This is a genomic window from Gemella haemolysans (assembly GCF_001553035.1).
Classification (GTDB): Bacteria; Bacillota; Bacilli; order Staphylococcales; family Gemellaceae; genus Gemella; species Gemella haemolysans_B.
Genome location: NZ_KQ959982.1, coordinates 1 through 46876 on the forward strand (window position 1 = coordinate 1; position 46876 = coordinate 46876).

A 46876-nucleotide genomic window follows, 5' to 3' on the forward strand; every position below is an offset into this window, starting at 1 on the left:
TGTATATAAAAATTGAAATCCGGGGCTGGAATCTTTTCCATGCCCCGGATTTAGTATACAACCTAAAAAAACTACTCAGAAGTCTGAGTAGTTAATATAATTATTTAGCTAGGTTTGATTTATATCTAGCAGCTGCGTTTTTGTGGATTAAGTTAGTTTTAGCAGCTTTATCGATTTTTTTGTAAGCAAGGTTTACTAACTCTGCAGCGTTAGCAGCACCTTCAGATTTAGCTACTTTAGCTTTTTTAATAGCTGTACGCATTTCAGATTTTTTAGCTGTGTTAGCAGCATTAGTTTTAGCATCTTTTCTTACGCTTAATACTGATGATTTAATATTTGGCATTCGATTCACCTCCTGATTATAATTTTTATTACTAAGAAATATTAATTAATATTCTTAATTACAATGAATTAAGTGTTGTTAGATACAACTACCTCATTTTAACATATTAAAATTGTAAATGCAAGATATTTTTATAAAAATTTTAGGATTACATTATTTTTTTATAATTTTTTTATATTTTTATTGACTAATGGATATAATATGTGTTAGTATAAATGACGTTGATATTTAATTTTACATAGGTAAGGTTATTTGTCTTCTGACTTTATTATAATAAAAGATGTTTGAGAGATCCATCTATAAAAAAAACTTGAAGTACTGATTTCTCTTAATCAGTACTTCTTTAATTTCTCTTAAACAAGACAAGGAGATATATAATGAGAAATAATACAGTTAAAGTATTAACTATTCAAGCATTAATAGCAGCTATCTATGTTGTTTTAACAGTTGCTATCGCACCATTTTCATACGGTGCTATTCAATTACGTATTAGTGAATCACTATCTCAATTAGTGGTATTTAGTAAAAAATATTGGTTCCCTATAACTTTAGGTGTAGCAATAGCAAATATTTTTAGTCCACTTGGTATAGTAGATGTGTTCTTTGGAACACTAGGAACAGGTTTAGCATTAGCTATCAGTGTTTTTGTATTCAAATTCGTAAAAAATAGAATCGCTAGACACATCCTTAATATTGTTATTTACTTAGTGGTTTGTATGCCAATAATTGCATATGAAATTGCTATTTTTAGCGGTGAAAACTCTGCAAGAGTGCCATTCGACTTTGAAGCGTTCACAGCAATTTATGGATCGCTTTTATTATCACAAGTTGTTGTAATGGTAATCGGTATTGTTATTACAGAAGCCCTAAATAAAGCTATTGATCTTAAAAAAGTATTTGAATAATATTCATAAAAAATCGTTAAGAAATTTACTTAGCGATTTTTTTTGTTTTTGTATTGACCTTTACGTAACGTGATAGTATATAATAGGTATATTACTGGTGAAATATATTGAGAATTTAGGAGCGAAGATGAGAATAAATGAAGTCGCAAAACTTACAGGAGTTAGTGCAAGAACGTTGCAATATTATGACGAGATAGGATTATTGATTCCAGAAAAATTAAATAATGGGTATAGAGATTATTCAGATGAGAATTTAGATAAACTTCAAAAGATTCTATTTTATAGATTTCTAAAGTTTAAGTTAAATGATATAAAAGAATTACTTGATGCAGATATTGATAGTTTAAAAATACTTGAACAGCAACGTGAATTAATTTTAAAAGAAAAAGAGAATTTTGAAATAATTCTTCATAATATAGAAAAAACAATAAAAACATATAAAGGAGAACAAAAAATGACTATAGAAGAAAAATTTAACGGATTTAAAAAAGAGGACTTGAATAAGTATGAAGATCAAGCTATAGAAAAATATGGAAAAGGAACAATAGAAGAATCTAAAAAAAGACAGAGTGGTAAAGAAGATATCGTTTCTGAGAAATTTAATAGTGTTTTTCGTTCAATGGCTGAATATAGAAAAAATAATATAGATATAGAAGAAAAAGAAGTTCAATCGAAAGTCGAAGAATTATATAACTATATGAATAAGTATGCTTTTGATTGTAGTGTAGAAGTATTCTCCTATATAGGAAAAGGATATTCTCAAAATCCAGAATTTAAAAATAATATAGATAAATTTGGAGAAGGGGTGGCTGAATATACTTCAAAAGCCATAAATGCATATTGTAAAAGTAGATTAAACAAGTAATCTATAGAAGAAATGGATAATTTAGAATTCTTTTAAAATTTTTTTAAAAAACTATTGACAAATGAAATTATATATATTAGAATAAATAAGTCAGTTGAAAATGTACCGTAGACAGTAGGGGGAGAAATCCTTAATTAACCTACCGAGGACAAAATTCGAAAAGAAACTTATGTGCCTTTTTGTATGTTCTCGCATGCAAGAAGGTTTTTTTAATGGTACTGAAATTGATAAATCTACTTAGGAGGAAGTTCAATGTCAAAAGCTATTGAGAGAAAACAAGAGTTAGTAAATCAAATCGCAGAAGAAATTAAAGCAAGTTCTTCAGTTGTTATTGCTGACTACCGTGGATTAAATGTTGCGGAAGTAACAGAATTACGTAACAACATGCGTAACGAAGGTTTAACTTTTAAAGTTTATAAAAACTCATTAGTTCGTCGTGCGATGGAGCAAGCAGGAATTGAAGGATTAGACGAAGTTCTAACTGGACCAAATGCTTTCGCTTTCTCAGCAGACGATGCTGTAGCTCCTGCTAGAGTTTTAAACGATTTCGCTAAACAACACGAAAACTTAGAACTAAAAGCTGGTGTTATAGAAGGAAAAGTAGCAGATCAATCTGAAATTAAAGCTATCGCGTCATTACCAAGCCGCGAAGGATTACTTTCAATGTTACTATCTGTGTTAACAGCGCCAATGCGCAATACTGCTTTAGCTGTTAAAGCTGTTGCAGACCAAAAAGCTGAACAAGAAGCTTAATAAATAAAAAATATTAAAAATATATAATTTAAAAATCGGAGGAAATTTATAATGACTAAAGAACAAATTTTAGACGCTATCAAAGAAATGTCAGTTTTAGAATTAAACGACTTAGTAAAAGCAATTGAAGAAGAATTCGGAGTAACTGCTGCTGCACCTGTAGCTGTAGTTGGTGGAGCTGCTGCTGGAGCTGCTGAAGAAAAAACTGAATTTGACGTAGTTTTAGCTAACGCTGGAGACTCAAAAATTAAAGTAATCAAAGTTGTTCGTGAAATCACTGGAGACGGACTAAAAGAAGCTAAAGAAAAAGTTGATGGTGCGCCAGCAACACTTAAAGAAGGAGTTTCTAAAGAAGAAGCTGAAGAAATCAAAGCTAAATTAGAAGAAGTTGGAGCAACTGTAGAAGTTAAATAATTTCTATTCTAAGTAGATAAAAAGATAGATGTAAATAAACAATAATATTCTATTTGAGAATATTTGATACGATGATAATAACAAAAATAGTATATCTCAAGTGTCTAGCTATGGGATATACTATTTTCTTTCATTTTAAGAGGTGTCTTTATTATGGAACATTATTATACAAATAATCCGACGACCGAAAGTCGTGAAAAAATTATCAACTCAACAATAGCGAATGAGAATTTGAAATTTTATACAGATAATGGAGTATTTTCTAAAGAGAGTGTAGATTTTGGAACTAAAACAATGTTAGAAAGTTTCACTACGAATAAAGAAAATGCTAAGGTAGCGGATATTGGATGTGGCTATGGAGTAATATCTATATTCTTAGCAAAAAAATACCCGACATACAAGTTTACTATGGTAGATGTAAACAATAGAGTATTAGAATTATCTAAAAAAAATATTGAACTAAACAAAATAGAAAATGAAGTAGAAGTACTGGAAAGTAGTTCCTTTGACAATGTTGTAGGAACATTTGATATAGTTTTAACAAACCCGCCTATAAGAGCAGGGAAAAAAATTGTACATAAAATAATGACAGATAGTTATGAACATCTAAATGCTCAAGGTGAGCTTTGGGTGGTTATACAAAAAAAACAAGGAATGGCTAGTTGTAAAAAATTATTAGAAGATACATTTTCAATGGTAGAAGTAGTAACGAAAAATAAGGGTTACTATATCCTGAAAGCCGTAAAATAATTGACAACTTGCTATGACTATGATAAAATGATATATTGCAAGTAATTCTATTTTCTTTTAGATAGGATTGCCAAAATTATATAAGTAAGTAAGAGAAAATATATATATTTTCTTTTTAGTTTTTAAGAGAAAAGCTGAGAGGTGACACAGTTGCAAAAAGTTAAATTTGGTAAGCACAGACAAAGACGTAGCTATGCTAGAATATCAGAGGTAATTGATTTACCGGACTTAATTGAAATTCAAACCTTATCTTATGATAAATTTTTAGAAACTGGTCTAAAAGATGTTTTTAAAGATGTATCACCAATAGAAGGTAATAATGATAAATTAAGTTTAGAATTTATCGACTATAAATTGGGAACTCCTAAATATGATGTTGATGAGTCTAAAGAACGTGACGCTACATATTCAGCACCTTTAAGAGTGCGCGTACGTTTAATTAATAAAGAACGTGACGAAATTAAAGAACAAGAAGTATTTATGGGTGAATTACCGTTGATGACTGAAACTGGAACGTTTATCATCAATGGTGCAGAACGTGTAATTGTATCTCAATTAGTACGTTCGCCTTCTGTATATTTTACAGAAGATGACAAACTTAAAGTTAAAAATATTCCAAATGCCTATAAAACAACTGTTATTCCTAACAGAGGAGCTTGGTTGGAATTTGAAAAAGATATTAAAGGATTAGTTTATGCTCGTATTGACAGAACTAGAAAAATTCCTTTAACAACGCTTATTAGAGCGTTAGGTTTTGAATCTGACGAATCTATTATTAAATTATTCGGTGAAGATACAGAACTATTAAACACATTAGAAAAAGATGAAAACCTAGACACAGGAACTGCGTTAAAAGTAATTTATGATAAATTACGTCCTGGAGAGCCAGCTAACGTAGAAACTGCAAAAGCAACTTTACACGGTAGATTCTTTGATCCAAGAAGATATGACCTTGCTAAAGTAGGACGTTATAAATTAAATAACAAACTTCACGTTGGTGAACGTCTAGAAAACCAAATTCTAGTTGAACCGATCGTTGATACAGAAACAGGAGAAATTTTAGTAGAAAAAGGTACTAAATTAACACGTGAAATCATTGATGGAATTTATGAAGAATTAGGAACTACAGCTAACGTAGTTGAATTCGATATGAATGAAAGTCTTGATGGAAGTGATAGCCTAAAATTACAATTATTCAAAATTGTAAACCAAGTTAAAGTAGGTAATGACTATGATATCGATGAATTAACTGATGATCAAGTATTACACGTAATTGGTAATGGAGCACCTAATAAAGATGTTCTAACATTAACAATTGCTGATATCGTAGCAAGTATCAACTACTATCTATTATTAATCAGAACTCGTAGAAATAATGACGGATTTGAATTTGAATTAATCGGACGTGTAGATGATATTGACCACCTTGGTAACCGTCGTCTACGTTGTATCGGTGAATTATTACAAAACCAAATTCGTGTAGGTATTTCTCGTATGGAACGTGTTGTTCGTGAACGTATGAGTATTCAAGATACAAACGAAATTACTCCACAACAACTAATTAACGTAAGACCAGTTACAGCAATTATCAAAGAATTCTTTGGAAGTTCTCAACTTTCACAATTCATGGACCAAGTAAACCCATTAAGTGAGCTTACTCACAAACGTCGTTTATCAGCACTTGGACCTGGTGGTTTAACAAGAGAACGTGCTGGAATGGAAGTACGTGACGTTCACTATTCACACTATGGTCGTATGTGTCCGATTGAAACACCAGAGGGACCAAACATCGGTCTTATCAACTCACTTTCATCATTTGCGCGTATAAATGAATTTGGATTTATTATGACTCCATATAGAAAAGTTGAATTTGATGGAGAAGGTCGTCCATACGTAACTGAAAACGTACAATATTTAACAGCTGATCAAGAAGATAAATACGTAGTAGCACAATCAACAGCTAATGTTGATGAAAAAGGTTACTTCGTAGATGAAGAAGTAGTATGTCGTTTCAGAGGAGATAACACAGTTAAACCTCGTGAAATGATGAACTTTATGGACGTATCGCCTAAACAGGTAGTATCTGCTGCCACTGCATGTATTCCGTTCTTAGAGAATGACGACTCTAACCGTGCCCTAATGGGAGCGAACATGCAACGTCAAGCAGTACCATTAATGATTACTGAAGCACCATTCGTTGGTACGGGTATGGAGCACCTAGCAGCACGTGACTCAGGAGCTGCGGTTATCGCTAAATATCCAGGTATCGTTGAATACGTAGATGGAGCGAAAATTAAAGTACGTCGTATTGAAACTCTAGAAGGTAAAGAAATTAAAGGTGATTTAGATACATACGTAATTCACAAATTCGTACGTTCTAACCACTCTACTGCTTACAACCAAAAACCAATCGTAAAAGTAGGAGATAGAGTAGAACCTAAAGATATCCTTGCAGATGGACCATCTATGGATAAAGGAGAATTAGCTTTAGGTAAAAACCTTGTAGTAGCATTCGTAAACTGGGATGGATATAACTATGAGGATGCTGTTATCATGAGTGAACGTCTTGTAAAAGATGATGTTTATACTTCTATTCACGTAGAAGAGTATGAAACAGATGCTCGTGATACAAAACTTGGGCCAGAAGAAATTACTCGTGAAATTCCAAACGTAGGTGAAAATGCACTTAGAAACTTGGATGCACGAGGAATCATTCGCATTGGTGCTGAAGTTAAAGATGGAGATATCTTAGTAGGTAAAGTTACACCGAAAGGATTAACTGAACAAACTCCAGAAGAAAAATTATTATATGCTATCTTTGGAGCTAAATCTAAAGAAGTACGTGATACTTCATTACGTGTACCTCACGGTGCTGATGGAGTAGTTGCTGATGTTAAAATCTTTAAACGTGAAGATGGTGCTGAATTACCTAACGGTGTAAATGAACTTGTACGTGTATTTATCGTCCAAAAACGTAAAATCCGTGTAGGAGATAAAATGGCCGGTCGTCACGGTAACAAAGGGGTTATTTCAAACATCTTACCAGAAGAAGATATGCCTTACCTACCAGATGGTACACCAGTTGACGTAATGTTAAACCCACTTGGGGTTCCATCTCGTATGAACATTGGGCAAGTATTAGAGCTACACTTAGGTATGGCTGCTAAACAACTTGGAATTCACGTAGCTACACCAGTATTCGATGGTGCTACTGATGAAGATGTTTGGTCTACAGTTGCGGAAGCTGGAATGGCAAAAGATGCTAAGACAGTTCTTTATGATGGACGTACAGGTGAACCATTCGACAGCCGTGTATCTGTAGGGGTAATGTACATGATTAAACTTGCACACATGGTTGATGATAAACTTCACGCTCGTTCAATTGGACCATACTCATTAGTTACTCAACAACCACTTGGAGGTAAAGCTCAATTCGGTGGACAAAGATTTGGTGAGATGGAGGTATGGGCACTTGAAGCTTATGGTGCTGCATATACTCTTCAAGAAATCTTAACGTACAAATCAGATGATACTAATGGTCGTGTTAAAACATACGAAGCTATTGTTAAAGGTGAAAACATTCCACGTCCAGGAGTTCCTGAATCATTCCGAGTACTTATGAAAGAACTTCAAGCACTAGGTATGGACTTCAGAGTAATGGATAATGAAGATAACGAAGTAGACATGGGTGATATAGATTTAGGAGATACAATTGATTTCCACGAATCACACCACCACAACCACAATGAAGAAGAAGCTACTGATACTGAAAAAGCTTCAAAAGAAAACACTGAAAATGGATATCAAAGTTTAGCTAACTTAATTCTATCTGATTCAGAAGAAGAAGTTGAAGAAGAATCAAGTGAAGAAACTTCAGGATATCAAGCATTAGCTAGTCTTTTAATGTCAGATACAGATGAGTATGAAGACGTTGAAGATGATACTGATGAAGAATAATATAAATTTTACAATTAATCACAAAGAACTATTCAAGGCATTTATACAAAAAAATAAAGGAGGTATGCTCCTTGATAGACGTAAATAATTTTGCATATATGAAAATTAGTTTAGCTTCTCCTGAAAAAATCAGAAGTTGGTCTTATGGAGAGGTTAAAAAACCTGAAACAATTAACTATAGAACTTTAAAACCGGAAAATGATGGGCTATTCTGTGAAAGAATTTTTGGTCCAACAAAAGACTGGGAATGTGCTTGTGGAAAGTACAAAAGAGTTAGATATAAAAACATTAAATGTGATAAATGTGGAGTTGACGTAACTTTAGCTAAAGTTCGTCGTGAAAGAATGGGGCACTTAGAATTAGCTGCCCCAGTCAGCCACATTTGGTATTTCAAAGGTATTCCAAGTAGAATGGGTCTTCTACTTGACCTTAGTCCAAGACAATTGGAAGAAGTAATTTACTTTGCTTCTTACATTGTTATTGATCCAGGTGAAACTGACTTCATGAAGAAACAAATTGTATCTGAGCGTGAAGTACGTGAAGCACGTAGCACATTTGGAGCAAACTCTTTCGTAGCTAAAATGGGAGCTGAAGCGATTCGCGATCTATTAGCTGAACTAGATATTGAAAAAGAACTTAAAGACCTTAAAAATGAACTTAAAGAATTAAGTGAAAGCAACTATAAATCTGGTCAAAAAGTTGTAAAAATCATCAAACGTGTTGAAGTATTCGAAGCGTTTAAGCACTCTGGAAATAAACCAGAATGGATGATTATGACTGTATTACCAGTTATCCCACCTGAATTAAGACCTATGGTTCAATTAGATGGTGGACGTTTTGCAACAAGTGACTTAAACGATTTATACAGACGTGTAATTAACCGTAACAACCGTCTGAAAAAACTTATCGAACTTAAAGCTCCAGGGTTAATTGTACAAAACGAAAAACGTATGTTACAAGAAGCTGTTGATGCATTAATCGATAACGGACGTCGTGGTCGTCCTGTAACAGGTCCTGGTAACAGAACATTGAAATCATTATCTAATATGTTAAAAGGTAAACACGGTCGTTTCCGTCAAAACTTATTAGGTAAACGTGTTGACTACTCTGGACGTTCAGTAATCGTAGTTGGTCCAAACTTAAAAATGTACCAATGTGGATTACCTAAAGAAATGGCACTTGAATTATTCAAACCATTCGTAATGCGTGAATTAGTTAAACGTGAGTTAGCTAATAACATTAAAAATGCTAAAAACCAAATCGAAAGAATGGAAGATCATGTATGGGATATCTTAGAAGATATTATTCGTGAGCACCCGGTATTACTTAACCGTGCCCCGACTCTTCACAGACTAGGTATTCAAGCATTCGAACCAATCTTAGTTGAAGGACGTGCAATTCGTCTTCACCCTCTTGTAACAACAGCGTTTAACGCCGACTTCGATGGTGACCAAATGGCCGTTCACGTACCTTTATCAAAAGAAGCACAAGCAGAAGCACGTATGCTTATGCTAGCTGCACAAAACATCCTTAACCCTAAAGATGGTAAACCAGTAGTTACTCCATCTCAGGATATGGTATTAGGTAACTACTACCTAACACTTGAAAGACCTGGAGCAGTAGGGGAAGGTATGATTTTCAAAGATGCCGATGAAGCAAGAATAGCATATCAAAATGGATATATTCACCTTCACACACGTGTTGGTATCGCGGCTAAATCATTTGAAAACCCAACGTTCACAGAAGAACAAAACAAAAAATTACTTGTTACTACAATCGGTAAAGTAATCTTTAACGATATATTACCAGAAGGATTCCCTTATCTAAATGAACCTACAAAAGATAATTTAGAATCAGAAACTCCTGATAAATATTTCGTATCACCATCCGATTTATCAGAAGGTGGATTAAGAGAATACATTGCTGAACAAGAAGCTGTAACACCATTTAAAAAAGGTTTCTTATCGAAAATCATTTCTGAAATCTTTAACAGATTCCACATTACTGAAACATCTATGATGTTAGACAGAATGAAAGATTTAGGATTCAAATACTCTTCAAGAGCTGGTATTACAGTAGGGGTAAGTGATGTATTCGTCTTACCTAATAAATATGAAATTTTAGCAGACTCACAAGCTAATGTTGATAAAATCACAACATTATACAGACGTGGTCTATTAACTGAAGAAGAAAGATATCAAAACGTTATTGCTCAATGGGCAAAAGCAAAAGATATCATCCAAGATCAACTTATGGACTCTCTTCCAGCTACTAACCCAATCTACATGATGAGTGACTCTGGAGCCCGTGGTAACGCGTCTAACTTTACTCAGTTAGCCGGAATGCGTGGTCTGATGGCATCTCCATCAGGACGTATCATGGAAATGCCTGTACGTTCATCATTTAAAGAAGGACTAACAGTATTAGAGTTCTTCATCTCTTCTCACGGAGCGCGTAAAGGTCTTGCCGATACTGCGCTTAAGACAGCCGACTCAGGTTACTTAACTCGTCGTCTTGTAGACGTTGCACAAGATGTTATCGTTCGTGAAAACGACTGTGGTACATCTCGTGGATTAAGAGTTGCTGCACTTAAAAATGGAACAGATGAAATCGAAAGCTTACAAGAACGTCTTGAAGGTAGATACAGTAAAGAAACTGTTGTTCACCCAGAGACAGGAAAAGTTATCGTTGAAGATGGTCAATTAATCACTCTAGATACAGCTAAAGAAATTGAAGCAGCTGGAATCGAAAGTGTTGTTATAAGATCAGCATTTACATGTAACTCTCGTCACGGAGTTTGTGAGAAATGTTATGGTAAAAACTTAGCTACAGGTGAAAAAGTAGAAGTTGGGGAAGCAGTTGGTACAATTGCCGCTCAATCTATCGGAGAACCTGGTACACAGCTTACAATGCGTACGTTCCACACAGGTGGGGTTGCCGGTGCCGATATCACTCAAGGTTTACCTCGTATTCAAGAGTTATTTGAAGCGCGTAATCCAAAAGGTAAGGCATTAATCTCAGAAGTAGATGGAACAGTTACAAAAGTTGAAATCGATAATAATCACGTACGTAGAATTTACGTATTAAGTGAAATCGGTGAAGAAAGAGAATATCAAGACTACGGAGCAAGCCGTATGTTAGTTAAAGAAGACGACAAAGTTAAACGTGGTCAAGCTTTAACAGAAGGTTCTATTGAACCAAAAGAATTACTATCAATTGCTGGATTAGAAGCTGTACAGAGTTACTTATTAACTGAGGTACAAAAAGTTTACCGTATGCAAGGGGTAGAAATCAGTGATAAACACGTTGAGGTTATGGTACGTCAAATGTTAAGAAAAGTACGTGTAATCAATGCTGGAGACACTGACTTACTTCCAGGTTCATTAGTTGATATTCACAAATTCACAGATGAAAACAAAAAAATCCTTGCGGTACGTGGAAACATGGCTACAGCTAAGCCTGTAATTCTAGGTATTACTAAAGCATCATTAGAAACTGAAAGTTTCTTATCTGCAGCTTCATTCCAAGAAACTACTCGTGTTCTTACAGACGCAGCTGTTAAAGGAAAAGTTGATAGACTTATGGGACTTAAAGAGAACGTTATTATTGGTAAGCTAATTCCAGCAGGAACAGGAATGGCAAGATATAATGACGTAGATATCAAAGCTGAAAATGAGCTTGAATTAGAAATGGATAACGAATTAAGTAGACCAATTGAAGAAGAATTACACGAAGAATTAGGATCTATTTAATTTAGAACATAGAAAAGTTAATAGGAATATAAAAAAATATTATATTCCTATTGACAAATCTATAAAAAGTATGTAAAATAGATAATGTTGAATACAAAAGTAGAAGCACCCGTTTCTCACCTGCCAATAATGATTGTTCAGGTTTATGTAGATGAAATGTAGAATTTTATGCTGGGTGTTTTGCACTCAGTTTTTTTTAATGCTTTTAGTATTTAATGAATTTTATAAATAGGAGGTGCTGATCATTAGTAAAGATACTGCACAAGTAAATGAAGGTATTAAAGCGAAAGAGTTTCTTTTAATTAGTCAAAATGGAGAACAATTAGGAGTTAAAACTAAGGCAGAAGCGATGCAAATTGCAGAGCGTATGAACTTAGATGTTGTTCTAGTAGCTCCAAATGCTAAAACACCAGTTGCTAAAATTATGAACTACGGTAAGTTCAAATTCGAACAACAAAAGAAAGAAAAAGAAGCACGTAAGAAACAAAAAATCGTAACAACAAAAGAGATAAGATTATCTCCAACAATTGAAAAACACGATTTTGAAACTAAGTTGAAAAATGCACGTAAATTCTTAGCAAAAGAAGACAAAGTTAAAGTTTCTATTCGTTTTAAAGGGAGAGCAATCACCCACAAAGAAATTGGACAGAAAGTTTTAGAAAACTTTTCTAACGAAGCTAGCGATATAGCTACTGTCGAACAAAAACCTAAAATGGAAGGTCGCAGTATGTTCTTAGTTCTAGCACCAAAAAAAGAGAAATAAAGGTTTAATATAGGAGGAATTTGATAATGCCAAAAATGAAATCTCACCGTGGTTTAGCAAAACGTGTGAAAAAAACAGCTAGCGGTAAATTAAAACGTAGCCGTGCTTATACTTCTCACTGGTTTTCAAGAAAAACTACTAAACAAAAACGTCACTTACGTAAAGCTTCATTAGTATCTCGTGGTGATTACAAACGTATTAGAACTTTATTAGTTAAATAATATTAAAGAAGATTAATTATAGCGTAAATACTTATTTAAGTTATACATAAGGAGGAATTAGATATGCCACGTGTTAAAGGTGGAACTGTGACTCGTCGTCGCCGTAAAAAAGTTTTAAAACTAGCTAAAGGATATTTTGGTTCAAAACATACATTATTCAAAGTTGCTAAGCAACAAGTAATGAAATCAGGAATGTATGCTTTCAGAGACCGTCGTCAAACAAAACGTAACTTCAGAAGATTATGGATCGTTCGTATTAATGCAGCTGCAAGATTAAATGGATTATCTTACAGCCGTCTAATGAACGGACTTAAAGTTGCTGGAATCGATATTAACAGAAAAATGTTATCAGAAATCGCTATCCACGACGCAGCAGCATTCACAAGCATTTGTGAACAAGCTAAAGCAGCTTTAGCTAAATAATTAAAGATAATTTATAGAATACTTGCAAAATTTTGTAAGTATTCTTTTTTTATATTATAAAACACCTTACAGAGTCATTTATAAGCTCTTTAAGGTGTTTTATTGATTAATATACTATCTTTCTAGGATTAATTAATCTATGAAGCTTTGCTTGAGCAATTTCATTATATATTTCTTCTCTTCGTTTTTCATATAATAAAATTGCCCACGTATACCATAATAAATCACAAAACTGTAAAAATACATCTAGTTTCTTATAATTGCATTCTTCATTACTAAAATAAGCTTTTAAGAAGGTAATTGTTTCCTCGTAGTTTAAATCATTTTCTGAGATGAAACTCGCTATATCGAAGTAATAATCATTAAATCCTGCATATTCAAAATCTATTAAATATAATTTATCTCTTGAAAATAAGAAATTACCTTCAACTAAGTCATTGTGACATAATCTGTCAGGTTCATAGAACTTTCTAAATTCATCTATAATGTACAAGTATTGATCTAAAATATTCTTTTTTTCATCTATTTGATTATAATAATTATAAAATTGTTTAATAGGATCAAATATATGCTCAGCTTGAAATTTTTTTGAATGAAAGTTATTAAGAAGTTTACCTATTCTTATGATAGTTGATAATTTTCTTTGTGAAATAAATGTTTTCGGATTAGGTTGAAATTCTGTAATTAGATTATCATTATTGAAGAATATTGGTTTAAGAAAGTAATTTTCATTAGCTAGAAGATTAATAGCTTCTCTTTCGTTATCTTTATTTACAATATTTGTAGAATCTTTAGAAGTTCTGTAGAAATATTTATTATTGTCCGTTATAATAATATAGTTCTTATTGGTGATTCCATAACTCGTTTCTTCTAATGAGATTACTTTTCCTTTTAAAATTTTTTCTAATTTATCTAAATTGTACATATCAATATCCTCCTTAGTTTCTGAAATATAAAATCCTTTTTCACTATAATTATATAATAAACTAACTAAAGTTGAAAGAAAAACGATTACATTGTTTATAAAATTAATTTTTAAATTTTTATTAAAATACTATTTTTTTTTATAATATATTTCCATTAGTTTTGAAATAAATTTATAAATACACACTATATTATTTATGTGAACTTAAATTGATACTAATCTTTAAAAATAGCTGGTATATATAGATATTTTAAATTGAAAATTTATAAAAAAAATGGTGGTTGTTGAAAAAAAATAAGAAATTTGATATAATTATAATGTATAAAATATATTTATATACACATAGTTTCATTTTTAAATATCATAGGAGGTGTGAAATGAAAGAAGTTTTTATTAATAGTGAGTATATTACATTAGCTCAATTCTTAAAATTAGAAGGATTTATAGGTTCAGGCGGAGAAGCTAAATACTTTTTACAAGAAGTAGAAGTTGAGCTTAATGGAGAGCTAGAAAACAGACGAGGGAAAAAGTTATATTCAAATGATGTGATAAAATTAGAAGGAAATGAATTTATAATAATTAATGAAAATTAAAAGTTTAAAATTACTGTACTTTCGAAATTATTTATCTACGAATATAGAAGTACATCCCTCGCTTAATGTTTTAGTAGGAAACAACGCGAATGGAAAAACTAATATTATAGAGTCTATTTTTTGTTTGGCACTTGGAAAAAGCTACAGAACAAAGAGTGATAGCGAGTGTATTATGTTTGGAGAAACAGCGACAGCTATGTCTTGTATTGTGAATAAAAATAATAGAGAATTAGACATAATGTTAGGAATTAATAATAAAGGTAAAAGTGCAAAGATTGCTGGAATAAAGAAAACGAAGCTAACTGATTTTGTTGGTGAATTAAACGTTGTTCTTTTCTCCCCAGAAGACTTGCAGATTGTTAAAGGTTCTCCAGCGCTACGCAGAGAATTTATGAATCGTGAGTTCTATCAATTCTCACGTATTTATCATAAATACTACTTAATGTATCAACATCTTTTAAAACAGCGTAATTCATATTTAAAAGATATGAGAAAGAATCCAAAAGATGAAATGTCTCTAGCGTATCTAGAAACTCTTACTTCTCAGCTCGCGAAAGTAGCACTATACATTACAAAAGAGAGAGTGTCGTTTGTTCAAGACATTTCTAAGTTAACATATAAAAATATGTTGAATATATCTAATGGACAAGAAACTTTAAAAATTAAATATAAAAGTTCGGTTTTAGATGCATTGAATATTTCAGAGATAAATGATGAGTCTTTTACTGAAGAAAACTTGACGAAAGTCATGATGAAAAAATCTTTTGATGATATTATGCGAGGTAGTACAAAAATCGGACCACAGCATGATGATCTAGAATTTTATATAAATGATCTTGATGCTAAAATGTATGCCTCTCAAGGTCAACAAAGAAGTATAGTATTATCACTTAAACTCGCTGAAATAAATTATCTAAAAGAAAAAACGGGAACATATCCTGTATTGCTATTAGATGATGTGCTGAGCGAATTGGATAAAAATAGACAACTAAAATTATTAGATGCAATTAATGAAAATGTACAAACATTCATTACGACACCTTCAATATCAGATATTAAAGAAGATTTATTAAAAAAGGCTAAAGTTTTCAAAATAGAGGATGGAAACATTAGTGAAATAGTTTAGAAAATTTATTTATGAATTTACTAAAATGAAAGGAAAAATCATGGTAGAAAATAAAAAAACACAAGAATATAATGCCGATCAGATTCAGGTCCTTGAAGGATTAGAAGCTGTTAGGGTAAGACCAGGTATGTATATTGGTTCTACATCTAGTAAAGGTCTACACCACCTTGTTTGGGAAATAGTAGATAACTCAATAGATGAAGCCTTAGCTGGATATTGTAATACAATAACAGTAGCAATTGAAGAAGGAAATTGGATAAGAGTAGAGGATAATGGTCGTGGGATTCCTGTAGATATTCAAGAACAAACAGGTAAACCAGCACTTGAAGTTATCCTTACAGTACTCCATGCCGGTGGTAAATTCGGAGGCGGCGGATATAAGGTATCTGGTGGTCTTCATGGGGTTGGTGCCAGTGTAGTTAATGCCTTGTCAACTAACTTAGAAGCTTCTGTTCATCGTGATGGGAAAATTTACAGTATGAAATTTGAACGAGGAGATGTAGTTCAAGGTATTACTGTAGTTGGAGATACTGATAGAACTGGAACAACTATTCGTTTTAAAGCAGATCCAGAAATCTTCCAAGAAACAACAGTATATGAATACGATATTTTAAGAACACGTATTAGAGAACTTGCTTTCTTAAACAAAGGAATAACAATTATTCTTAAAGATGAAAGAGCAGGACAAGAAAAAGAAGAAACTTTCTGTTATGAAGGTGGATTATTAGAATATGTAGAGATGTTAAATGAGAATAAAGATGCTTTACATGAAGCTATCTATGTTCACGGTGAGATGGATGGTAAAGAAGTAGAAATCTCAATGCAATATAACACAGGATATTCAAACAATGTCTTAAGTTATGCAAATAACATTAATACTCATGAGGGTGGTACTCACGAAAGTGGATTTAAAACTGCACTTACAAGAATAATTAACGCTTATGGTAAGAAAAATAAACTTATTAAGGATAAAGAATCTTTAACAGGTGATGATGTTCGTGAAGGGCTTGTTGCGATTATCTCTATTAAACACCCAAACCCACAGTTTGAAGGACAAACAAAAACTAAACTAGGTAACTCAGAAATGAGTACTATTACTAACAAGCTATTCTCTGAAGAATTAGATAGATTCTTATTAGAAAATCCAAAAACAGCGAAAATAATTGTTGAAAAAGGTCTTCAAGCATCACGCGCTAGAATAGCAGCAAAGAAAGCTCGAGAATCTACACGTCGTAAAAATGCATTAGAATTTACTAATCTACCAGGGAAACTTGCAGACTGTTCAAGTAAAGATGCAGCTGAATGCGAATTATTCCTAGTCGAAGGGGACTCTGCGGGAGGAAGTGCAAAACTTGGACGTAATAGTAAATTCCAAGCTATTTTACCGCTTAAAGGTAAAATTCTGAACGTAGAGAAAGTAAGAATTGATAAAGTATTAGCTAACGATGAAGTTCGTTCATTAATTACAGCTATTGGAATGGGTATTGGTGAAACATTAAACATCGATAAACTTCGTTATCACAAAATCGTTATTATGACCGATGCCGATGTCGATGGAAGTCACATTAGAACATTATTATTAACATTCTTCTTCAGATATATGAGAGAATTAATCGATGCAGGATATGTGTATATCGCTAGACCACCTCTATATGGATTAAAAGTAGGTAAGAAAGAATTCTACTGCCATACAGAAGAAGAACTTAAACAAAATATTGAAGAACATGCTGGAGATAAAAAGTATACTGTTCAACGATACAAAGGTCTTGGAGAGATGAACGCAGAAGAATTATGGGATACAACGATGGATCCAGACCACCGTTTAATGTACCAAGTAAGTGTTGATGATGCTCAAAGAGCAGATGCTGCATTCGATACATTAATGGGTGAAAAAGTAGAACCAAGACGTAAATTTATCGAAGATAATGCGCTAAATGTTATAAACTTAGACATTTAGAAAGAAAGGATAGAACATGGAAGATAATAAAAATAATATTACCTTAAGAAACATAACGACTGAAATTGAAAATTCATTCTTAGATTATTCAATGAGTGTTATTGTATCGCGTGCATTACCAGATGTTCGTGACGGGTTAAAACCAGTTCATAGAAGAATACTTTATGCTTTTAATGATTTAGGATTAACATATGATAAACCTTACAAAAAAAGTGCCTTCGTTGTAGGGGAAGTTATGGCGAAGTATCACCCTCATGGTGACTCTGCAACATATGGAACAATTGTACGTTTAGCACAAGATTTCAATAGTAGATATCCTTTAGTAGATGGTCAAGGGAACTTCGGTTCTATTGATGGAGACGGTGCTGCTGCAATGCGTTATACTGAAGCTAGAATGAGTAAAATAGCTTCTGAGTTATTACGTGATATTAACAAAGATACTGTTGATATGCAAGATAACTATGATGGAACAAAACAAGAACCAAAAGTATTACCAGCAAGAATTCCAAACTTATTAGTTAACGGAAGTAGCGGGATTGCCGTTGGTATGGCGACTAATATTCCACCTCATAACTTAGGTGAAGTTATCGATGGGGTAATCGCATTAGCTGATAACTCAGAAATAACGATTGCTGAGCTAATGTCTAAAATTAAAGGACCTGACTTCCCAACAGGATCATTCCTATTAGGACGTAGTGGTATAGTTAAAGCATACACAACAGGACGTGGTTCTGTAATTATGCGTGGTAAAACTGAAATTGAACAAATGAAAAATGGTAAGGAAAGAATCATTATTACAGAAATTCCTTATCAAGTAAACAAAGCAAAATTAGTTGAAAAGATTGCTGAACTAGCTCGTGATAAGAAAATTGAAGGTGTTACAGACCTTCGAGATGAAAGTAACTTAAAAGGTATGAGAATTGTAATTGAATTACGTCGAGATGTTAATAGTAACGTAATTTTAAACAATTTATACAAATTAACACCATTACAAAGTTCATTCGGTGTTAACATGATTGCGCTTGTAAATGGAGTACCTAAGTTATTAAATCTTAAAGAAGTACTTTATTACTACTTAGAGCACCAAAAAGAAGTAGTAGTTAGAAGAACTAAATTCGATCTAAAAAAAGCACAAGCTCGTGCTCACATATTAGAAGGTTTACGAATTGCTTTAGATAATATAGACAGAATAATTAGCTTAATTCGTGGTTCTCAAACTGCTGAAGAAGCGAAAGCTGGGTTAATTGACCAATTTGGATTAACTGAAATTCAAGCCCAAGCTATTCTAGATATGCGTCTACAAAGACTTACAGGGTTAGAACGTGATAAGATTGAAGAAGAGTATAGTAAACTTATGGAACTTATCGCTGACTTAGAAGATATTCTAGCTAAACCAGAACGTGTAATTCAAATCGTTAAAGATGAGTTATTAGAAGTTAAGGAAAAATTCGGAGACAAACGTCGTAGTGTAATTATTGAGGGACAAGTAGATCAAATTGAGAACGAAGATTTAATTGAAAAAGAACAAATCATAATTACTCTATCTCATAACCAATACATCAAACGTCTTGCTGCAAGTACATATAAATCACAAGGTCGTGGTGGACGTGGAGTAAATGGTATGACTACAAATGATGAGGATAATGTGGCTTACATGCTAAGTTGTTCAACTCATGATCATATCCTATTCTTTACAGATAAAGGTAAGGTATATACTCTTAAAGGTTATGAAATTAACCAAATGAGTAGACAATCTAAAGGAATACCAATTATTAACCTATTAGAAATTGAAAAAGAAGAAAAAGTAAACTCTATTATTGCTATTTCTGATTTACAAGAAGAAGGAACAAACCTAATATTCTCAACTAAATATGGTATCATTAAGAAATCTAAATTAGGAGATTACGCAAGTATTCTTAAGAAAGGTAAGATTGCCCTTAAACTTGATGAAGATGATGCATTAATCGATGTACAGAGAATTACAGATGATCAAGATATTATGATTGTTACAGCAAATGGGCAAGCAATCAGAATTAATGCTGAAAAAGTTCGTACGATGGGACGTGTAAGTCGTGGTGTTAAAGGTATTACACTTTCTCCAGATGACTACGTAGTAGGTATGGAAGTAGTTGATGAATCTAAGAAAATTTTAACAGTAACAGAAAATGGTATTGGTAAAATTTCTAAATCTACGGAATTCAATGTAATTAACCGTGGAGGAAAAGGTGTTAAAGTAGCAAAAGTTACGAAGAAAACAGGTAAGATTGTAGCGGTTAAATCAATCGCAGGAAATGAAGACTTAATGATAATGACTGATCAAGGAATTATTATTAGAATAGATGTTTCTACAATCAGTACATTAGGAAGAACAGCGACTGGAGTTAAGGTTATTAACCTAGTTGATAATCAAAAAGTAGCAACTGTAACTTTAGCAGCTAAAGAAGAAAGCTACGAAGAAGAATAGGAAGTAAATATCAAAAAACTAGGAGAACTCTATAAATGGTAAAATACTATTTATAGAGTTTTTTCATGAAAATAAAGAATGGAATAATAGTATTTTCAAAATAATATTTGATGTGAAAATTATAATATAATGAAGGTTTCTAAGCGGTTTAAAATAAATAATTAAACATAGTGAAATAAGAACAATAAAAACAGATTTCTAAAAAAAGTTAGTAAAATAATTAAGAATATAAAAAAAATATCTAAAATTCATTGTTTTATTAGAAAAAAAGTTTTATAATGGATTATGTAGTTAAAACTGATAAATATACTTTATTAGTAAAAATCTTATCAAGGAGTAACTAAATGCAAAACACAAGATTAGAAAGCAATGTGAATGAAAATATTATACAAGAAGAGATTCAAATTCTTACAGAGATGCTGCTAAAAGCAACAAAAAAAATGATTTCTGAAGATACATTTGAAAAAATTGTAGAATTAAAAGCATTAGCAGATGAAAAAAATTACGAAAAATTAAATCTTATAATTAAAGATTTAACTCAAGAAGAAATGGAAATTGTTGCAAATTTCTTTTCAATTTTACCATTATTAATTAACATAGCTGAAGATGTCGATTTAGCATATGAAGTTAACTATAAAAATAATATAGGTGAATCATATGTAGGGAAATTATCTGAGTCTATTAAAAATATTAAAGATAAAAATATCTTAGAAAATATCAATGTAGTACCAGTATTAACAGCTCACCCAACACAAGTTCAACGTAAAACAGTTCTTGATTTAACAGAAAAACTTCACAGTTTATTAAGAAAACATCGTGATGTGAAAAATGGATTAATCAATGAGAGAAAATGGAAAAATGCAATCCAAAAACATATCGAAATATTAACACAAAGTGATATTATTCGTGAGAAAAAATTAAAAGTAGCTAACGAAATCACAAACGTGTTAGAGTATTATAACTTATCATTTATTAAAGCAATTGCAAAAATAATGACTGAGTATAAATTATTATTAGAAGAAAATAATATAGAATTAAAAAATGAAACACCTATAACAATGGGAATGTGGATCGGTGGAGACCGTGATGGAAATCCATTTGTAACAGCTGAAACATTAAACCTATCAGCTATGAAGCAATGTGAGCTTATTACAACGTATTATATTGAAAAGTTAAATAGTTTATATAGAACATTCTCAATGTCATCTCATGTTACTAAAGGAAGTAAAGAATTAGAAGAATTAGCAAATCGTTCAAGTGATACTTCTGAGTATAGAGAAAAAGAATTATACAGAAAAGCAATATCGTACATTAAAGAAAAACTTGAAAACACAAGAGAGTATTTATTACAAGATAAAGAACTTGAAGATAAATATTTTACAGCTGATGAGTTTATTGATGATTTAACAATAATTGAAAAATCATTATTAGAAAACAAAGGTGAAATATTAGTAACTGGAGAATTTGAAGAATTACTTAATGTGGTTAAAATCTTTGGATTTTATTTAGCGAGTATTGACATGCGTCAAGACTCAAGTGTCTATGAAGCATCAGTGGCTGAATTATTAAGTAGTGCTAATATCGAAAAAGACTACAGTTCGCTAAGTGAAGAAGAAAAATGTGAACTTTTATTAAAACAACTAAAAGAAGATCCACGTCCGCTAAGTATAAACGATGAAAATAAACAATCAGAAGAATTAAGAAAAGAATTAGCAATATTTAGAACAGCTAGAAAATTAAAAGATAAACTAGGTGATAATGTTATTAAACAAAATATTATTTCACACACAACAAGTGTCTCTGACTTATTAGAACTTGCAATTATGCTAAAAGAAGTAGGTTTAGTAGGAAGTGACTTTGCAAGATTACAACTTGTACCATTATTTGAAACAATTGAAGACTTAGAGAATTCATATGAAGTAATGGATAAATATTTAAGCTTAGATATTGTGAAAAAATGGGTAAGAGATAATAGAAGCTATCAAGAGATTATGTTAGGATACTCAGATAGTAATAAAGATGGAGGATACCTATCATCAGGATGGTCGCTTTATAAAGCGCAACAAGAGTTATCATCACTGGGAGAAAAACACAATATTAAAGTTACATTCTTCCATGGTCGTGGTGGTACTGTTGGTCGTGGTGGTGGACCAAGTTATGATGCGATTATTTCTCAACCTCTAGGAAGTGTACAAGATAGAATTCGTCTTACAGAACAAGGTGAAATCATCGCAGCTAAATATGGAAATAGTGACGCGGCATACTATAACTTAGAAGCTTTATTCTCTGCCGTAATTCAAAGAATGAATACAGATAAAATTAATACAGATATAAGAGATATACCTGAAATCCAAATTATTATGGATGAAATAGTAGAAGATAGTTACAACAAGTATCGAGAATTAGTCTTTAAAAATCCTAACTTCTACAATTATTTCTTTGAAGCAACACCAATTAAAGAGATTTCAAGTTTAAACATTGGTTCACGTCCAGCATCACGTAAAAAAATTACTGATATTGGTGGCTTAAGAGCAATTCCATGGGTATTTTCATGGTCACAAAGTAGAATCATGCTACCTGGTTGGTATGGAGTAGGAACAGCATTTTCTAATTACATAAACAAAGATAAAGGTAATATTGAAAAGCTTCGTAAAATGTATAAAGAGTGGCCATTCTTTACATCTCTACTTTCAAATGTAGACATGGTTATGGCGAAATCAGATATGGATATAGCTAGAGAATATGCTAACTTGTGTAAAGAAGAAGAAACTAAAAAGGTATATGAAGAAATTTTAAGAGAATGGAATTTAACAAAACAAGTAGTTTTAGAAATTTCAGAACATAAAGAATTCTTAGAAGATAATACTTATTTAACTCGAAGTTTAGAAAATAGGTTACAGTACTTTAATACATTAAACCTAATTCAATTAGAGTTAATTAAACGTTCAAGAGAAGGTAAATTACCTGAATCACAAATTAATACAATTCACATAACAATTAACGGAGTAGCTACAGGACTTAGAAACTCAGGATAATAAAAAGATAGAGGATTCATGTTGAATCCTCTATCTTTTTAGAAGTTTAATGCTTAATAATTATATAATTAGATATGAATTTTGATTGCATAAATAAATGGAATTGACTCAGAAATCGATTTTGTCGAGTTTCTCCGCACAGTTTATTGATATCTAAAAAGTTTTCATAAAGGGAATTTAGATATCAATAAACCATTGCGTCCATGAGTTTTTATATAAACTTATAAAAAGCTTAGGATTTTTGAGTCACTCTCGTTTTAAATTATTTAATTTTCATAGCGACATAACACTTAGGTGGAACAACTGTTCCGAAAGGTGTCGAATAAACTTCATTATTTCCAAATAGTTTTTCACCAGAGAAATTCTCAATAAAATGTGCTTTAGAATTAAGATTTACTACACAAAGAATACTATTTCGTCTATATGCAACACAATTATCATTTGTATATACAAATTCAAAGTTTGTAATAAAGTCATCTTTATTTTTATTTCTAAAGTTTGATAATTCAATATAGTGATTTAACAGATCTTCATCCTTATCATTATGTGTAAATCCTAAACGATTATAAGGATCTCTAAAGCCGTACATTCCAATTTCATCACCATAATAAATACAAGGAACACCAGGTAGAGTAAATTGAATAAAACTAGCATACTTAAGAAGTTCTTTCGCTTTAGCATATTGTTCATTAGACATTTTATATGTCGGTCTTTCATGAACAGGAACATCTTCAGGATTGTCAAATGCTAGCATAGTTAATACTCGTTCTGTATCATGACTTCCTAATAAGTTCATTATAGCATCAAGAGCTGGGCGTGGATAATTTTCTACTAGTTTTAAAACTTCAAGAGTAAAGTCTTCTGCATTTTTATTTTTTACGAAGTTAATAATTGCGTTCTTCCAAGGATAATTCATAGCGCTGTCAAGTTGATCACCTAAGAAATAACGACGACGAGTATTGTATGAAATTTTATTAGTTGCATCTTCCCAAACTTCACCGATGATTAGAGCATCTTTGTCATAGTATTTCGCACTTTCACGAATTCTATCTAAAAATTCATCAGGGAACTCATCAGCAACATCAAGTCTCCATCCAGCAATTCCAAGTTTTTGCCAAAAGTTGACAACACCACTATCCTTATTATTAATAAAATCGCTGTATTCTTTATTTTCTTTTATCACCGTAGGTAAGTTATCAAATCCCCACCACGAATGGTATTCATTAGGGAAATTTATGAAATTAAACCAAGAATAATATGGTGAATTTTGTGAATTATAAGCTCCGATGCTATCATAGTTATTATACCTATTGAAATAGATACTATCTGAACCGGTATGACTAAATACACCGTCTAGTATGATTCTAATATTATCTGCTTTAAAATCTTTACAAAATTTTTCGAATTGTTCATTAGTACCAAAATATGGATCAACGTTAAAATAATCTGAAGTAGAATAACGATGGTTTTCTGGACTTTCAACGATTGGGTTAAGATATATACTCTCGATATTTAATTTTTTGAAATATTCTTTTTCTTCTTCAATGCCTAGTAGATTTCCCATTAGAAAATCTTTAGCTCCATAATTTTCATGAGTAATAGATGAATGCGGAATACTATTCCAATTTTCATGCCTAATTCTCACATTTTCATTCTTTGCGACTTTTTCTGTAAATTTTTCACTGCGTTTAAATCTATCAGGGAAAATTTGATACATTATAGAACCTTTATACCAATCTGGTGTAGTGAAGTTTTTATCGTAAACTGTCAACTGCCAATCGGGTAGGTCATCTTTGCTATTCACCAATTTAGCGTCAAGTTTATCATTTTTTAAATAAACATAAAAACTATCAAAGTGAACTTCAAAATGATAAAAATAAAGACCAGTGTTAAATGGTTCAAAAGTTACATGATAAGTAGAGTAGTTCTCTATAGTTTTTTCTTTGAACTCTAAACTCTTAGAAATAAGTTCACCTGTATATTCATTTTTAATAATTATTTTGAAGTCGTTAAAGTAAAAGTCATCCTTTATGAATACTTCAAAATAGAAATCGTCATTATTTTTTAATGCCCCCTGAGGGTATTTATTTTTTATTGGATTAAATTTAATCATATTTTTCATCTCCGAAACATAAAATTTTCATTACTAAACTGTTTTCTAAAATCAATCAGTTTAATTTTAATATAAAAGTTTTTAAAAGTAAATATTTTAAATAAAAAATAAAGAAAAATAATTAATATAAAAGCAATGTAAGGGGTATAATTCTTTATAGAAAATAACTAAAGAAAACATTTACATCAAGGCTTCATTGTGTTATACTATAGGTATAAAAAATAAAGAAATAATTAGTGATAAAATAAACTGTTTTTATTCATATTTCTTTATGATAAAAATTTTTACCAACTAAAGTAAACGTTTACTTTTAGTCAAAAGGGGGTTATTTAGTGAGTAATAATATGGCAGAATATTTATTCCATGAAGGGACTAATTACCATAGCCATAAATATTTAGGATCGTTTTTAGATGGGGATAAATGTACATTTCGAGTATGGGCGCCAAATGCAGTGAAGGTATTTGTAACTGGTGAGTTTTGTTCTTGGCATCCGCATACTCATGAAATGAAATTAATTAATGATAAAGGTATATTTGAAGTTGAGATTAGTGGTATTAAACAATATGATGCATATAAATATGTAATAGTTACTAAAAGTGGAACTGAATTATGGAAAGCAGATCCTTATGCAAAACATGCTGAAACCAGACCTTTGACTGCTTCGAAAGTTTATTCACTACCTAGCTATGAGTGGAAGGATAGTAAATGGATGAAATCTAGGGAGGTTCCATATCATGGACCAATGAATATTTATGAAGTACACTTAGGTTCATGGAAACATCATGAAGGTGGTAAGGAATTAAGCTACAGAGAGTTAGCCCATACTTTAGTAGACTATGTTAAAGATATGAACTATACTCATATAGAATTGTTACCTGTGACTGAATACCCATATGATAAATCTTGGGGATATCAGGCAACTGGATATTTTTCACCGACTTCGAGATATGGTACACCAGAAGATTTTATGTATTTTGTTGATTGTTGTCACCAAAATAATATTGGAGTAATTTTGGACTGGGTACCAGGACATTTTACTAAAGATGCACATGGATTATACGAATTTGATGGAACCCATTGTTATGAATACTCAGATACAAGAAAGATGGAGCACGAAGGTTGGGGAACTAGAGTCTTCGACTATGGACGAAATGAAGTAAGATCATTTTTAACATCAAGTGCAGTTTCTTGGATAGAAGATTATCATATTGATGGAATTCGAGTAGATGCGGTTAGTTCGATGATATTTTTAAACTACTGCCGAGATGAAGATAAATCTGCAAGGAATATCTATGGCGGTTTTGAAAATTTAGAAGCAATTGACTTCTTAAAAAATTTAAATCTTTACGTAAAAGAAAACTATCCTGGTGTTTCTATGATAGCGGAAGAATCAACAAGTTATCCAAAAGTAACAGCAGCAGTTGAACATGGTGGTTTAGGATTTGACTTTAAGTGGAATATGGGATGGATGAATGATAGTCTTGATTATTTAGAAACAGATCCTTTCTTCAGAAAAGGAGTTCATAACAAATTTACTTTCTCAATGCATTATGCATTTTCAGAAAATTTCATCTTGCCGATTTCACATGATGAAGTAGTACATGGGAAAAAATCGTTATTAGATAAAAGTCCTGTTCCTTATGAAGATAAGTTTGGTAATTTTAAAGCATTTTTAGGATATATGTATGCACATCCTGGGAAAAAACTAACATTTATGGGAATTGATATTGCTCAATTTATTGAATGGGATGAAGAAAGAGAATTAGATTGGTTATTAATGCTTTATCCAAAACATGTATTTACACATAGATATGTTAAAGAGCTTAACAAGTACTATAAATCTACACCTGCATTATGGGAAAACGACAGCGACTGGGACGGATTCAAATGGCACGTAGTAGATGATAATAACAACAATGTTTTTGCTTTCTCACGTATAGATAAATCTGGTAAAGAACTCCTAGTAGTTACTAACTTTTCAAATCAAATATTAAAACATTATGAAATAGGAGTAAATACTTGGGGAAGTTACAAAATAGCATTGAACTCGGATGCTAAGAAATACGATGGATTAGCAATTTCAAATAGAAATTTAAAAACTATTAATAAAGAGAAAAATGAATTTAAATATACTTTGAGTATAAACATACCACCTTATACAACGATGTATATAGAAAAAAAATAATAAGTTTTAGAAGAAGGGGGTCAAATTTATGGCACGAAAAAAAGAAGTAGTAGCTATGCTACTAGCAGGAGGACAAGGTACGAGGCTTCAAGTATTAACAAAAGATATGGCTAAACCAGCCGTACCTTTTGGTGGGAAATATAGAATTATCGATTTTCCATTATCAAATTGTGCGAACTCTGGAATTTCAACAGTTGGGGTATTAACACAGTTTATGCCACTTGAGCTTAACTCATACATGGGTAATGGTCAACCATGGGATTTAGATAGAATGGATGGTGGATTATCAATTTTACCACCTTATACTGCAGGTAAAACGGGAGAATGGTACAAGGGAACAGCAAATGCTATTTATCAAAATATTAAATACATAGAGCAATACAATCCTGAATACGTACTTATCTTATCTGGAGATCACATTTACAAAATGAATTATAAAGAAATGTTAGATTTCCATAAACAAAAAGGTGCTGACTTAACAATAGCACATATAAATGTTCCTCTTGAAGAAGCGAGCCGTTTTGGTATTTTAAATACAAATACAGATTTAAAAGTAACAGAGTTTCTAGAAAAACCAGAAAATCCAATATCTACAAAAGCATCAATGGGTATTTATATTTTTAGTTGGAAAGAACTTAGAGAATACCTGATACGTGATGAGGAAAATCCTGATAGTGAAAAGGACTTCGGTAAAAATATTATCCCAATGATGTTAAACGAAGGTAAAAACATCTATGCTTATCCATTTTATGGATATTGGAAAGATGTTGGTACAATAGAAAGCTTATGGGAAGCTAATATGGATCTTATTAAAAATAAAGAGAACTTCAATATTGATGATAGATTATGGAGAATTTACTATCGTCATGAAGGTGCTATGCCACAATACTTAGGACATAGTGCAAATGTAAAAAATTCTATGATTTCTGATGGGACTGCAGTTTATGGTACGGTTTCTGAATCTATTATTTCTTCAGGTGTTAGAATTGAAGAAGGTGCGGAAGTTGTAGGAAGTATAATAATGAAAGATGTTCTAATTGAAAAAGGTGCTAAAGTTTACAATTCGATTGTTGCTGAAGGAGCAGTAATAAAAGAAAATGTAGAAGTTGGTCACAGAGAAATAGTTTTAGGAAAAGAACAAATAACAGTAATCGGTAGGGATGAAGTTGTAAATGACAATAGGAAAGTAGAGGGAAAATAATATGGTAAATGCGTTTTGTGTATTATTTGCAGATAACTATCGTAATGATGATTTGCAAGGATTAGTAAGAAATAGAACACTAGCATCTTTAGCTGTTGCATCAAGGTATAGAATGATTGATTTCATGTTATCTTCTTTAGTAAAAGCTGAAGTATCAAATATTGCAGTAGTAACAAATTATCACTATAAATCATTAATGGATCACCTTAGTTGGGGAAAAGACTGGGATTTAAATAGAAAAAATAGTGGTCTTAAGTTTATTACACCAATGTCAAACCATCATTCAAACCGTGTAGCTCAAAACAAGATTGAGGCATTAGGGGATGCTTCTAAATATGCAGATACATTGTTAGAAGAATATTGTATTTTAGCTGATGGGAACATTGTAGGGAATATTGATTTTAGAGATATGGTAAATTACCATAAATCAACAAATGCAGATATAACGTTAGCTTATACTTATAGAAAACCTCAACAACGTGAATCGCAAATAATTTTTGATGACAAAAATAGAGTTTATGACAGTTTATATCATTATGATGGATATGATCAAGTGTGCCCGACACAGGTTAAAATCTATATAATGTCTAAACAAATGTTTAAAGAATTAGTTAAAAAAGGGACGACATTGGGATGGCAAGACCTTCTATTAGACTTTATTACAAAGAACTTCCATCGTTTAAATGTTTATGGATATGAAATTAAGAATTACAACAGAACAATTAATAGCGTACAAGAATACTACAATTTCAATAGAGACTTATTAAATCCAGAAAAGTTAAATGAATTGTTCTTATCAGGAACTGATATTCTAACAAGAGTAGCAGATAGTGTGCCAACTACATATGGAGATGGAGCAATAGTTAAGAATTCTATACTAGGTGATGGTTGTGAAATTAACGGAATTGTAGAAAATAGTATCCTGTTTAGAGATGTTGTAGTTGAAGAAGGGGCAGTAATTAAAAACTCAATAGTACTTCCTAATTGTGTGATTAAAAAATCAGCATACTTAGATTGTGTGATTTTAGATAAATATGCAGTAGTTTCAGAAAAAGTTGAATTAAAAGGAACAGAAAACTGCCAAGTTATCGTTGAAAAAGGTAAAATAGTAGAATAATAAAAAAAGGGTTAGATTAACATGTGGGAGAGATTTGTAAAACTTTCGATTTTCAAAAGAAAAAAGAGTATAATATACAGATAGACTACATCTAAAACTAACCCTTTTAGTATGAAAGTAAATTACGAATAAGGAGAAATATAATGAAAATTTTATTCGTGGCAGCTGAAGCGGCACCGTTTGTTAAGGTTGGGGGTCTAGGTGATGTTATAGGTTCATTGCCCAAAGCCCTTCAAGATGAAAATGTAGAAGCAAGGGTTGTACTGCCGTTGTATTCTTCAATAGACAGAGATAAGTACGATTTAAAATACAGACAACATATTTTTATTAATTTAGGATGGAGAACAGTTTACTGTGGAATCTTTGAGACTGTAGTAAATGGAGTAACATACTACTTTATTGATAATGAACAATATTTCAATAGAGATAGTGTATACGGCCAAGAAGATGATGGGGAGCGTTTTGCATTCTTTTCAAAAGCAGCATTAGAAATATTACCTCATATTGACTATAAACCAGATGTAGTAAACGCTAATGATTGGCATGCGGCATTATCGATTATTTATTTGGATGATCTTAAAGCAAGAGCAGAAGGCTTCTATCAAAATATTAAAAGTGTAATTTCAATTCATAATATTGAATTCCAAGGTAAATTCAATCCTTATGAAATGGATAACTTATTCGGGCTAGATAATAAGTACTTTGATGCACTAATTTACAAAGGTGATTTAAATTTATTAAAAGGAGCCATACAATTAGCTGATAGAATTAATACTGTAAGTGAAACATATGCTCATGAAATATTAGACCCGTACTTCTCATACGGATTAGATGATATTTTAAGAATAGAACAAGGGAAACTTCATGGTATAATTAATGGTTTAGATATTGATAAATTTAATTCAAAAACTGATAAACTAATTTTTAAAAATTTTGATTCTAAAACATTAAAAAATAAAGTGAAAAACAAGTTGAAATTCCAAGAAGAATTAGCATTAGAAGTGAATGAAAATATTCCAATGATTGGAATGGTTACAAGATTAACTCATCAAAAAGGTATAGATTTAGTCCTGCATGTAGCAGATGAGATTTTAAAAACTGGAGCACAATTAGTAATTTTAGGAACAGGTGATAGACATTATGAAGATGCACTACGTTCATTAGAATATCGTCGTCACGATAAAGTAAGAAGCTTAATAATGTTCTCTTCAGAAGCGTCTTCGAAAGTATATAGTTCTTGTGATATGTTCTTAATGCCTTCTAAAACTGAACCATGCGGTTTATCTCAATTAATTTCAATGAGATATGCCACAGTACCGATTGTTCACAGAGTAGGTGGTTTGAGAGATACGATAGAACCATTTGACGGTAATTCTGGAACAGGATTTACATTTGAAAGTTTCGACGCGTATGATATGCTAGATGCTGTATACAGAGCGACATACTGCTATTACCAAGAACGTCATATTTGGAATAAAATTATGAAAAATGCGATTAAACAAGATGTAAGTTGGAAAAAATCAGCTTTACAATATATAGATATGTACAATGAAATAGTTTAATAAACTAGACTATAGGAGAAAATAATGAAAAATCAAGAATTTGAACAAAGAATAGAGAAGTATTTAAAAAGACAATTTGGGATTACTATATCGGCAGCTAGTAAACGTCAAGTGTATGAAGCGTTGATGAGTACGGTAAGAGAAAAATTATCTGAGAAAAAATTTTCTTACGAACAAGAATTGAAAAAAACAAAGCAAAAACGTGCTTACTACATGTCAATGGAGTTTCTAGTAGGTAGAACTTTAAGAAATAACTTATTTAATCTAGGAATTGAAAAGGAAACTAAAGAATATCTAGAAAAAAATAATTTTAATCTAGATGATATCTATGATATTGAGCCAGACCCAGGTTTAGGAAATGGTGGACTTGGAAGACTTGCTTCATGTTATCTAGATGCCTTAACTAGTAGTGATTATCCAGTAACTGGCTTCTCAATTTTATACGAATATGGAATTTTCAAACAAGTTATCAACAATGGTTGGCAACAAGAATTTCCAGATTACTGGTTAGACTTAGGAAAATACGGTCTTGTTTATAGAAATGATGAAGAAATTGAAGTAAGATTCTACGGTCATGTAGAAGAAAAAATGACAGAAGATGGATTTAAAGTTGAGCACAAAGATTACACATCAATCCAAGCAGAACCATATGATTTATTAATCTCTGGATATAAAACTAAAACAGTTAATACATTACGTCTTTGGGAAGCAAAAGCGAAAACTGGTTTTAATATGAAATTATTTGAACGTGGAGAATATTCTAAGTCTTCAGAAGCAGAAGCAATTGCCTCATCGATTTCTAAATTATTATACCCTGCAGATAGCACAAATGAGGGTAAAGAATTACGTATAAAACAGCAGTACTTCTTTATTAGTGCATCTCTTCAACAACTAGTAAAAAATCACTATAATGAATTTGGTACATTAGAGAATTTAAGTGAGCATGTAGCATTACATATTAACGACACTCATCCGGCTATGGGAGTTCCAGAATTAATGAGATTATTACTTGATGAATATGGATATTCTTGGGTCAAAGCTTGGGAAATTACAACTAAGACATTTGCTTACACAAACCATACAATTATGGCAGAAGCTTTAGAAAAATGGTCTGTAGATTTATTCAAGCCGTTATTACCACGTATTTACTCAATTATTGAAGAAATTAACAAACGATTCTGTCAGTGGGTAATTGATCAAGGTAAACACTATACATTAGCAGAAACTGCAATTATATATGATAATCAAATCAGAATGGCTAACTTATCTATCATAGGAAGTCATAACGTTAATGGTGTATCAAAATTACATAGTGATATCCTTGTGGATTCTACGTTTAGAGCATTTAACGAATTATATCCAACAAAATTTGGTAATGTTACGAATGGTATAGCTCACCGCAGATGGTTAGGGCAAGCAAACCCTGAGTTAGCATCTTATCTAAAAGATTTAATTGGTGATGATTTTGTTAAAGATTTATCTAAGATTAGTAAATTAAATGACTACAAAAATGATAAGAAAGTTGTAGCAAAACTTCAAGAAATTAAAAAAGTTAAAAAAGAACAACTTGCTACATATATTCAAAATACTACAGGTATAACTGTAAATCCAGACTCTATCTTTGATGTTCAAGTTAAGAGACTTCACGAATACAAACGCCAATTACTTAATGCATTACACATTGTATACTTATATAGAGAAATTAAGTACAATGGATTACGTCCAGTGCCAAGAACATTTATCTTCGCAGCAAAAGCATCTTCTGGATATCAAATGGCTAAAAATATCATCAAATTTATCCACTCAATATCTCAAATGATTGAATGTGATGAATTAGTTCGTGATTACATCAAAGTTGTATTCCTTCCAGATTACAAAGTTACTCTTGCAGAGAAAATAATACCTGCAGCTGATATTAGTGAACAAATTTCACAAGCAGGTAAGGAAGCAAGTGGTACAGGTAATATGAAATTAATGCTGAACGGTGCGTTAACATTAGGAACACTTGATGGAGCAAATGTGGAAATTCATGAAGCGGTAGGAGATGAAAATATATTTATCTTTGGTCTGGAAACACCAGAAGTAGATGCACTAAATGCGCAAGGATACAAACCATGGGAATACTACAATAATTCAGTCAAAATTAAAGAAACACTAGATTTCATTAGAACTATGACTGTAGGTGGAATGAATTTCAACTTTATTGTGGATTATCTACTAACTCAAGATAATTACATGTGTTTAGCAGACTTTGAAAGTTATGTTGCAGCTCAAGAAAAAGTAGCAGAAACTTATCAAGATAAAGAAAAATGGGGACAAATGAGTTTAGTTAATACAGCTAATGCTGGAATCTTCTCTGCAGATAGATCAGTAGAAGAATACGCAAAAGACATTTGGGATATAAAAAAAGTAAAATAGAATAAACATAATCAGAGTAACTTAGAAAATTTATTTTATAAGTTGCTCTGATTTATTTTTATTATGAGTGAAAAATAAATATATTTGTTTTTAATCATAAAGTGTATATAAACACGACGTACTCATAGATAAAAAGTAATTATTATGGTAAAATTAGAAGGAAAGACTGTTTAAAATTGAAAAATTAAAAAAATTTCAAAAGAAAACAACTAGTAAATTAAAAAGAGGTAATTATGGCAAAAGAGAGAGCTGATGTCCTTTGTGTGAGTCAAGGATTATTCGAATCACGTGAAAAAGCAAAACGAGCGATAATGGCTGGTATTGTTTATAATGATAATATAAGAATCGACAAAGCAGGAGAAAAGGTTGAATCAACTGCTGAACTAAGAATTAAAGGTAAACAGATGCCTTATGTAAGTCGTGGGGGGCTTAAATTAGAAAAAGCAATTAACGAACTAAATTTTGATGTTAAAGATAAGGTAATGATTGATATTGGATCTTCAACTGGTGGATTTACGGACTGTGCTTTGCAAAACGGAGCGAAATTCGTCTATGCATTAGATGTTGGGACAAATCAACTTGTTTGGAAATTACGTAATGATGATCGTGTAAAAGTAATGGAGCAAACTAACTTCAGACACTCAGTAAAAGAAGACTTTGATGTATATGATATAGATATAGCATCAATCGATGTTTCATTTATTTCATTATCATTGATACTACCAAATCTTGCAGAAATTATAAAAGATAGTGGAGAAGTTTGTGCTCTTGTAAAACCACAATTCGAAGCTGGAAAAGATAAGGTAGGAAAAGGTGGAATAGTTCGAGATAAAAAAGTTCAACTTGAAGTAGTAGAAAAGGTATTACTTTTAGCCAATAGTGTTGGCTTTAGTATGACGAATCTATCTTATTCTCCAATAACAGGAGGAGAAGGAAATATTGAATTTCTAATGATATTAAAATACAATGAAACTAAAGAAGTAGAAAATAAAAATATAAATATCGAGCATATCGTAAACAATGCTCATAATCACTTTAAATAGAGGAGGAACCAATGTTAATTCAGTTAAATATTAAGCAATTTGGAATAATTGAAAAAGCAACTATAGAACTAAAAAATGGTTTAACTGTCTTAAGTGGAGAAACAGGTGCCGGTAAATCAATGATTCTAGCGGCAATTTCGCAATTATCAGGTCAAAGAACCTCAACTTCCTATATTCGATATGGTGAAGATAAGGCTAGTGTAGAAGGAGTATTTGATTTTCCAAAGAGTAAGGAAGTTAAGGAAATTTTTAATGAATTAGACTTAGATCTAGAAGATGAGGTAATTGTAGTTCGTCGTGACATTTATAGTAGTGGAAAGAGTGTCTGTAGAATAAATGGAACTATAGTTAACCTATCGACATTAAAAAAAGTAGCTGCTCATTTATTAGATATCCATGAACAACACGATAATCAAGTTCTATTAGTAGAGAAAAATCATCTTAATTTAGTAGATTCTTTTAATCGTGAAAAAATACAACCTGTGTATATAAAATACAAAGAGAAGTATAAAGAATATCAGATAATAAAAGAAAAAATTGATAACTTAAAACAACAAGAGAGTGATGTTCTTCAAAAAGTAGATTTCTTGAAATTCCAATATAAAGAATTAAGTCAGATGAAACTAAAAAAAGATGAAGACTTAGAACTTGAAAAAGATATTGACTATCTGGAAAACTTCGAGAAGGTGAATAATCTTGCTCATAGTATTACTGAAGGAATCGATGGGGAATATGGTGTTATTTCTAAACTAGCAGAAATCAGATCTAATCTAGGAGAGTTAACTAGATATAACTCAAACTTTGAAGAAAAGTATGAAGAAATTACAAATTTATACTATATCTTAGACGATTTGAAATATGAAGTATCTAGTTATACTGATGTTATCGAATATGATGAAGAAAAATTAGATAGATTAATCTATAGATTAGATAAGATAAAAACTTTAGAGAAAAAATATTCAAAACCATTAAATGAACTAATAGTTTTCACAGAAACTATAAAAGAAGAATTAAATGAGTTGGAAAATTATGAAGAAAACTTCGAAAATTATCTAGAAGAAAGTAAAAAAATTGAGGAAGAATTAACAGTTTTAGCTGAAGAGTTAAGTTCTTTAAGAAAAGATACAGCTTTAAAATTAGAAAAACTTATCCAAGATGAGTTGAAATTCTTATATATGGAAAAAAGTACAATTAAAGTTGACTTTAAAGAAAAAGAATTCTCATCAACAGGAAAAGATGATGTTAAGATTCTGATTAGCGCAAACTTAGGAGAACCTTTAAAATCATTATCTAAAGTAGCCTCAGGTGGTGAACTTTCTAGGGTGATGTTAGCACTAAAAATAATCTTCTCAAGAAGTATAGAGGCTACTTCAATTATCTTTGATGAAATCGATACTGGTGTAAGTGGAAGAGTGTCACAACGAATGGCTGAAAAGATGTATCAACTAGGAGTAGGATCACAAGTATTATGTATTTCGCACTTACCTCAAACAACAGCTTTGGCGGATACTAATTTACTAATTAGTAAAGAAATCATTGATAAGAGAACATTAACTGTCATAAGAGAGTTGACTGAAGAACAAAAGATTGCAGAGGTAGCAAGAATGGTATCAGGAGATACTATGACAAAACTTTCAGAAGAACACTCTATTGAAATGTTAAGATTAGCTGAAAAAATTAAAGAAGAGATAAAAGAAAAACTAAATAAGTAGTTAGTAAAAATACCGTAAAGGTAAAGGAGGACTATGACTAAAGAAGGAAAAATTTTAAAAGCACTTAGTGGATTTTATTATGTAGACTGCTCTGGAGAAGTGATTACTTGTCGTGCAAGAGGAAACTTCAGAAATGAAAATATCACGCCGTTAGTAGGAGATGATGTAAAAATTCAATTAAGTGATAATAATACAGGGTATGTTGTAGAAATATTAGAAAGAAAAAATGAATTACTACGACCTAAGGTAGCAAATATAGATTATAGTATTATCGTAGTATCTGTAAAAGATCCAGAGTTTTCTAGTAAATTACTGAATAAAACAATTTGTTTAAATGAAAATAGTAATGTAGATATCATTATTGTCTTTACAAAGCTTGATTTATTAAATGACGAAGAGCTTAATAAAATGAAAGAAATAATAAACTATTACTATGAAATAGGATATCAAGTATTTACAAACTCTGATGAAGATATTGAAAAATTAAAACAAGTCATTTCAGAGAAGTATGTAGCTATTTCAGGACAATCTGGAGCAGGAAAGTCGACGTTTATTAATAAGCTTGCAGAACATTTAGATATTGAAACTGGAGAAATCTCTAAACATCTAGGACGAGGACGTCATACTACGAGACATACGGAATTTTATCAAATCGATGATTTCTATATCGCAGATACTCCAGGATTCTCTTCATTAGATATTACATTTATTGAAAAAGAAGATTTACAATATTTATTTAGAGAATTTAACGATTATGATTGTAAGTTTAAACCGTGTAATCACATGGAAGAGGTTCAATGTGGAGTCAAAGAAGCGGTGGAAAGTAAAGAAATATTAGAAAGTCGTTATGAAGACTACAAAGTGTTATTTACGGAAAAACAAAATCAAAAGAGAAAATATATAAAGGAGAGATAAGATGAAGAAAATATTACCTTCAATTTTATCAGCAGATTTTGCTAACTTAGAAAGAGATATTAAAGAATTAGAAAGTATCGGTGTTGATATGTTTCACATCGATGTAATGGATGGAAACTTTGTTCCAAATATTTCATTTGGATTCCCAATAATTGAATCAATCCGACCTAAAACAGCTAAAGTTTTTGATTGTCATCTTATGATTGCAAATCCAGAAAACTACGTTGAACAATTTTGTAAAGTAGGTTGTGATATGGTATCGTTCCACATCGAAGCTACTAATCATGCAGATAGAGTTATTCAAGTAATTAAAAACAATGGAAAAAAAGCTGGTATTGTACTAAACCCTCAAACACCAATCGAGAGTATTAAATACCTATTACCAAAATTGGATTATGTTTTAATTATGACTGTGAATCCAGGGTTCGGTGGACAAAAATTCATTCCTGAGATGTTAGAAAAAATTGAAGAACTAGCAAAACTTAGAGAAGAAAAAAATTATAACTTCTTAATAGAAGTAGACGGTGGAATAAATATAGAAACGTCAAAATCTTGTCGAGATAAGGGAGCGGACTTATTAGTTTGTGGTTCATTCTTATTTGGAGCAAATGATAAAGAAAAAACATTAGGTGAGTTGTTGAAATAATGAATATAAAAAAAATAAACATAATGTTAGGAGGAGTATTTCCAAAAGAATTCCCTTTTTCTAACTTATGGTGTGGAGTAGATAAAGGCGCGTTGTACTTGCTTAATAATGGAATTAATCCAATATTAAGTTGCGGGGATTTTGATTCGATAACACTTGAACAAAGAAAGGAAGTTGAAGAAAAATCTAAGTACTGTAAAGTGAAAAGTAGTGAAGATTTAACAGATGCAGAATTTGCGTTAGAACATATTTTAGAATTATTTAAAGAGGTTGAAGAAATAGATATTTACGGTGCTACTGGAAGAAGACTTGATCACTTTTTTGGTAATATACTTTTACTTAATAATAAGAAATATCAACAGATTAAGATTAGAATAATAGATGATAATAATATTATTACAGTAGCTAAAAAAGGTCTAACTATCTTTGAAAGTATAGAAGGATATAAGTATTTCTCAATAGTACCTATTTATGAAGATACTTTAATGACAATAAAAAATTCTAAATATGAAGTTAAAGATCTAATGTTGACATTAAATCGTCCTAACGCTACTAGTAACGAATTTAAAAGTAATGAGGAAATAAAATTAGAAGTTAGTAATAATGTACTAGTACTATACTCAAAAGATTAAAAGGAGAAACAATGGTAGAAATATTACAATTTATGTTGATAGCTGTTTTTGCAGGTTTCTTAGGCTCTTTAGTAGGGTTAGGCGGTGGAATTATTATTACTCCTGCATTAACAATACTATTTGGATTTGATATTAAATATGCTATAGGAGCAAGTATTGTCGCGGTTATTGCAACAAGTAGTGGTTCAGCAATAGCATTCGTAAAAGATCATGTTAGTAACATGCGAGTAGGTATGCTTTTAGAGGTGTTTACTACAGCAGGAGGAGTAGTAGGTGCGCTTATGGCAGGAGTATTTTCGTCTAAATTATTATATATTTTCTTCTCTTTAATACTGTTAAATTCTTTTTATGGAATGTTGAAGAAAACAGGTTTAATAACTAAATTGAAAAAAGAAGAAGAAAAAGTAGAAAATGATAAGTACGCTGACAAATACAAATTAAATTCAACATACTATGACAAGGCTACAGGTGAAACTGTAAAGTATAATGTTACTAATGTCCCTCAAGGCTCACTTGTTATGTTTGGTGCAGGATTTGCTAGTGGATTACTTGGAATTGGTAGTGGAGCATTTAAAGTAGTTGCCTTAGACACTTATATGAAACTTCCGATAAAAGTAAGTACTGCAACAAGTAACTTTATGATGGGAGTTACTGCAACAGCTAGCGCATTAATATATTTCTTTAATGGAACTATTAATCCAGCAGTAGCAGCACCAATAGCGATTGGAACGCTGATTGGATCAAGAACTGGCGCGAAAGTAATGCAAAGATTAGATGCAAAGTATATCCGTTATATTTTCCTTCCAATCTTACTATTTACTATTATAAACATGCTTCTAAAAGGTCTGGGGGTACTTTAATATGAATGAAAAAAGAGATATAAATATAGTAATTGCAAATATTATAAAAACGGGGGTTTTTGTAAGTTCATTCTTTATTATAACAGGAATTATACTTAGTTTTATACAAGGAGCAGATGGAGTATTAACTTTAGAAAGATATACTTTTAATGAAATGCTAAGAGGTTTAGTATCGTTTAATTATTATTCATACTTAATGTTTGGTATATTTCTTTTAATATTAACACCTGTTCTACGTATATTAGGTTTACTGTATGTCTATATTGAAGAAAAAGATTACAAATTTGTAAGAATTTGTATTTTAGTACTAGTAATACTAATTGTGAGTTTATTATTGGGAGTAACACATAGCTAAAATATAAAAAAAATTAAAAAATAAAATGTTCAACTATATGATAATATAGAATTTATCGCTAATTGTGAACAAATTGTGAACGAAAAGTGGTAAAATGTAGGAAAAATACTACTTTTTATCATTTTTGTTTTGCCATAATAAAAACTATGTTATACAATAATAATATAATATTTACAATTAAATATAAATAACACATATAAGGAGGTATATCTATGTTGGATCCACTATTACTTGCAAGGATACAATTCGCAGCAACAACAGTGTTCCACTTCTTCTTTGTACCTATTACTATAGGTATGGTGTTCTTAATCGCAATTTTTGAAAGTATTTATGTTAAAACTGGCGATGAGCATTACAAAAGAATTACGAAGTTCTTTGGGCACTTATTCCTAATTAACTTTGCTGTTGGGGTTGTTACAGGTATTCTTCAAGAGTTCCAATTTGGTATGAACTGGTCTGAATATTCTTCATTCGTAGGGGATGTTTTTGGACCATCACTTGCGATAGAAGCCTTACTTGCATTCTATCTTGAGTCTACATTTATCGGTATTTGGATTTTTTCTTGGGAGAAAATTAACAAAAAATTACACGTAATGTGTATTTGGTTAGTAAGTATAGGAACACTTATGTCAGCGTTCTGGATTTTATCAGCTAACTCATTCATGCAACACCCAGTAGGTGTTAAGTATGTTGAGAATGGTGTAATTGGTAAAAAAGCAGAAATGATTGACTTCTTTGCAATCGTTAAAAACCCATACTTATGGAACCAATTCCCTCACGTAGTAACAATGGCGTTAACAGTAGGGGCGTTCACAATTGCAGGTATTGCATCTTGGAAAATGTTACGTAAACATGAAGTTGAAATGTTTAGAAAAGCATTTAAAGTTTCAATCGTAGCAGCTCTAATTGGTTCACTTGGATTATTTGTAACTGGACATTCTCAAATGCAATACTTAGTAAGAGAATATCCTATGAAAGTAGCAGCTGCTGAAGCTCTATATGAAGATACTGGAAATTCAGCACCGTTCTCAGTGTTAGCAACAATCGATCAAAAACAACAAAAAGCAGAACATTACCTTGAAGTACCTGGTATGTTGAGTTTCTTAGCATACGACAAGTTTGAAGGAAGCCTAAAAGGTATGAAATCTCTTCAAAAAGAAATGGATGAAAAATATTATCCAGTAGTTGGAAAACATATCGATTACACACCGCATGTACCAACAATTTACTACTCATTCAGAATTATGTCTGGTTCTGTAGGTATCTTAATACTGATGGCATTACTTGGAACAATTTATTCATTCAAGAGAACTGAAACTAAGAAACGTTGGTTCTTACAACTTATGCCATGGACTTTACTAGTAGCTGAAGTTGCTACTGCTTGTGGTTGGATAATGGCTGAAATGGGTCGTCAACCATTCTTAATCTTTGGTGTAATGGCTACTGAATCAGGAGTTTCTCCAAATTCAGGAGCGTCAGTATTATTCTCACTATTAGTATTCTGTGTATTATATACAATCTTAGGTATTACACAATATATCGCATTTAGATATGCAATGAATAAAAAAGAAACAACTGTGAAGGAGGTAGCATAGTATGGATTGGTCAGTAGCTTTACCAAATATTTGGTTCTTACTTATAACAATACTATTTACAGGATTCTTCGTATTAGAAGGATATGACTTCGGAGTTGGTGTACTAGCTCAAGTACTAGGTAAGACTGATGAAGAAAAACGTGTTTACTTCAATACAATCGGTCCTTTCTGGGATGCAAACGAAGTTTGGCTATTAACAGGTGGTGGAGCGATGTTCGCAGCTTTCCCAATCTGGTATGGTAAATTATTCAGTGGTTACTATATCGCGTTCGTGTTAATGTTAGTGGCGTTAATCTTACGAGGCGTATCATTTGAATTTAGAGGTAAATTAGGAGATAATAGAACTTGGATTAAATCATATGATATAGCAATGTTTGTTGGTAGCTTACTTCCTCCAGTATTATGGGGAGTTGCAGTAGCTAACTTCATGACAGGAGCAAACCTTGACGCTAAGAAAAACTTAGTTGATGGTTTCTTAGGTTTATTATCACCATTTACTATCCTTGGAGGAGTAATGATGTTACTTCTAATGTTAGTTCACGGAGCTCAATTCTTAGCTCTTAAAACTACAGGAGAATTAAGAAATGCAGCTCGTGCAACATCTGCATTATTATTCCCATTTGCTGCGGTAGTAACATTAGTATTTGCTATTTGGGCATTATTTAAAACAGATATCTTTACAACAAACTACTATGTTGGTTTAGTATTAGCATTAGTAGCGGTAGCATTCTTTGTGTTATCATTTGTTTTAAACTTTAAAGGTCGTGACTTAGGTGCATTCTTAAGTACATCAGGAACATTAGCGTTCCTAACTCTAAGTGTCTTCGCAGGTATGTTCCCACGTGCTATAATAAACAGTAATGATGTTAGTCAATCACTATTTATTTATGATGCTGCGAGTGGAGTATACACTCTAAGACTTATGACAATAGTTGCATTATTCCTATTGCCATTCGTTTTAGGATACCAAGTTTGGTCATATTCTATTTTTAGAAAACGACTAACTAAAGAAGATAAATTGGAGTATTAGTCAATGAAAAAAAAGGAAGCAAAATTAAAACTTCCTGTTAAAAAAAGTCTTACATTGACACTATTAATATTATCAATATTCGAAGCAGCTTGTATAATTATACAAGCTGCTTTTTTAGCAAAAGCCATAGTGGGACTTTTTGATAAAAATTTTGATAATGTAGTAAGAGATAGTGTTCTTTTTTTAATAGGTTATATTTTTAGAATAGTGTTTTTACACTTACAACAATATTTTACAGAAAATCATGCAATTAAATTTGAAACAGAACTTAGAAGAAAACTACTTCAGAGTTACTTTGACTTAGGACCTGATTTCACATCAAGAGAAGGATCAGGAAAGCTAGTAACCCTAGCGATTGATGGAATAGGAAAAGTAAAACAGTATTTTGAATTAAATGTATCAAAACAAATCCGTGGAGCTATTATCCCAACCTTAGTAGTGATTTTTATATTCTATACAGATTATGTATCAGCCTTAATGATAATATCAGTAATACCAGTTATCGTTATTTTTATGATACTATTAGGAATTAACGCTAGAGATATGGCGAATAGACAATATAAAAAATATAGAGCATTATCTAATAACTTTATCGATACAATTCGAGGGGTAGAGACTCTTAAATTCTTAGGTGTAAGTAAAAACTACTTACCAATCATGGAAAAGAAAAACAGAGAATATCGTCAGAGTACTATGAAGACACTTAGTGTAGCTTTTTTAAATAGCTTTGCACTTGATTTTTTAACAACAATAGCAATTGCACTTTTAGCAGTTAGATTAGGAATCTTATTATTAGATGGAAGTACTGTGTTGTTACCTTCACTTACGGTATTATTAATCGCACCAGAGTTTTTCCTTCCAATGAAACAAGCTGCCACAGACTACCATGCAACACTTGATGGTCAAATGGCTTATGAAGATATTAATCGAATGATAGTGGATAACGAGAAGAATAAATCGCAGAAATCTTCTATCAATAGTGTAGAAAGTATAAAACTACAAAATGTAGGATTAATAAAAGATGACAAAAAAATTCTTGATAACATTACTTTATCAATAAACAAAGGTCAAAAGATTTGTCTTGTAGGACAAAGTGGAAGTGGAAAAACTTCATTAATCTCATTATTATCTGGTTTTAATGAACAGAGTGAAGGTGAGATATTAATTAATGATGAAGTTACAAATCTAAAAAATGTTCACTGGTCAAATAATATCTCATATATATCACAATTCCCTTATATTTTCCCAGATACAATTCGCAATAATATATTATTCTATTCTAATGAAAATATAAGTGAAGATCACTTAAAAGAAATTAGTAAGTTAGTAGGTTTAGATAAATTCATTTCTACATTACCACAAGGTTATGACACTAATATTGGAGAAGGTGGTCAAGAATTAAGTGGTGGTCAAGCACAACGTATTGCTATTGCCAGAGCATTAATTAGTAATAGAGAAGTAATTATTTTAGATGAACCTACAAGTCACCTGGATATAGAAACAGAGTTTGAGATTAAAGAAAAACTACTAGAATTATTTAAAGGTAGAACTGTTATTATAGCTACACATAGACTACATTGGTTGAATAATGTAGATTATGTATTAAATCTAGAACAAGGAAAGGTTAGTGATTTTGAGAAAGTTGACGAATTTAAAAATTCACCACGTTTCAAAGAATTGAAAGCTAATCTAGTAGGAGGTAGCTATAGTGAACAATAATTCAATAATAAGAAAAGAACTTAAAAAGAATAAAGGTGTGATGAGCGGTGTAGTCTTTTTAGGATTAATGTCTGTTATTAGTGGAGCAGCGTTAATGTACGTATCAGGTTACTTAATAAGTAAAGCATCATTACAAATAGGAAATATCCTAATGCTACAGGTACCTACAGTATTGACAAGAACATTCTCGTTAGCACAATCTACATTTGCTTATATTCAAAGGCTAGTTAGTCACAATTTAGTTTTAGGGATAATAGAAAAAATGCGTAGTAGAGTATATAAAATATTAGAACCTAAAGCATTGAAATTGAAAAAAGAATATAAATCTGGAGATTTACTAGGTATTATTTCTGAAGATATTGAAAATATGCAAAATATCTATCTAAAAACAATATTCCCAAGTATCATCTCATTAGTATTATATGTACTTTTCATTACAGTAATGTTTGGGTATGATATGAATTATGCTCTATTAGCAACACTATTTGGAATTTTTATAATTTTTGTAGTACCATTCGCTTCACTTACAATTACTAGAAAGAACTTCCAAATTATGAAAGAAGCTAAATATAACCTATATCGTGATTTTACTAGTGCTATTTTTGGATTAAGTGATTGGATTTCTTCTAATAAAGTAAATGAATTCATGGATGACTACCAAGTTAAAGAACAAAAACTTTTAAAACGTGAAAGAAAAATTAAAACATTCGTTCACTTAAGAGAAAACTTTGTTAACCTACTTGCAGGTGCCACAGCTTTCTTAATGATATATAGTTGTTGGAATATGACAGTTAACAATGTAATTGAAAATGTCTATATTGCATCATTCTGTATGATGGTGTTATCGGTTCTTAGTGTGGCTGTAATGACGAGTGAAGCAGTAGCTCACATTCCAGGTTATGAAGTTTCAATAAATAGAGTAAAAGAATTTTATGCTCAAGAAGATGATGAAAAAGTCGAAGTAGTTAATGCAAAAAATTCTGATGGTAATATTATTGATGTCAAAAACTTAACTTTTGAATATGAAAAAGGTAAAACTATTTTAAATAACTTATCACTTTCTATTAAAAAAGGTGAGAAAGTAGCAATATTAGGAAGAAGTGGTGTAGGGAAATCTACATTGGTGAAGTTATTAACAGGTACTTATACAGATTATCAAGGTGAGATTATTGTTCTTGATAAAAAACCAACAGAAACAATGTTAGGTACAGAGATTTCACTTTTAAACCAAAAACCATATCTATTCGATATGACGATTAGAGAAAATCTTAAACTTTCACTTTTAGATTCGGGAATAGAAGAAGATGAAATTGAAGATAAAATTAACGAGAGTTTGGAAAAATCTCAATTGTCTAAACTACTACAAAGCCTTCCTGATGGAATAGATACAAATGTATTTGAAACAGGAAGTAGGTTCTCTGGAGGAGAGCGTCAACGTATAGCATTCGCTAGAAGTATAATTCAAAATAATGAATTATTACTATTAGATGAACCGACTGTAGGATTAGATCCAAAGACAGAACATGAACTGTTAACTACAATTTTTGAATCTAGTAAAGATAAAACAATTGTATGGATTACCCATCATTTAAACTCTATCGAATATATGGATAGAATAATATTCATTAAAGATGGAGAAATAGAGATGGATGGGACTCATAGTGAACTTTATGCAACAAATGATAAGTATAAGAAATTGTATGATATGGATAATATAGCGTAACAGTATTTGCAAAACTTTACAAATATAGAGCAGTTACAGGAACAAGAAAAATGACTAACACAGGTAAAGAGAAACGAGTTAGACCTATAAATTTTGATTGGAAAATGCTATAATATAACTTGTATAAAAGTGTAAAGTATTTGGAGGTTTAGAATATGGAAGTAATTGCACTATTGAGAGGAGTAACACCAACAGGAAAAAATAGAATACCTAAAATGTCATTTTTGGTAGAGATACTTGAAAAAGTAGGACTAAAAAAAGTAAAGACTTATATTCAAAGTGGTAATGTTATTTTGGAAACAGAGTTGTCAAAAGGGGAAACAGCAAAGTTAATTCATGACACAATAGCTAAAGAAATAGGAGCAGATTTAAGTGTCATTATAAAAGAAAAAAATCAATTACAGATAGCTATTGAGGAAAATCCGTTTAATGAAAATTATGATTTTTCAAGAATACATTTAGTATTCACTAACGATAGTATGGGAGAAGATGAACTAAAAAAACTGGAAAACAAAGACTTTGGAGATGAAAAGTTTATTATTGGTTCTGAATGTTTATATTTGTATCTTCCAAGAGATGCAAGTCCCAAAAGATTGAATACTAATTATCTTGAAAAACAGCTTTCAATAACCATGACAATGAGGAAATTAAATGTTGTTGAACATTTAGTCGAATTATGTAAGAAATAGGAATAAACACCAGCTTATTGAAGTAACAATTAAACATAACTAATACAAGAACAGTAAATCAAAAAAGGTTTACTGTTTTTTCTGGGTCTATAATAAATACGGTTGATAATAAAT

The 46876-nt window shown here is 31.3% G+C and carries 35 protein-coding genes and 2 other annotated features; of the genes, 32 read left to right on the forward strand and 3 right to left on the reverse strand.

Translation table 11 applies throughout. The annotated features are described in order from the left end of the window. Positions 1-100: 100 nt before the first annotated feature. The gene (gene rpsT, locus HMPREF3186_RS06750; protein ID WP_003145397.1) at positions 101-343 is read right to left on the reverse strand and encodes a 30S ribosomal protein S20; all 243 of its coding nucleotides are present in this window, start codon (positions 341-343) and stop codon (positions 101-103) included. A gap of 377 nt (positions 344-720) precedes the next feature. Between rpsT and HMPREF3186_RS06755 the strand changes: the two genes are divergently transcribed. From HMPREF3186_RS06755 to rplT, 10 genes are all read left to right on the forward strand, one after another. Further along, the gene (locus tag HMPREF3186_RS06755; RefSeq protein WP_060914503.1) at positions 721-1248 is read left to right on the forward strand and encodes a QueT transporter family protein; all 528 of its coding nucleotides are present in this window, start codon (positions 721-723) and stop codon (positions 1246-1248) included. A gap of 127 nt (positions 1249-1375) precedes the next feature. Continuing rightward, complete coding sequence (locus HMPREF3186_RS06760; RefSeq protein WP_060914504.1) at positions 1376-2113, forward strand: MerR family transcriptional regulator; 738 nt, start codon at positions 1376-1378, stop codon at positions 2111-2113. Positions 2114-2200: 87 nt separating this feature from the next. Further along, positions 2201-2333 (forward strand) — a sequence feature (ribosomal protein L10 leader region). Positions 2334-2365: 32 nt separating this feature from the next. Beyond that, a complete protein-coding gene (gene rplJ, locus HMPREF3186_RS06765) occupies positions 2366-2866 on the forward strand; it encodes a 50S ribosomal protein L10 (protein WP_060914505.1) in 501 nt (166 codons plus the stop codon). Positions 2867-2917: 51 nt separating this feature from the next. After that, the gene (rplL, locus tag HMPREF3186_RS06770) at positions 2918-3280 is read left to right on the forward strand and encodes a 50S ribosomal protein L7/L12 (protein ID WP_003146330.1); all 363 of its coding nucleotides are present in this window, start codon (positions 2918-2920) and stop codon (positions 3278-3280) included. A gap of 153 nt (positions 3281-3433) precedes the next feature. After that, positions 3434-4030 carry a class I SAM-dependent methyltransferase gene (locus tag HMPREF3186_RS06775; RefSeq protein ID WP_060914506.1) on the forward strand — a complete coding sequence of 199 codons (597 nt, stop codon included), beginning with the start codon at positions 3434-3436 and terminating at the stop codon, positions 4028-4030. Positions 4031-4180: 150 nt separating this feature from the next. Beyond that, on the forward strand, positions 4181-7987 hold the full coding sequence (gene rpoB / locus HMPREF3186_RS06780) for a DNA-directed RNA polymerase subunit beta (protein ID WP_060914507.1): 3807 nt from the start codon (positions 4181-4183) through the stop codon (positions 7985-7987). 71 nt (positions 7988-8058) lie between these two features. Next, a complete protein-coding gene (gene rpoC / locus HMPREF3186_RS06785) occupies positions 8059-11739 on the forward strand; it encodes a DNA-directed RNA polymerase subunit beta' (protein ID WP_060914508.1) in 3681 nt (1226 codons plus the stop codon). Between the two features lie 91 nt (positions 11740-11830). After that, positions 11831-11944, forward strand: a sequence feature (ribosomal protein L20 leader region). A 30-nt stretch (positions 11945-11974) separates the two neighbouring features. Beyond that, entirely contained in the window at positions 11975-12502 is a 528-nt protein-coding gene (infC, locus tag HMPREF3186_RS06790) for a translation initiation factor IF-3 (protein WP_003145601.1), read from the forward strand. Positions 12503-12528: 26 nt separating this feature from the next. Further along, positions 12529-12723: a 50S ribosomal protein L35 gene (gene rpmI / locus HMPREF3186_RS06795; RefSeq protein ID WP_003145690.1), complete on the forward strand. Its 195-nt coding sequence runs from the start codon at positions 12529-12531 to the stop codon at positions 12721-12723. A 63-nt stretch (positions 12724-12786) separates the two neighbouring features. Continuing rightward, positions 12787-13146, forward strand: coding sequence for a 50S ribosomal protein L20 (gene rplT, locus HMPREF3186_RS06800; protein ID WP_003144917.1), 360 nt, complete (start codon positions 12787-12789; stop codon positions 13144-13146). Between the two features lie 106 nt (positions 13147-13252). Here the strand turns inward: rplT and HMPREF3186_RS06805 are convergent, their stop codons facing one another. After that, positions 13253-14071 carry a choline kinase family protein gene (locus HMPREF3186_RS06805; RefSeq protein ID WP_060914509.1) on the reverse strand — a complete coding sequence of 273 codons (819 nt, stop codon included), beginning with the start codon at positions 14069-14071 and terminating at the stop codon, positions 13253-13255. A 377-nt stretch (positions 14072-14448) separates the two neighbouring features. Here HMPREF3186_RS06805 and yaaA point away from each other — a divergent pair, with 377 nt between their 5' ends. From yaaA to ppc, 5 genes are all read left to right on the forward strand, one after another. Next, positions 14449-14664 (forward strand): S4 domain-containing protein YaaA, encoded by a 216-nt coding sequence (gene yaaA, locus HMPREF3186_RS06810; protein ID WP_003144994.1) that lies wholly within the window; start codon positions 14449-14451, stop codon positions 14662-14664. Then, the gene (recF, locus tag HMPREF3186_RS06815) at positions 14654-15790 is read left to right on the forward strand and encodes a DNA replication/repair protein RecF (protein ID WP_060914510.1); all 1137 of its coding nucleotides are present in this window, start codon (positions 14654-14656) and stop codon (positions 15788-15790) included. Before yaaA ends, recF begins: the two co-directional genes overlap by 11 nt. A 40-nt stretch (positions 15791-15830) precedes the next feature. After that, on the forward strand, positions 15831-17747 hold the full coding sequence (gene gyrB, locus HMPREF3186_RS06820; protein WP_060914511.1) for a DNA topoisomerase (ATP-hydrolyzing) subunit B: 1917 nt from the start codon (positions 15831-15833) through the stop codon (positions 17745-17747). A gap of 16 nt (positions 17748-17763) precedes the next feature. Next, positions 17764-20211: a DNA gyrase subunit A gene (gene gyrA / locus HMPREF3186_RS06825; protein ID WP_060914512.1), complete on the forward strand. Its 2448-nt coding sequence runs from the start codon at positions 17764-17766 to the stop codon at positions 20209-20211. 344 nt (positions 20212-20555) lie between these two features. Next, the gene (gene ppc, locus HMPREF3186_RS06830; protein WP_060914513.1) at positions 20556-23246 is read left to right on the forward strand and encodes a phosphoenolpyruvate carboxylase; all 2691 of its coding nucleotides are present in this window, start codon (positions 20556-20558) and stop codon (positions 23244-23246) included. Between the two features lie 262 nt (positions 23247-23508). On the opposite strand, the gene HMPREF3186_RS06835 is transcribed toward ppc, so the two are convergent. Continuing rightward, entirely contained in the window at positions 23509-25359 is a 1851-nt protein-coding gene (locus HMPREF3186_RS06835) for a glycoside hydrolase family 13 protein (protein ID WP_060914514.1), read from the reverse strand. Between the two features lie 332 nt (positions 25360-25691). Between HMPREF3186_RS06835 and glgB the strand changes: the two genes are divergently transcribed. From glgB to HMPREF3186_RS06920, 17 genes are all read left to right on the forward strand, one after another. After that, positions 25692-27545, forward strand: a complete 1854-nt coding sequence (glgB, locus tag HMPREF3186_RS06840; protein WP_084812675.1) for a 1,4-alpha-glucan branching protein GlgB — start codon at positions 25692-25694, stop codon at positions 27543-27545. Positions 27546-27573: 28 nt separating this feature from the next. Then, on the forward strand, positions 27574-28746 hold the full coding sequence (locus HMPREF3186_RS06845; RefSeq protein WP_060914515.1) for a glucose-1-phosphate adenylyltransferase: 1173 nt from the start codon (positions 27574-27576) through the stop codon (positions 28744-28746). Position 28747: 1 nt separating this feature from the next. Beyond that, a complete protein-coding gene (gene glgD, locus HMPREF3186_RS06850) occupies positions 28748-29863 on the forward strand; it encodes a glucose-1-phosphate adenylyltransferase subunit GlgD (protein ID WP_060914516.1) in 1116 nt (371 codons plus the stop codon). A gap of 143 nt (positions 29864-30006) precedes the next feature. Further along, positions 30007-31425, forward strand: a complete 1419-nt coding sequence (gene glgA / locus HMPREF3186_RS06855; protein WP_060914517.1) for a glycogen synthase GlgA — start codon at positions 30007-30009, stop codon at positions 31423-31425. 24 nt (positions 31426-31449) lie between these two features. Continuing rightward, positions 31450-33843, forward strand: a complete 2394-nt coding sequence (locus HMPREF3186_RS06860) for a glycogen/starch/alpha-glucan phosphorylase (protein ID WP_060914518.1) — start codon at positions 31450-31452, stop codon at positions 33841-33843. A 233-nt stretch (positions 33844-34076) separates the two neighbouring features. Beyond that, a complete protein-coding gene (locus tag HMPREF3186_RS06865) occupies positions 34077-34886 on the forward strand; it encodes a TlyA family RNA methyltransferase (protein WP_060914519.1) in 810 nt (269 codons plus the stop codon). 11 nt (positions 34887-34897) lie between these two features. Continuing rightward, the gene (gene recN / locus HMPREF3186_RS06870) at positions 34898-36598 is read left to right on the forward strand and encodes a DNA repair protein RecN (RefSeq protein WP_060914520.1); all 1701 of its coding nucleotides are present in this window, start codon (positions 34898-34900) and stop codon (positions 36596-36598) included. A gap of 33 nt (positions 36599-36631) precedes the next feature. Next, positions 36632-37513: a ribosome small subunit-dependent GTPase A gene (gene rsgA, locus HMPREF3186_RS06875; RefSeq protein WP_060914521.1), complete on the forward strand. Its 882-nt coding sequence runs from the start codon at positions 36632-36634 to the stop codon at positions 37511-37513. Between the two features lies 1 nt (position 37514). Further along, positions 37515-38159, forward strand: coding sequence for a ribulose-phosphate 3-epimerase (rpe, locus tag HMPREF3186_RS06880; protein ID WP_060914522.1), 645 nt, complete (start codon positions 37515-37517; stop codon positions 38157-38159). Then, entirely contained in the window at positions 38159-38791 is a 633-nt protein-coding gene (locus tag HMPREF3186_RS06885; RefSeq protein ID WP_060914523.1) for a thiamine diphosphokinase, read from the forward strand. The genes rpe and HMPREF3186_RS06885 overlap by 1 nt, the downstream gene beginning before the upstream one ends. Positions 38792-38802: 11 nt before the next feature. Next, positions 38803-39651, forward strand: coding sequence for a sulfite exporter TauE/SafE family protein (locus HMPREF3186_RS06890; protein ID WP_060914524.1), 849 nt, complete (start codon positions 38803-38805; stop codon positions 39649-39651). 1 nt (position 39652) lies between these two features. After that, entirely contained in the window at positions 39653-40006 is a 354-nt protein-coding gene (locus HMPREF3186_RS06895; protein WP_060914525.1) for a DUF1634 domain-containing protein, read from the forward strand. Between the two features lie 212 nt (positions 40007-40218). Beyond that, positions 40219-41601: a cytochrome ubiquinol oxidase subunit I gene (locus HMPREF3186_RS06900; protein WP_003145246.1), complete on the forward strand. Its 1383-nt coding sequence runs from the start codon at positions 40219-40221 to the stop codon at positions 41599-41601. A 1-nt stretch (position 41602) separates the two neighbouring features. Beyond that, positions 41603-42631: a cytochrome d ubiquinol oxidase subunit II gene (gene cydB, locus HMPREF3186_RS06905; protein WP_060914526.1), complete on the forward strand. Its 1029-nt coding sequence runs from the start codon at positions 41603-41605 to the stop codon at positions 42629-42631. 3 nt (positions 42632-42634) lie between these two features. Then, positions 42635-44350, forward strand: coding sequence for a thiol reductant ABC exporter subunit CydD (gene cydD / locus HMPREF3186_RS06910; RefSeq protein ID WP_060914527.1), 1716 nt, complete (start codon positions 42635-42637; stop codon positions 44348-44350). Further along, positions 44340-46073 (forward strand): thiol reductant ABC exporter subunit CydC, encoded by a 1734-nt coding sequence (gene cydC / locus HMPREF3186_RS06915; protein ID WP_060914528.1) that lies wholly within the window; start codon positions 44340-44342, stop codon positions 46071-46073. The genes cydD and cydC overlap by 11 nt, the downstream gene beginning before the upstream one ends. 155 nt (positions 46074-46228) lie before the next feature. Next, positions 46229-46762 (forward strand): DUF1697 domain-containing protein, encoded by a 534-nt coding sequence (locus HMPREF3186_RS06920; RefSeq protein WP_060914529.1) that lies wholly within the window; start codon positions 46229-46231, stop codon positions 46760-46762. The last annotated feature ends 114 nt before the right edge of the window (positions 46763-46876 follow it).

Excerpts from the sequence above, each read along its gene's own strand:
- HMPREF3186_RS06775 (WP_060914506.1), top strand. The coding sequence starts at position 3,434 with ATGGAACATTATTATACAAATAATCCGACGACCGAAAGTCGTGAAAAA.
- rpsT (WP_003145397.1), bottom strand. The coding sequence starts at position 343 with ATGCCAAATATTAAATCATCAGTATTAAGCGTAAGAAAAGATGCTAAA.
- rplJ (WP_060914505.1), top strand. The coding sequence starts at position 2,366 with ATGTCAAAAGCTATTGAGAGAAAACAAGAGTTAGTAAATCAAATCGCA.
- HMPREF3186_RS06865 (WP_060914519.1), top strand. The coding sequence starts at position 34,077 with ATGGCAAAAGAGAGAGCTGATGTCCTTTGTGTGAGTCAAGGATTATTC.
- HMPREF3186_RS06895 (WP_060914525.1), top strand. The coding sequence starts at position 39,653 with ATGAATGAAAAAAGAGATATAAATATAGTAATTGCAAATATTATAAAA.
- cydD (WP_060914527.1), top strand. The coding sequence starts at position 42,635 with ATGAAAAAAAAGGAAGCAAAATTAAAACTTCCTGTTAAAAAAAGTCTT.
- recN (WP_060914520.1), top strand. The coding sequence starts at position 34,898 with ATGTTAATTCAGTTAAATATTAAGCAATTTGGAATAATTGAAAAAGCA.
- rpe (WP_060914522.1), top strand. The coding sequence starts at position 37,515 with ATGAAGAAAATATTACCTTCAATTTTATCAGCAGATTTTGCTAACTTA.
- HMPREF3186_RS06900 (WP_003145246.1), top strand. The coding sequence starts at position 40,219 with ATGTTGGATCCACTATTACTTGCAAGGATACAATTCGCAGCAACAACA.
- HMPREF3186_RS06845 (WP_060914515.1), top strand. The coding sequence starts at position 27,574 with ATGGCACGAAAAAAAGAAGTAGTAGCTATGCTACTAGCAGGAGGACAA.
- rsgA (WP_060914521.1), top strand. The coding sequence starts at position 36,632 with ATGACTAAAGAAGGAAAAATTTTAAAAGCACTTAGTGGATTTTATTAT.
- rplL (WP_003146330.1), top strand. The coding sequence starts at position 2,918 with ATGACTAAAGAACAAATTTTAGACGCTATCAAAGAAATGTCAGTTTTA.
- HMPREF3186_RS06860 (WP_060914518.1), top strand. The coding sequence starts at position 31,450 with ATGAAAAATCAAGAATTTGAACAAAGAATAGAGAAGTATTTAAAAAGA.
- yaaA (WP_003144994.1), top strand. The coding sequence starts at position 14,449 with ATGAAAGAAGTTTTTATTAATAGTGAGTATATTACATTAGCTCAATTC.
- HMPREF3186_RS06835 (WP_060914514.1), bottom strand. The coding sequence starts at position 25,359 with ATGATTAAATTTAATCCAATAAAAAATAAATACCCTCAGGGGGCATTA.
- HMPREF3186_RS06885 (WP_060914523.1), top strand. The coding sequence starts at position 38,159 with ATGAATATAAAAAAAATAAACATAATGTTAGGAGGAGTATTTCCAAAA.
- gyrA (WP_060914512.1), top strand. The coding sequence starts at position 17,764 with ATGGAAGATAATAAAAATAATATTACCTTAAGAAACATAACGACTGAA.
- rplT (WP_003144917.1), top strand. The coding sequence starts at position 12,787 with ATGCCACGTGTTAAAGGTGGAACTGTGACTCGTCGTCGCCGTAAAAAA.
- HMPREF3186_RS06805 (WP_060914509.1), bottom strand. The coding sequence starts at position 14,071 with ATGTACAATTTAGATAAATTAGAAAAAATTTTAAAAGGAAAAGTAATC.
- HMPREF3186_RS06755 (WP_060914503.1), top strand. The coding sequence starts at position 721 with ATGAGAAATAATACAGTTAAAGTATTAACTATTCAAGCATTAATAGCA.
- ppc (WP_060914513.1), top strand. The coding sequence starts at position 20,556 with ATGCAAAACACAAGATTAGAAAGCAATGTGAATGAAAATATTATACAA.
- cydB (WP_060914526.1), top strand. The coding sequence starts at position 41,603 with ATGGATTGGTCAGTAGCTTTACCAAATATTTGGTTCTTACTTATAACA.
- HMPREF3186_RS06920 (WP_060914529.1), top strand. The coding sequence starts at position 46,229 with ATGGAAGTAATTGCACTATTGAGAGGAGTAACACCAACAGGAAAAAAT.
- glgA (WP_060914517.1), top strand. The coding sequence starts at position 30,007 with ATGAAAATTTTATTCGTGGCAGCTGAAGCGGCACCGTTTGTTAAGGTT.
- HMPREF3186_RS06760 (WP_060914504.1), top strand. The coding sequence starts at position 1,376 with ATGAGAATAAATGAAGTCGCAAAACTTACAGGAGTTAGTGCAAGAACG.
- recF (WP_060914510.1), top strand. The coding sequence starts at position 14,654 with ATGAAAATTAAAAGTTTAAAATTACTGTACTTTCGAAATTATTTATCT.
- HMPREF3186_RS06890 (WP_060914524.1), top strand. The coding sequence starts at position 38,803 with ATGGTAGAAATATTACAATTTATGTTGATAGCTGTTTTTGCAGGTTTC.
- glgD (WP_060914516.1), top strand. The coding sequence starts at position 28,748 with ATGGTAAATGCGTTTTGTGTATTATTTGCAGATAACTATCGTAATGAT.
- gyrB (WP_060914511.1), top strand. The coding sequence starts at position 15,831 with ATGGTAGAAAATAAAAAAACACAAGAATATAATGCCGATCAGATTCAG.
- rpmI (WP_003145690.1), top strand. The coding sequence starts at position 12,529 with ATGCCAAAAATGAAATCTCACCGTGGTTTAGCAAAACGTGTGAAAAAA.